56 protein-coding genes and 2 tRNA genes (1 of these 58 cut by a window edge) are annotated in these 55,294 nt (G+C 68.2%); 33 read left to right on the top strand and 25 right to left on the bottom strand.

The window, feature by feature from the left end; translation table 11 throughout:
* The 4 genes from ACRDPS_RS12240 to ilvC all read left to right on the top strand — a co-directional run.
* A protein-coding gene (locus ACRDPS_RS12240; protein WP_431501913.1) for a prolyl oligopeptidase family serine peptidase crosses the window boundary here: on the top strand, positions 1-1,769 show its 3' portion. The gene continues 421 nt to the left of window position 1, outside the view; only the last 1,769 of its 2,190 coding nucleotides appear in the window; the start codon falls outside the window, past its left edge; its stop codon occupies positions 1,767-1,769.
* Positions 1,770-2,032: 263 nt separating this feature from the next.
* On the top strand, positions 2,033-3,784 hold the full coding sequence (locus ACRDPS_RS12235; RefSeq protein ID WP_431501912.1) for an acetolactate synthase large subunit: 1,752 nt from the start codon (positions 2,033-2,035) through the stop codon (positions 3,782-3,784).
* Positions 3,784-4,347 carry an acetolactate synthase small subunit gene (gene ilvN, locus ACRDPS_RS12230; protein WP_431501911.1) on the top strand — a complete coding sequence of 188 codons (564 nt, stop codon included), beginning with the start codon at positions 3,784-3,786 and terminating at the stop codon, positions 4,345-4,347. Before ACRDPS_RS12235 ends, ilvN begins: the two co-directional genes overlap by 1 nt.
* A gap of 69 nt (positions 4,348-4,416) precedes the next feature.
* On the top strand, positions 4,417-5,442 hold the full coding sequence (ilvC, locus tag ACRDPS_RS12225) for a ketol-acid reductoisomerase (protein WP_431501910.1): 1,026 nt from the start codon (positions 4,417-4,419) through the stop codon (positions 5,440-5,442).
* A 152-nt stretch (positions 5,443-5,594) separates the two neighbouring features.
* Here the strand turns inward: ilvC and ACRDPS_RS12220 are convergent, their stop codons facing one another.
* Together ACRDPS_RS12220 and ACRDPS_RS12215 are read right to left on the bottom strand one after the other, a co-directional pair.
* Positions 5,595-6,428 carry an ABC transporter permease gene (locus tag ACRDPS_RS12220; protein ID WP_431501909.1) on the bottom strand — a complete coding sequence of 278 codons (834 nt, stop codon included), beginning with the start codon at positions 6,426-6,428 and terminating at the stop codon, positions 5,595-5,597.
* Positions 6,425-7,360: an ABC transporter ATP-binding protein gene (locus ACRDPS_RS12215; protein ID WP_431501908.1), complete on the bottom strand. Its 936-nt coding sequence runs from the start codon at positions 7,358-7,360 to the stop codon at positions 6,425-6,427. The genes ACRDPS_RS12220 and ACRDPS_RS12215 overlap by 4 nt, the downstream gene beginning before the upstream one ends.
* Before the next feature lie 194 nt (positions 7,361-7,554).
* Here ACRDPS_RS12215 and ACRDPS_RS12210 point away from each other — a divergent pair, with 194 nt between their 5' ends.
* Positions 7,555-8,256 (top strand): DsbA family oxidoreductase, encoded by a 702-nt coding sequence (locus tag ACRDPS_RS12210; protein WP_431501907.1) that lies wholly within the window; start codon positions 7,555-7,557, stop codon positions 8,254-8,256.
* 30 nt (positions 8,257-8,286) lie between these two features.
* On the opposite strand, the gene ACRDPS_RS12205 is transcribed toward ACRDPS_RS12210, so the two are convergent.
* The gene (locus tag ACRDPS_RS12205; protein WP_431501906.1) at positions 8,287-8,856 is read right to left on the bottom strand and encodes an O-methyltransferase; all 570 of its coding nucleotides are present in this window, start codon (positions 8,854-8,856) and stop codon (positions 8,287-8,289) included.
* Between the two features lie 267 nt (positions 8,857-9,123).
* On the opposite strand from ACRDPS_RS12205, the gene ACRDPS_RS12200 reads away from it, so the two are divergent.
* From ACRDPS_RS12200 to ACRDPS_RS12170, 7 genes are all read left to right on the top strand, one after another.
* A complete protein-coding gene (locus tag ACRDPS_RS12200) occupies positions 9,124-9,294 on the top strand; it encodes a hypothetical protein (protein WP_431501905.1) in 171 nt (56 codons plus the stop codon).
* Positions 9,295-9,304: 10 nt separating this feature from the next.
* Complete coding sequence (locus ACRDPS_RS12195) at positions 9,305-10,360, top strand: 3-isopropylmalate dehydrogenase (RefSeq protein WP_431501904.1); 1,056 nt, start codon at positions 9,305-9,307, stop codon at positions 10,358-10,360.
* A gap of 119 nt (positions 10,361-10,479) precedes the next feature.
* Complete coding sequence (locus tag ACRDPS_RS12190) at positions 10,480-11,559, top strand: branched-chain amino acid aminotransferase (RefSeq protein ID WP_431501903.1); 1,080 nt, start codon at positions 10,480-10,482, stop codon at positions 11,557-11,559.
* Between the two features lie 292 nt (positions 11,560-11,851).
* On the top strand, positions 11,852-13,375 hold the full coding sequence (locus ACRDPS_RS12185) for a protein kinase domain-containing protein (protein ID WP_431501902.1): 1,524 nt from the start codon (positions 11,852-11,854) through the stop codon (positions 13,373-13,375).
* 196 nt (positions 13,376-13,571) lie between these two features.
* Complete coding sequence (cimA, locus tag ACRDPS_RS12180) at positions 13,572-15,236, top strand: citramalate synthase (protein WP_431501901.1); 1,665 nt, start codon at positions 13,572-13,574, stop codon at positions 15,234-15,236.
* A gap of 64 nt (positions 15,237-15,300) precedes the next feature.
* Entirely contained in the window at positions 15,301-15,840 is a 540-nt protein-coding gene (locus tag ACRDPS_RS12175; RefSeq protein ID WP_431501900.1) for an NADPH-dependent FMN reductase, read from the top strand.
* Between the two features lie 95 nt (positions 15,841-15,935).
* Positions 15,936-17,342 carry an amidase gene (locus ACRDPS_RS12170; protein WP_431501899.1) on the top strand — a complete coding sequence of 469 codons (1,407 nt, stop codon included), beginning with the start codon at positions 15,936-15,938 and terminating at the stop codon, positions 17,340-17,342.
* 170 nt (positions 17,343-17,512) lie between these two features.
* Here the strand turns inward: ACRDPS_RS12170 and ACRDPS_RS12165 are convergent, their stop codons facing one another.
* From ACRDPS_RS12165 to ACRDPS_RS12155, 3 genes are all read right to left on the bottom strand, one after another.
* A complete protein-coding gene (locus ACRDPS_RS12165; protein WP_431501898.1) occupies positions 17,513-18,115 on the bottom strand; it encodes an energy-coupling factor transporter transmembrane component T family protein in 603 nt (200 codons plus the stop codon).
* Between the two features lie 145 nt (positions 18,116-18,260).
* Positions 18,261-18,950 (bottom strand): energy-coupling factor ABC transporter ATP-binding protein, encoded by a 690-nt coding sequence (locus ACRDPS_RS12160; protein WP_431501897.1) that lies wholly within the window; start codon positions 18,948-18,950, stop codon positions 18,261-18,263.
* Positions 18,947-19,558, bottom strand: a complete 612-nt coding sequence (locus ACRDPS_RS12155; protein WP_431501896.1) for a biotin transporter BioY — start codon at positions 19,556-19,558, stop codon at positions 18,947-18,949. Before ACRDPS_RS12155 ends, ACRDPS_RS12160 begins: the two co-directional genes overlap by 4 nt.
* Positions 19,559-19,668: 110 nt before the next feature.
* Here ACRDPS_RS12155 and ACRDPS_RS12150 point away from each other — a divergent pair, with 110 nt between their 5' ends.
* A complete protein-coding gene (locus tag ACRDPS_RS12150) occupies positions 19,669-20,229 on the top strand; it encodes a TetR family transcriptional regulator (RefSeq protein WP_431501895.1) in 561 nt (186 codons plus the stop codon).
* Positions 20,230-20,246: 17 nt separating this feature from the next.
* Here the strand turns inward: ACRDPS_RS12150 and ACRDPS_RS12145 are convergent, their stop codons facing one another.
* The 3 genes from ACRDPS_RS12145 to ACRDPS_RS12135 all read right to left on the bottom strand — a co-directional run bounded on the left by ACRDPS_RS12145 (position 20,247) and on the right by ACRDPS_RS12135 (position 22,574).
* A complete protein-coding gene (locus ACRDPS_RS12145; RefSeq protein WP_431501894.1) occupies positions 20,247-20,855 on the bottom strand; it encodes a pentapeptide repeat-containing protein in 609 nt (202 codons plus the stop codon).
* A gap of 44 nt (positions 20,856-20,899) precedes the next feature.
* Positions 20,900-21,988 carry an alpha/beta fold hydrolase gene (locus tag ACRDPS_RS12140; RefSeq protein WP_431501893.1) on the bottom strand — a complete coding sequence of 363 codons (1,089 nt, stop codon included), beginning with the start codon at positions 21,986-21,988 and terminating at the stop codon, positions 20,900-20,902.
* A gap of 73 nt (positions 21,989-22,061) precedes the next feature.
* Entirely contained in the window at positions 22,062-22,574 is a 513-nt protein-coding gene (locus ACRDPS_RS12135; protein ID WP_431501892.1) for a GNAT family N-acetyltransferase, read from the bottom strand.
* Positions 22,575-22,622: 48 nt separating this feature from the next.
* On the opposite strand from ACRDPS_RS12135, the gene ACRDPS_RS12130 reads away from it, so the two are divergent.
* On the top strand, positions 22,623-23,201 hold the full coding sequence (locus ACRDPS_RS12130) for a TetR/AcrR family transcriptional regulator (protein WP_431501891.1): 579 nt from the start codon (positions 22,623-22,625) through the stop codon (positions 23,199-23,201).
* A 141-nt stretch (positions 23,202-23,342) separates the two neighbouring features.
* On the opposite strand, the gene ACRDPS_RS12125 is transcribed toward ACRDPS_RS12130, so the two are convergent.
* A complete protein-coding gene (locus ACRDPS_RS12125) occupies positions 23,343-24,251 on the bottom strand; it encodes a 3-methyladenine DNA glycosylase (RefSeq protein ID WP_431501890.1) in 909 nt (302 codons plus the stop codon).
* Between the two features lie 104 nt (positions 24,252-24,355).
* Between ACRDPS_RS12125 and ACRDPS_RS12120 the strand changes: the two genes are divergently transcribed.
* The 6 genes from ACRDPS_RS12120 (at position 24,356) to ACRDPS_RS12095 (ending at position 28,961) form a co-directional block, all read left to right on the top strand.
* On the top strand, positions 24,356-25,168 hold the full coding sequence (locus ACRDPS_RS12120) for a fumarylacetoacetate hydrolase family protein (RefSeq protein WP_431501889.1): 813 nt from the start codon (positions 24,356-24,358) through the stop codon (positions 25,166-25,168).
* 65 nt (positions 25,169-25,233) lie between these two features.
* A complete protein-coding gene (gltX, locus tag ACRDPS_RS12115) occupies positions 25,234-26,724 on the top strand; it encodes a glutamate--tRNA ligase (RefSeq protein WP_431501888.1) in 1,491 nt (496 codons plus the stop codon).
* 19 nt (positions 26,725-26,743) lie between these two features.
* Positions 26,744-27,688, top strand: a complete 945-nt coding sequence (locus tag ACRDPS_RS12110) for a CPBP family intramembrane glutamic endopeptidase (RefSeq protein ID WP_431501887.1) — start codon at positions 26,744-26,746, stop codon at positions 27,686-27,688.
* Positions 27,689-27,816: 128 nt separating this feature from the next.
* Positions 27,817-27,888: transfer RNA gene (locus tag ACRDPS_RS12105), tRNA-Gln, on the top strand.
* A gap of 110 nt (positions 27,889-27,998) precedes the next feature.
* A tRNA-Glu gene (locus tag ACRDPS_RS12100) sits at positions 27,999-28,071 on the top strand.
* Positions 28,072-28,415: 344 nt separating this feature from the next.
* A complete protein-coding gene (locus tag ACRDPS_RS12095; protein ID WP_431501886.1) occupies positions 28,416-28,961 on the top strand; it encodes an ABC transporter permease in 546 nt (181 codons plus the stop codon).
* A 10-nt stretch (positions 28,962-28,971) separates the two neighbouring features.
* Here ACRDPS_RS12095 and ACRDPS_RS12090 read toward each other — a convergent pair whose 3' ends face one another.
* Positions 28,972-29,478 (bottom strand): VOC family protein, encoded by a 507-nt coding sequence (locus tag ACRDPS_RS12090; RefSeq protein ID WP_431501885.1) that lies wholly within the window; start codon positions 29,476-29,478, stop codon positions 28,972-28,974.
* Between the two features lie 56 nt (positions 29,479-29,534).
* On the opposite strand from ACRDPS_RS12090, the gene ACRDPS_RS12085 reads away from it, so the two are divergent.
* Complete coding sequence (locus ACRDPS_RS12085) at positions 29,535-30,164, top strand: TetR/AcrR family transcriptional regulator (RefSeq protein WP_431501884.1); 630 nt, start codon at positions 29,535-29,537, stop codon at positions 30,162-30,164.
* Between the two features lie 89 nt (positions 30,165-30,253).
* On the opposite strand, the gene ACRDPS_RS12080 is transcribed toward ACRDPS_RS12085, so the two are convergent.
* The 3 genes from ACRDPS_RS12080 to ACRDPS_RS12070 all read right to left on the bottom strand — a co-directional run bounded on the left by ACRDPS_RS12080 (position 30,254) and on the right by ACRDPS_RS12070 (position 33,636).
* Positions 30,254-30,754, bottom strand: a complete 501-nt coding sequence (locus ACRDPS_RS12080; protein ID WP_431501883.1) for an arsinothricin resistance N-acetyltransferase ArsN1 family B — start codon at positions 30,752-30,754, stop codon at positions 30,254-30,256.
* A 162-nt stretch (positions 30,755-30,916) separates the two neighbouring features.
* A complete protein-coding gene (gene hutH, locus ACRDPS_RS12075) occupies positions 30,917-32,464 on the bottom strand; it encodes a histidine ammonia-lyase (RefSeq protein ID WP_431501917.1) in 1,548 nt (515 codons plus the stop codon).
* 17 nt (positions 32,465-32,481) lie between these two features.
* Positions 32,482-33,636: an LCP family protein gene (locus ACRDPS_RS12070; RefSeq protein ID WP_431501882.1), complete on the bottom strand. Its 1,155-nt coding sequence runs from the start codon at positions 33,634-33,636 to the stop codon at positions 32,482-32,484.
* Positions 33,637-33,797: 161 nt separating this feature from the next.
* Here ACRDPS_RS12070 and ACRDPS_RS12065 point away from each other — a divergent pair, with 161 nt between their 5' ends.
* Genes ACRDPS_RS12065 through ACRDPS_RS12055 form a run of 3 tightly spaced genes read left to right on the top strand, consistent with a single transcriptional unit; the run spans position 33,798 to position 36,216 of the window.
* On the top strand, positions 33,798-35,297 hold the full coding sequence (locus tag ACRDPS_RS12065) for an Ada metal-binding domain-containing protein (RefSeq protein WP_431501881.1): 1,500 nt from the start codon (positions 33,798-33,800) through the stop codon (positions 35,295-35,297).
* A complete protein-coding gene (locus tag ACRDPS_RS12060; protein ID WP_431501880.1) occupies positions 35,297-35,776 on the top strand; it encodes a methylated-DNA--[protein]-cysteine S-methyltransferase in 480 nt (159 codons plus the stop codon). Before ACRDPS_RS12065 ends, ACRDPS_RS12060 begins: the two co-directional genes overlap by 1 nt.
* The gene (locus tag ACRDPS_RS12055; protein WP_431501879.1) at positions 35,776-36,216 is read left to right on the top strand and encodes a hypothetical protein; all 441 of its coding nucleotides are present in this window, start codon (positions 35,776-35,778) and stop codon (positions 36,214-36,216) included. The genes ACRDPS_RS12060 and ACRDPS_RS12055 overlap by 1 nt, the downstream gene beginning before the upstream one ends.
* Before the next feature lie 53 nt (positions 36,217-36,269).
* On the opposite strand, the gene ACRDPS_RS12050 is transcribed toward ACRDPS_RS12055, so the two are convergent.
* Entirely contained in the window at positions 36,270-36,992 is a 723-nt protein-coding gene (locus tag ACRDPS_RS12050; RefSeq protein WP_008358359.1) for an IclR family transcriptional regulator, read from the bottom strand.
* A gap of 128 nt (positions 36,993-37,120) precedes the next feature.
* Between ACRDPS_RS12050 and leuC the strand changes: the two genes are divergently transcribed.
* The 3 genes from leuC (at position 37,121) to ACRDPS_RS12035 (ending at position 40,515) form a co-directional block, all read left to right on the top strand.
* Positions 37,121-38,533 (top strand): 3-isopropylmalate dehydratase large subunit, encoded by a 1,413-nt coding sequence (gene leuC / locus ACRDPS_RS12045; RefSeq protein ID WP_431501878.1) that lies wholly within the window; start codon positions 37,121-37,123, stop codon positions 38,531-38,533.
* An 18-nt stretch (positions 38,534-38,551) separates the two neighbouring features.
* Entirely contained in the window at positions 38,552-39,172 is a 621-nt protein-coding gene (gene leuD / locus ACRDPS_RS12040; protein WP_431501877.1) for a 3-isopropylmalate dehydratase small subunit, read from the top strand.
* Between the two features lie 110 nt (positions 39,173-39,282).
* Complete coding sequence (locus ACRDPS_RS12035) at positions 39,283-40,515, top strand: IS30 family transposase (RefSeq protein WP_431501876.1); 1,233 nt, start codon at positions 39,283-39,285, stop codon at positions 40,513-40,515.
* A 111-nt stretch (positions 40,516-40,626) separates the two neighbouring features.
* Here the strand turns inward: ACRDPS_RS12035 and ACRDPS_RS12030 are convergent, their stop codons facing one another.
* The 3 genes from ACRDPS_RS12030 to ACRDPS_RS12020 are packed head-to-tail and all read right to left on the bottom strand — an operon-like array spanning position 40,627 to position 44,668.
* Entirely contained in the window at positions 40,627-41,214 is a 588-nt protein-coding gene (locus ACRDPS_RS12030) for an SACE_7040 family transcriptional regulator (protein WP_431501875.1), read from the bottom strand.
* A gap of 32 nt (positions 41,215-41,246) precedes the next feature.
* On the bottom strand, positions 41,247-41,960 hold the full coding sequence (locus ACRDPS_RS12025) for a hypothetical protein (RefSeq protein ID WP_431501874.1): 714 nt from the start codon (positions 41,958-41,960) through the stop codon (positions 41,247-41,249).
* The gene (locus ACRDPS_RS12020) at positions 41,957-44,668 is read right to left on the bottom strand and encodes a DEAD/DEAH box helicase (protein ID WP_431501873.1); all 2,712 of its coding nucleotides are present in this window, start codon (positions 44,666-44,668) and stop codon (positions 41,957-41,959) included. Before ACRDPS_RS12020 ends, ACRDPS_RS12025 begins: the two co-directional genes overlap by 4 nt.
* A gap of 141 nt (positions 44,669-44,809) precedes the next feature.
* Between ACRDPS_RS12020 and ACRDPS_RS12015 the strand changes: the two genes are divergently transcribed.
* The 5 genes from ACRDPS_RS12015 (at position 44,810) to ACRDPS_RS11995 (ending at position 49,176) form a co-directional block, all read left to right on the top strand.
* Positions 44,810-45,508 (top strand): molybdopterin-dependent oxidoreductase, encoded by a 699-nt coding sequence (locus tag ACRDPS_RS12015; RefSeq protein ID WP_431501872.1) that lies wholly within the window; start codon positions 44,810-44,812, stop codon positions 45,506-45,508.
* Between the two features lie 75 nt (positions 45,509-45,583).
* Positions 45,584-47,188: a DHA2 family efflux MFS transporter permease subunit gene (locus ACRDPS_RS12010; RefSeq protein WP_431501871.1), complete on the top strand. Its 1,605-nt coding sequence runs from the start codon at positions 45,584-45,586 to the stop codon at positions 47,186-47,188.
* A 119-nt stretch (positions 47,189-47,307) separates the two neighbouring features.
* On the top strand, positions 47,308-48,111 hold the full coding sequence (locus ACRDPS_RS12005) for an endo alpha-1,4 polygalactosaminidase (RefSeq protein ID WP_431501870.1): 804 nt from the start codon (positions 47,308-47,310) through the stop codon (positions 48,109-48,111).
* A 105-nt stretch (positions 48,112-48,216) separates the two neighbouring features.
* Complete coding sequence (locus ACRDPS_RS12000) at positions 48,217-48,513, top strand: DUF4333 domain-containing protein (RefSeq protein ID WP_431501869.1); 297 nt, start codon at positions 48,217-48,219, stop codon at positions 48,511-48,513.
* A 117-nt stretch (positions 48,514-48,630) separates the two neighbouring features.
* The gene (locus ACRDPS_RS11995) at positions 48,631-49,176 is read left to right on the top strand and encodes a hypothetical protein (RefSeq protein ID WP_431501868.1); all 546 of its coding nucleotides are present in this window, start codon (positions 48,631-48,633) and stop codon (positions 49,174-49,176) included.
* A gap of 35 nt (positions 49,177-49,211) precedes the next feature.
* Here ACRDPS_RS11995 and ACRDPS_RS11990 read toward each other — a convergent pair whose 3' ends face one another.
* From ACRDPS_RS11990 to ACRDPS_RS11970, 5 genes are all read right to left on the bottom strand, one after another.
* Positions 49,212-49,715: a hypothetical protein gene (locus ACRDPS_RS11990; protein ID WP_431501867.1), complete on the bottom strand. Its 504-nt coding sequence runs from the start codon at positions 49,713-49,715 to the stop codon at positions 49,212-49,214.
* The gene (locus ACRDPS_RS11985; RefSeq protein WP_431501866.1) at positions 49,712-51,160 is read right to left on the bottom strand and encodes a putative T7SS-secreted protein; all 1,449 of its coding nucleotides are present in this window, start codon (positions 51,158-51,160) and stop codon (positions 49,712-49,714) included. Before ACRDPS_RS11985 ends, ACRDPS_RS11990 begins: the two co-directional genes overlap by 4 nt.
* Positions 51,160-51,606 carry a hypothetical protein gene (locus ACRDPS_RS11980; protein ID WP_431501865.1) on the bottom strand — a complete coding sequence of 149 codons (447 nt, stop codon included), beginning with the start codon at positions 51,604-51,606 and terminating at the stop codon, positions 51,160-51,162. Before ACRDPS_RS11980 ends, ACRDPS_RS11985 begins: the two co-directional genes overlap by 1 nt.
* A gap of 165 nt (positions 51,607-51,771) precedes the next feature.
* A complete protein-coding gene (locus tag ACRDPS_RS11975) occupies positions 51,772-52,236 on the bottom strand; it encodes a hypothetical protein (RefSeq protein WP_431501864.1) in 465 nt (154 codons plus the stop codon).
* A 212-nt stretch (positions 52,237-52,448) separates the two neighbouring features.
* On the bottom strand, positions 52,449-53,780 hold the full coding sequence (locus ACRDPS_RS11970) for a hypothetical protein (protein WP_431501863.1): 1,332 nt from the start codon (positions 53,778-53,780) through the stop codon (positions 52,449-52,451).
* Positions 53,781-54,256: 476 nt separating this feature from the next.
* Between ACRDPS_RS11970 and ACRDPS_RS11965 the strand changes: the two genes are divergently transcribed.
* Positions 54,257-54,523, top strand: coding sequence for a hypothetical protein (locus tag ACRDPS_RS11965; protein WP_431501862.1), 267 nt, complete (start codon positions 54,257-54,259; stop codon positions 54,521-54,523).
* A gap of 14 nt (positions 54,524-54,537) precedes the next feature.
* Here the strand turns inward: ACRDPS_RS11965 and ACRDPS_RS11960 are convergent, their stop codons facing one another.
* On the bottom strand, positions 54,538-54,921 hold the full coding sequence (locus ACRDPS_RS11960; RefSeq protein ID WP_431501861.1) for a hypothetical protein: 384 nt from the start codon (positions 54,919-54,921) through the stop codon (positions 54,538-54,540).
* Positions 54,922-55,016: 95 nt separating this feature from the next.
* Positions 55,017-55,294: DUF4143 domain-containing protein (locus tag ACRDPS_RS11955; RefSeq protein WP_431501860.1), on the bottom strand; the 278-nt coding region annotated here is incomplete at its 5' end.

The raw sequence follows: 55,294 nt of genomic DNA, 5'->3' as shown, positions 1-55,294 counted from the left end.
GCAAGGTGCTCATCGACCTCTCCCCGGGTGGCTCCGACGCCGACGTGACCAGGGAGTTCGACCTGGTCGAGAAGGCTTTCGTACGTCCCGAGGACGGTGGCTTCACCCGTGCCGTCGAGCAGGGCGGCGCCAAGGGCGGGCTCTCCTGGTGCGGCCCCGACGCGGTCTATGTCTTCACCGACTTCGGCCCCGGGAGCCTGACCCCGTCGGGCTATCCGCGCATCGTGAAGCTGTGGCGCCGCGGCACGGCGTTCGAGGACGCGGCGGTGGTCTACGAGGGCACCGACGAGGACATGTACATCTCCGCCCGCCACCTCCACACTCCCGGCTTCGAGCGCGACCTGGTCAGCCGCTCGATCGCGTTCTACCGGTCCGAGACCTACGTCGTCACCGACCCCGGCACGCCCGACCAGAGCCTCACCAAGCTCGACATCCCCGACTCCGCCGAGGCCGGCTTCCACCGTGAGTGGCTCGTCATCGACCTCCGCGACGACTGGACCCCGAAGGAGACGACGTACGTCGCGGGCTCGCTGCTCGCGATCGGCGCCGAGGAGTTCCTGGCGGGTGAGCGCGACCTCACCGTTCTCTTCGAGCCGACCGCCGCCACCTCGCTCGCGGGTGCCACCTGGACCCGCAACCACCTGGTGCTCAACGTGTTCGACGACGTCAAGAACCGGCTGCACATATTGACGCCTCCGGCGTCGGGTGACGTCGGGACGCAGGGGGAAGGGGACTCGACAAGCTCCGCTGACCCCGGTGCGGGTTGGCGACGGTCCGAGTTCCCGGCGACTGATCCGGTGGCGGCCGTCGGGACCCGGTCGGTCGACGCCGTCGAGTCCGACGAGGTCTGGGTGGTGACCAGCGGCTACCTGACCCCGACGACGTACGCCACGACGACCTTGGGCGACCCGAGCTCGGCCGGGTCCGCTCCCGAGGTGCTCAAGTCGGCTCCGGCGTGGTTCGAGGCCGACGGGCTCGTCGCCGAGCAGCGCTTCGCCACCTCGCTCGACGGCACCCGGGTGCCTTACTTCATCGTCGGCAGGCAGGCGCACATCGACGGCTCCACGCCGCCGGCCGCGACTCTGCTCTACGGCTATGGCGGATTCGAGATCCCGATGACGCCCGGTTACTCCGCCGGTGTGGGCCGCGCCTGGCTCGATGAGGGTGGGGTCTACGTGGTGGCCAACATCCGCGGGGGAGGGGAGTATGGCCCGGCGTGGCACCAGGCTGCGCTGAAGGAGAACCGGCACCGGGCGTACGAGGACTTCGCCGCCGTCGCGCGCGACCTGGTCGCGACCGGTGTCACCGACGCCGAGCGCCTCGGGGTCCAGGGCGGCTCCAACGGCGGGCTGCTGACCGGCAACATGCTCACCCTCTATCCCGATCTCTTCGGCGCTGTCGTGATCCAGGTGCCGCTGCTGGACATGAAGCGCTACTCGCATCTGCTCGCGGGGGCGTCGTGGATGGCGGAGTACGGCGACCCGGACGTACCGGAGGAGTGGGAGTTCATCAGGACCTTCTCGCCCTACCACCTGCTCGACGAGGCGACGGCCTATCCGCCGGTCCTGCTCACCACCTCCACCAAGGACGACCGGGTGCATCCCGGCCACGCCCGCAAGATGGCGGCGCTGCTGGCCGCGACCGGCAAGGACGTCACCTACTACGAGAACATCGAGGGTGGCCACGGAGGCGCTGCCAACAACGCCCAGGCGGCGCACCTCTCCGCCTTCGCCTGGACCTTCCTGCGCCAGCGGCTCGGCCTGTCCTGAGCCCACGGGCCCGAGCAACTGACAGATACTGGGACGGTTATCTCAGATCGTGGGACGCGCGATAAGGTGAGGTGACACGGCGCGACACATGGGGTTAACGTGTGGGCATGCTGCACAGCATTCTCGTACTTATCAGGCGCGTCGCCTAGGAGCCACTGGCCCCAGACGACGCGTCTCCCTCCGTTGCCCATCCGGGCCGGGGGGGTTTTTTGTTGCACGAGCAGCACCTTCCACCAGATCCCACGAGTAGGACGATGACGGATATGAGCGAGCAGATGACAGGCGCACAGAGCCTGGTCAAGTCGCTGGAAGCAGCGGGAGCCGAGAACATCTTCGGCATTCCGGGAGGAGCGATCCTTCCGGCGTACGACCCGCTGATGGACTCGAAGATCCGCCACATCCTCGTACGCCACGAGCAGGGCGCCGGCCACGCCGCCCAGGGTTACGCCGCCGCGACCGGCAAGGTCGGCGTGTGCATGGCCACCAGCGGCCCGGGCGCGACCAACCTGGTCACCCCGCTCGCCGACGCCAACATGGACTCCGTGCCGATGGTCGCCATCACCGGCCAGGTCGCGGCCAGCCTGATCGGCACCGACGGCTTCCAGGAGGCCGACATCCGCGGCATCACGATGCCGGTCACCAAGCACAGCTTCCTCATCACCGACCCCGCGGAGATCCCGCAGCGGGTCGCTGAGGCCTTCCACCTGGCCAGCTCCGGCCGGCCGGGTCCGGTCCTCGTCGACGTCACCAAGTCGGCGATGCAGGCCACCACCACCTATCGGTGGCCGACCGAGCTCCACCTGCCGGGCTACCGCCCGGTGACCAAGCCGCACGCCAAGCAGATCCGCGAGGCGGCGCGCCTGATGCTGGAGGCCAAGAAGCCGGTGCTGTACGTCGGGGGCGGCACCATCCGCTCCGGCGCCCACCGCGAGCTGATGGAGCTGGCCGTCCTCACCGGGATCCCGGTCGTGACGACTCTGATGGCCCGCGGCGCGTTCCCCGACTCACACCCGCAGCACCTCGGTATGCCGGGCATGCACGGCACCGTGCCCGCGGTCGCCGGTCTGCAGAAGGCCGACCTGATCATCAGCCTCGGTGCCCGCTTCGACGACCGTGTCACCGGCAACCTGGACTCCTTCGCGCCCAACGCCAAGGTGATCCACGCCGACATCGACCCGGCCGAGATCGGCAAGAACCGCTACGCCGACGTCCCGATCGTGGGCGACGTGCGCGAGGTGCTCACCGACCTGATCGCGGTGCTCACCGCCGAGAAGGCGGCCGGCAAGGAGGGCGACTACGAGGGCTGGGTCGCGTTCATGGCCGGGATCAAGAAGGCGTACCCGCTCGGTTATGACCTCCCCACCGAGGGCCTCTCCCCGCAGTACGTCATCGAGCGGCTCGGTCACATCTCCGGCTCGGAGACGATCTTCACCGCCGGTGTCGGCCAGCACCAGATGTGGGCCGCGCAGTTCATCGGCTACGAGCACCCCAACACCTGGATCAACTCCGGCGGCCTGGGCACGATGGGCTACTCCGTCCCGGCGGCGATGGGAGCGAAGGTCGGGCGTCCGGACGCCACCGTGTGGTCGATCGACGGCGACGGCTGCTTCCAGATGACCAACCAGGAGCTCGCCACCTGCGCGATCGAGGGCATCCCGATCAAGGTCGCGATCATCAACAACGAGAACCTCGGCATGGTGCGCCAGTGGCAGACGCTCTTCTACGGCGAGCGCTACTCCAACACCAACCTGCAGGGGCACGACAAGCCGGCCCGCATCCCCGACTTCCCGAAGTTGGCCGAGGCCATGGGTTGCGTCGGCCTGGCCTGCGAGACCGCCGACGACGTCGACGCCACGATCGAGAAGGCCATGGAGATCAACGACATGCCCGTCGTGGTCGACTTCCGGGTCAACAAGGACGCCATGGTGTGGCCGATGGTCGCCGCCGGCTCCTCGAATGACGAGATCCAGTACGCGCGCGACCTCGCGCCCGAGTTCGACGAGGACGATCTGTGATGACGATTCAGCCCGTGAAGACCGGCGGCAAGCACACGCTGAGCGTCCTGGTCGAGAACAAGCCCGGTGTCCTGGCGCGCGTGGCCGCGCTCTTCTCGCGCCGTGGCTTCAACATCGAGTCCCTCGCGGTGGGGCCGACCGAGCACGACGAGATCTCCCGTATGACGGTCGTGGTCAACCTCGAGAACACCCCTCTCGAGCAGGTCACCAAGCAGCTCAACAAGCTGGTCGAGGTGATCAAGATCGTCGAGCTCGAGCCCGAGTCGCGCGTCCAGCGCGCGCTCATGCTCGTCAAGATCACCGCCACCACGGAGACCCGCAGCCAGGTGCTCGACACCATCCAGCTCTTCCGCGCCAAGGTCGTCGACGTGTCCACCGACACCGTCGTCGTCCAGCTCGCCGGCAACACCGGCAAGCTCAACGACTTCCTGCGGGTCATCGAGCCGTTCGGCATCCGTGAGCTCTCCCAGTCCGGCATGGTCGGCATGGGCCGCGGCTCCCGGTCGATCTCCGAGCGCAGCCTGCGATCCGTGGCTGTGCCCGCTCCGCCTTCCGCGGTCTGAACCAAACCAACATCAATCACTACTGGTGGACTCGACGAGGTCGACCACCGATGAAAAGGAGAAGCCCCCGTGGCTGAGATTTTCTACGACGACGACGCTGACCTCTCGCTGATCCAGGCGAAGAAGGTGGCGGTCATCGGCTACGGCAGCCAGGGCCATGCCCACGCGCTCAACCTGCGTGACTCCGGCGTGGACGTGCGCGTCGGCCTGCAGCCCGGCTCGAAGTCGACCGCCAAGGCGGAGGAGGAGGGCCTCAAGGTCCTCACCCCGGCCGACGCGGCCGCCGAGGCCGACGTGATCGTCATCCTCGCCCCCGACCAGCACCAGCGCGGCCTCTACAACGACGAGCTCGCCCCGCACGTGACCGCCGGCAAGACCCTCGTCTTCGGCCACGGCTTCAACGTCCGCTTCGGCTACATCAAGGCGCCCGAGGGCGTCGACGTCATCCTGGTGGCGCCGAAGGCGCCGGGCCACACGGTCCGTCGTGAGTACGTCGCCGGCCGTGGCATCCCGGACATCATCGCCGTCGAGCAGGACGCCTCCGGCTCCGCGTGGGATGTTGCCAAGGCGTACGCCAAGGGCATCGGTGGCACCCGCGCCGGTGTCATCAAGACGACCTTCACCGAGGAGACCGAGACCGACCTCTTCGGCGAGCAGACCGTGCTCTGCGGCGGCGTTTCCCACCTGGTGCAGGCCGGGTTCGAGACGCTGACCGAGGCCGGCTACCAGCCCGAGATCGCCTACTTCGAGGTGCTCCACGAGCTCAAGCTCATCGTCGACCTGATGTGGGAGGGCGGCATCGCCAAGCAGCGCTGGTCGATCTCCGACACCGCTGAGTACGGCGACTACGTCTCCGGCCCGCGCGTCATCGGCCCGCAGGTCAAGGAGACGATGAAGCAGGTCCTCACCGAGATCCAGGACGGCTCCTTCGCCGAGCGCTTCATCGCCGACCAGGACAACGGCGCGGCCGAGTTCAAGAAGCTGCGCGAGGAAGAGGCCGGTCACCCGATCGAGGCCACCGGCAAGGCCCTGCGCTCCCACTTCTCGTGGAGCCAGGCCGACGACGACTACACCGAAGGCTCAGCCGCCCGCTGACCGAGGCACTGCCGAGTCGGCGCTAATGTCCCAGGATCTGACGCCGACTCGGCCGTTTTCCTTGGGGCAGACGCGCCGGCTCGGCACTGAATCTTGGGGCAGTTGCGTCGACTCGGAGGGGTTTCTTGGGGCAGTTGCGCCGGGTCGGGGAGTTACTTGACTTCGGACTTGAGGACGAGGCGGAGGCCGATCAGGAGCGGGATCAGGAGCCAGATCAGGCTCGCGACCCCCAGTTGCGCCCACATCTTGTCGGTCATCTCGGTGTAGAGGTTCATGGTCGCCCAGTTGAGGTCGAACCAGGTGGCGTGCTCGGCCCACCAGGTGTTGGTCGAGGCGAGCGCCGAGGAGACGCCGGGTAGGACGAGGGCGTAGACGAAGTACGCCACGATCGCGCCCGGGGAGCTGCGGAAGAGCATGCCGAGCATGAAACCCATGAACATCCCGATCTCGCTGGCCAGGGTGACCTGGGCGAGCTCGGTGAACGAGAGGTTCCAGACCGGGTCGAGGTCCATGACGGTTGCCACGCCGAAGTAGCCGAGGGCTCCGACGAGGGCTGCGACCGCGATGGCGGCGACACCGACGAGAGCGGTGACGACGGCCTTCGCGGCGATGACCCGGCCGCGTCCGGGCACCAGGGTGAAGGTGGTCAGAGCACTGCGGGCGCTCCATTCACTGGTGACCGCGAGCACCGCGATCATCGGCAGGATCACCGACATCGGGATGCCCCACGCGCTGGCGAAGCCCTCGTAGTCGAGGTTGTCGGCGTCGACGAAGATGATCGTCACCACTGTGGCGGCCAGTGAGAGCACGACCAGGCTGGCCATCAGCCAGAACCCCGACCGGGTGTCGAACATCTTGCGCAGCTCGATGCCGGCGATGCGGCCGAAGGGGATGGGGGCGGGGACGGCCCGCTGCGGGCGGTGGGCCGCATCAACGTGGCGTCCGGCTGGGCCGACCGGCTCCGGGGCGATGGTCGTGGTGGTCATGCTGCCTTCCCTTTCGGAGTGTCGAGCCCTTCCGGGGTCTCGAGGTGGTCACGCTGGGTCTCGGCGGTGAGCTGGAGGAACATCTCCTCGAGCCCGGCGCCGTCGGCGGCACGGAGCTCACTCAGCACCAGCCCGGCGTCGAAGGCGATCTGGCCGACGGTGGCGAGGTCGGCGTCGGTACGGACAGCGCCGTCCGTGGTGATCTCGACGTTGTGACCGGCGCTCTGCAGCATTCGGCCGAGCGAGGTGGGGTCACTGGAGCGGGCGTACGACTCGCCGCTGGCGAGCAGCTCCTGCTTGGTGCCTTGAGCGACGATCCGTCCGTTGCCGATGACGACGATGTCGTCGGCGATCACCTCGATCTCGTGCAGCAGGTGCGAGGAGAGCAGTACGGTCCCGCCGTCGTCGGCGAAACCGCGCAGCAGGTCGCGCATCCAGCGGATCCCGGCGGGGTCGAGGCCGTTGGCCGGCTCGTCGAGGATCAACACCTCCGGGTCGCCGATCAGAGCCGTCGCGATCCCGAGGCGCTGCCGCATCCCGAGGGAGTAGTTGCGTACGCGACGCCCGGCCTCCTCCTCGGTGAGGCTGACCCGCTCCAGGGTCTCGCCCACGCTGGCCTTCGACAATCCCATCGTGCGGGCGGCGAGGGTGAGGATCTCGCGTCCGGTGCGCCCGCCGTGCTGCGCGGAGGCGTCGAGGAGGACACCGACCTCGCGGCCCGGGTTCGGTAGCTGGGAGAAGTGGCGGCCGAGGAGGTGTGCGCTGCCGGAGGACGGATCGGTGAGTCCGACCAGGATGCGCATGGTCGTCGACTTGCCGGCGCCGTTGGGGCCGAGGAAGCCGGTTACCCGGCCTGGCTCGGCGGTGAGAGTCACGTTGTTGACGGCCGTGAATCTGCCGTACCTCTTGGTGAGGCCATCGATCTGGATCATGCTCAGAGCCTCTTCCAGCGCGGCCCCCGTGCGCGTCCGGCAGATCCCCGGCAGATTCCTGGACCTACCCCTGACCGCCCCTGAGGCGGCTCAGGGTTCAACCCTCGGGATTCGGCTCTCCCGGGACGGCCTCAGACGCGGTCAGAGCCAGATTGTTCCGCTTCGGAATGTTTCGTTCCGAACGAGACGTTCCCATGACATGCGTATTGATGTGTGGTCCGACGTCGGTCTGCCCGTGGTGCTACATCGGCAAGCGGCATCTCGAGGCGGCCCTGGCCGACTTCGAGCACCGCGACGAGGTCGAGATCGTCTACCACTCCTTCGAGCTCGATCCGAGCGCGCCGCAGGTGCCGGTGGAGACCACGGTCGAGGCGCTGGCGAAGAAGTTCGGCGCCTCCGTGGACCAGGCCCGTGAGCTGATGAAGCAGGCCAACGTCCCCGCGGCGGCGGCCGGTCTCGAGTTCCGCCACGACGACACCCCGCACGCGCGCACGATCGACGCCCACCGGCTGCTCCATCTCGCCAAGGCCGAGGGCAAGCAGGCCGCGCTCAAGGAGGAGCTGCTCGCTGCGTACTTCTCTCGCGGCGAGTCCATGGGCGACCACACAGTGCTGAGGCAGGCTGCGGTGAGCGTGGGGATCGGCGTGGGCCGAGCGGACGAGGTGCTCGCGAGCGACGAGTTCGCCGGTGACGTACAGGCCGACATCGACCAGGCCCGCGCCTACGGCGCCACCGGAGTTCCGTTCTACGTCGTCGAGGGACAGTACGGCGTCTCCGGCGCCCAGCCGACCGAGCTCTTCGCGCAGCTGCTCGAGAAGGTGTACGCCGAGACCAAGCCGGCTCTCACGATCATCGGGGACGGCGATGCCTGCGGGCCCGAGGGCTGCGCCATCTGATCCTTCGAAGCGACGTCCTGTCGGGCGACGTCAGCGCTTGGTGGCGATCAGGACGCTGGTGTCGGGGGCGACCATGACCTCGACGGTGGTGAAGCGCTCGTCGGTGAGCCACGACTCGCGCAGGGTGTCGACGCGGCCGTAGACGATCGGCGGCCACAGGTCGGTCGGGATGAGGTCGTCGATGACGACGATGCCGCCCACCTCGACGAGGTCGGAGAGCTGGTCGGGGGAGACCCCGCCTGGGGTCTCGGCGTCCAGGAAGAGCAGTGCGAACGGGCCGCGGTCGCGCAGGGTGCCCCAGTCGGCGGCGACGACCTCGACCTGCTCGTCATCGGCGAAGATCTCGGAGGCCTCCTTGGCGAGGTGCTCGTCGAGCTCGGCGGAGACGATGTGGGCGGACTCGCCGCGTACGCCGCTTCGCAGCCACGCGGTGCCGACACCGCATCCGGTGCCGAACTCCGCCATCGTGCCGCTCCGGGTGGCCGCCAGGGTCGCCAGCAGCCGTCCGGTCTCGTTGCGGCAGAACGACACATAGCCCGCGCGACGGGAGACGTCGAAGGCGCGGGTCACGATGTCTGGTAGCTCTGTGGGTGCGCTCACAGGGTCAGTCTTCCCGATGTGGGCCCCGAGCGGGCGTACGGGCGTCTCGGATGGCGGACCTTTCGTCCATATTCGATGACGACAGGGCTTTCGCGGGTTACCGTCGAATCACCATGCGGAGCATTTTTCTCGTACTCGAGTGCCGCGACGGGGCCCAGCGGTAACGACCGCAGGAGAAGCCACCTCGTCGCGGTGGCTTCCGTCTTCCAAAGACCCTCGGCTTCTCTCCCACACCACCTGTTTCCCTGACGTGTGAAGGAAGAAGCCATGTACGCGATGTACCCCGAGAACCCCGCCGAACACAATAAGTGGGGCCGCGAGTGGGGCCCGGCGAGCCACAGCCCGGACAACCCCCACAGCGTCGAGAACACGACCGCCGCGGTCCAGCAGGCGCTCGACCTGCGGGACAACGGCGGCCAGCTGCCGGACGACAACTAGTCTGCGGATCATGTCGACCACCAAGCTTGCAGTCATCCCCGGCGACGGCATCGGACCGGAGGTGACCGCCGAGGCCCTCAAGGTGCTCGAGGCCGTCTCGCCCGTAAAGTTCGAGCAGACCCGCTACGACCTCGGCGCCGAGCGCTATCTCGCCACCGGCGAGGTGCTCCCCGAGTCGGTTCTCGCCGAGATCAAGGAGCAGGACGCGATCCTGCTCGGCGCCGTCGGCGGCAAGCCCAACGACCCGAACCTGCCCCCGGGCATCCTGGAGCGCGGCCTGCTGCTCAAGCTCCGCTTCGAGCTCGACCACTACGTCAACCTGCGCCCGTCGCGACTCTTCCCGGGGGCGACCTCCCCGCTGTCGCCGGCCGTGCTCGACAAGGGCGAGATCGACTTCGTCGTCGTCCGCGAGGGCACCGAGGGTCTCTACACCGGCAACGGTGGCGCGATGCGGGTCGGAACCCCGCAGGAGGTCGCCACCGAGACCTCGGTCAACACCGCCTTCGGCGTGGAGCGCGTCGTACGCGACGCCTTCGCCCGCGCCCAGGCGCGTCCGCGCAAGAAGCTGACCCTGGTCCACAAGACCAATGTGCTCGTCAACGCCGGCTCGCTGTGGTGGCGGGTCACCCAGGAGGTCGCCGAGGAGTTCCCCGACGTCACCGTGGACTACCTCCACATCGACGCGGTGATGATCTTCCTCGCCACCGACCCCGCCCGTTTCGACGTGGTCGTCACCGACAACATCTTCGGCGACATCATCACCGACCTCGCCGCTGCCATCACCGGCGGCATCGGCCTGGCCGCCTCCGGCAACATCAACTCCTCGGGTGAAAGCCCCTCGATGTTCGAGCCGGTCCACGGCTCGGCCCCCGACATCGCCGGCCAGCAGAAGGCAGACCCCACCGCGGCCATCCTGTCCGGGGCCCTTCTGCTCGAGCACCTCGGTCACCCCGAGGCTGCCGCCGCCATCGACGCCGCCGTGCTCGCCGACCTGTCCGAGCGCGGTTCCGGGCCACGTACGACCTCTGAGGTCGGCGACGCGATCGCCGAGCGAGTAACCAGCTAGACGCTCAACCTACAAAGGGCCGGGCGCAGATTCTCCTGCGTCCGGCCCTTTCTCTGTCCTCATCACTTACCCCGCCCGCAATGGCACAGCATCCGCAGAACAGGACTAATCTCATGGTCATGGAGATCAGCACCACATTGTCGACCCAACCGGCCACCGACAAGCAGCTCGCGGAGGTCCTGGCGAACCCAGGCTTCGGCAACCATTTCACCGATCACATGCTCACCGTCGAGTGGACGCCCCAACAGGGCTGGCACAACGGTCGCATCGAGGCGTACGCACCGCTCAGCCTGGATCCGTCGGCAGCCGTGCTGCACTACGCCCAGGAGATCTTCGAAGGCATGAAGGCCTACCGGCACGCCGACGGCTCGATCTGGTCCTTCCGCCCCGAGGCGAACGCTGCCCGGATGGCCCGTTCCAGCGAGCGGCTCGCGCTTCCAGTGCTCGAGATCGAGGACTTCGTCCAGTCGGTCTTCGAGCTCGTCGAGGCCGACCAGCGCTGGGTGCCCGAGGCCTCGGAGAGCGATGAGAAGAGCCTCTACCTGCGGCCCTTCATGTTCGCCTCGGAGTCGTTCCTCGGCGTGCGTCCGGCCCAGCACGTGACCTACATGGTCATCGCCTCGCCCGCCGGCTCCTACTTCAAGGGCGGTGTGAAGCCGGTCCGGATCTGGCTCACCGAGGACTACACCCGCGCCGGCCGCGGAGGCATGGGCGCGGCCAAGACGGGCGGCAACTACGCCTCCTCCCTGGTCGCCCAGGCCCAGGCCTCGGCGAACGGGTGTGACCAAGTGGTGTTCCTGGACGCGCAGGAGGGAAAGTACGTCGAGGAGCTCGGCGGCATGAACCTCTACTTCGTCCACGCCGACGGACGGATCGTCACCCCCGAGACCGGCACGATCCTGGAGGGCATCACCCGCGCCTCCATCATCGAGCTCGCGGGCAAGCTCGGCTACACCGTCGAGGAGCGCCGGTTCGGGATCGACGAGTGGAAATCGGGCGTCGAGTCCGGCGAGATCACCGAGGTCTTCGCCTGCGGCACCGCCGCCGTCGTCACCCCCGTCGGTGAGCTCGTCCACGAGGGCGGATCCATCGCCTCCGCCGGTGACGGCGAGGTCTGGAAGACCCTCCGCAAGCAGCTCGTCGACATCCAGTTCGGTCGCGCCGAGGACACCTTCGGCTGGATGCGCCAGATCGTCTGACGCCGAGAGGTCACTCCCGCAGGCCGAGAGGTCAGTTCTGCAGGTCGAGGGTCGCTCCCGCAGGCCGAGAGGTCAGCTCTTCAGGCAAGATGGCATCCGATGCCATCTCGGCCTGCAGAGCTGACGCTTCGGCCTGCAGAGGTGACGCTTCGGCCTGCACGGGTGACGCTTCGGCCTGCAGAGGTGACGCTTCGGCCTGCACGGGTGACGCTTCGGCCTGCAGAGCTGACGGTTCGGCCTGCACGGGTGACGCTTCGGCTGAGGGGTGAGGGTGACGGATAGGGTTCGTGGTGTGACGACAGCCCCGCGCCGTCCCCAGGCGATGACCGATCGCGACTCGATCGGTGGCTACGACCTGCTCTCCGAGCTCGGGCAGGGAGGGATGGGGCGGGTCCACCTCGCCAGCCACCGCGAGAGCGGTGAGCGCGTCGCGCTGAAGGTGCTGCGTACTCAGTTCGTGGGGGACGAGGAGGGTCGCCGGAGGCTCGCGCGGGAGGTCTCCTCGCTGCAGCGGGTGCGGAGCCGGTGGGTGGCCGGCGTGGTCGGGGCCGACCCGTGGGGCGAGGTGCCGTGGCTGGCGACCCGCTACGTGCCGGGGCCCACGCTGCACGACAAGATCGTGAACGAGGGCCCGCTCTCGAGGGGCGACGTCGAGCAGCTGGCCAGCGACCTGGCCGAGGGCATCGCCGACTGTCATGCCGTCGGCGTCCTCCACCGCGACATCAAGCCGGCCAACATCATCGTCGAGGGGCGTACGCCGATCCTGATCGACTTCGGGCTGGCCCGCGTCGCCGACGACCCGAAGATCACCGTCACCGGGCTGCTGATCGGCACGCCGGGCTACCTACCTCCCGAGATCGCGGTGGGGGACCCGGCGACCCCGGCCTCGGACGTGCACTCGTGGGCGTCGGTGGTGACGTACGCAGCGACCGGCCGTCCGCCCTTCGGCGAGGGCAACGCGATGAAGCTGATGGACCGAGCCCGCCGTGGTGACCACGACCTGCAAGGGATCCCGCAGCCAATGCGCGAGGTGCTCGGCCGGGCGCTGGCGCCCGATCCAGCCGACCGTCCGACGCTGGAGGAGCTGCGCGAGTGGCTGCGTACGCCGCGCCGCCCGTTCGTACACAAGTCGATCGAGCAGCTCTCGCTGAGCGACAGGGCCGATCGCGAGAAAGCCACCACCCCGCCGCTGCCACGCCCGGATCGCCCGGATCGCTCGGTGGCTCTGGTCGGACCGCGCACCGCGAGTGCTCTCGAGAAGCTGCGCCGAGGCGCAATCTGGATCGGTCTGCTCGTCTTCGCGACCGGTCTCATCGCCGCGTTCCCGAGCGTCGGCTTCCTGTTCGTGCTCGGGGTCGCCCTGCTGGTCCGCGCCGGCACCCTGGCCGCCGGTGACCTACGGAGGTGGCGCTGGTATCGCGGCCGCAAGTGGCACGATGCGCCCCGGCTCCTGATCGGCGCGCCCTGGCGGCTGGTCCGGTCGCTCCCGAAGATGGTCCTGCTGGGTCTGTGGGGTTTCGGGTTCGTGGTGGCGGCGGTGCTGATCGGCTATGCCGTGCAGCTCTCCCTCGAGGCGACGTTGGGGTTGGCCGGGCTGTCGTTCGTGCTGGCGCTGTGGACCGGTTCGGGACGCGACCGGCTGCGTGATCCCGTGGTGCGGGTGGTCCATCGGGTCTCGGCGCGCTGGGTGCCGTGGGTCCTCGGGTTCGCGGTGGTCGTGGTCCTCGCGGTCTTTCCGATGCAGACGCTCGGTGATGAGGGATCGCAGTTCTCCGGTGGCGACGAACCGTGGTGGGTCGAGCTCCTCGGCTGGTGAGACACCCGTCCCACCGGCAGAGATTTCGTGGCAGTATCGGTGCCATGACGACGTACGTCATCATCATTCGCTAGCGCGTCGAGCACTGCTCGACGCGCCACCCTCTCGTTCCCCGAGAGGGTTTTTTGTTGCCCAGCCCCAGAATCAGCCCAGAATCAGCCCGCAGAATCAGCCCCAGAACAGCCGAGGAAACATCATGGAGTTCCACGTCTACGACACCACCCTGCGCGACGGTGCGCAGCAGGAGGGCCTCAACCTCAGCGTCGCCGACAAGCTCGCGATCGCGCGGCACCTCGACGGGCTGGGCGTCGGGTTCATCGAGGGAGGCTGGCCGGGGGCGAACCCGAAGGACACCGACTTCTTCAAGCGAGCCGTCTCCGAGCTCGACCTCAAGCACGCGCGGCTGGCGGCGTTCGGGTCGACGCGGCGGGCGGGTGTCAGGGCCGCAGACGACCCCCAGGTGGCCGCGCTGCGCGACTCCGGCGCGTCAGTCGTCACGCTGGTGGCCAAGTCACACGACCGCCACGTCGAGCTCGCGCTGAGGACCACGCTCGAGGAGAACCTCGCGATGATCCGCGACACCGTCTCCCACCTGCGCGAGGAGGGCCAGCAGGTCTTCCTCGACGCCGAGCACTTCTTCGACGGCTACCGAGCCAACCGGGACTACGCCATGGAGGTCCTCAAGACCGCCTACGAGTCGGGCGCCGAGGTGGTCGCGCTGTGTGACACCAACGGTGGGATGCTTCCGCCCTGGGTGGCCGACGTCGTCCACGACGTCCGCCAGACCACGCAGGGCGCGGTCGGGATCCATTGTCACAACGACACCGGGTGCGCCGTCGCGAACACGCTGGCAGCGGTGGACGCCGGCGCGATGCACGTACAGGGCTGCATCAACGGCTACGGGGAGCGTACGGGCAATGCCGACCTGGTCTCCGTGGTCGCCAACCTGCAGCTGAAGACGGGCCGCGACGTGCTCCCGACGGGGCTGCTGGGCGAGGCGACCCGCATCGCCCACGCGGTGGCCGAGGTGACCAACGTGCCGCCCGCGGGACGCCAGCCCTATGTGGGCGCATCGGCCTTCACGCACAAGGCGGGGCTGCACGCCTCCGCGATCAAGGTCGACCCCGACCTCTACCAGCACATGGACCCGGCCGGTGTCGGCAACGATATGCGTCTGCTGGTCTCGGACATGGCCGGGCGAGCCTCGATCGAACTCAAGGGGCGTGAGCTCGGCTACGACCTCTCGGCCGACCGCGACCTGGTCACCCGGGTGACCGAACGGGTCAAGGCCGCCGAGCAGCGCGGCTACACCTTCGAGGCTGCGGACGCCTCGTTCGAACTGCTCCTGATCGAGGAGGTCGAGGGCTCCCGTCCCTCCTACTTCGACGTCGAGTCCTGGCGGGTCATCTCCGAGGCCCGAGGCGGCGGCCATGATCGCTCGACCGCCTCGGCGACGGAGGCGATCGTGAAGATCCATGCCGACGGCGTACGCCACGTCTCGACGGGCGAGGGAAACGGCCCGGTCAACGCGCTCGACCAGGCGCTGCGCGCGGCGATCACCCGTGCCTTCCCGGTGGTCGCCGACTTCGACCTGATCGACTTCAAGGTCCGGATCTTCGAGACGACCGGAGTGAGGCCGAGCGAGGGAGTGACAACGCGAAGCGTTGACCAGGGGCACGGCACGGACGCGAGGACGCGGGTGCTGATCGAGACCTCGGACGGGTCGACGTCATGGACCACGGTCGGCGTCGGGTCGAACGTCATCGAGGCCTCGTGGGAGGCGCTGGTCGACGGGCTCACCTTCGGACTGCGCCGGCATGTGGGCGAGACCACACGTACGGAGGCCTCGGCGGCGGAATGAATCGATCTCGCGTGCGCGTTCTTCAGTTCAACATTGAAGCATTCGCGTCTCTCGAGGAGAACCCGTGTCAGACACCCGCATCGCAGTCCTCGTCGGCAGCCTCCGCGCCGACTCCATCAACCGCAAGCTCGCCGAGAAGCTCGTCGCCGACGCGCCTGATGGTGTCGCCCTGGAGATCGTCGACGGACTGGCGGAGCTGCCGTTCTTCAACGAGGACCTCGAGGCCGATCCGGGCGAGGGCGTGACCCAGCTCCGCAAGGTGATCGACGAGGCCGACCGGGTGCTCATCGTGACCCCGGAGTACAACGGAACCATGCCGGCGGTGATCAACAACGCCATCGACTGGCTCTCTCGCCCCTACGCCGCGGGCGTGCTCAAGGGCAAGATCCTCTCGGTCGTCGGCGTCGCCCCGACGCCCTACGGTGCGAAGTGGTCGCACGCCGACGCCGCACGCTCGGCAGGCATCGGCGGCGCGGTCGTCGTCGAGGACGCCATCGTCTCCCAGCCGGTCCACGAGATCGACGTCTTCACCGACGCCGAGGCCCTGGGCCGGTTCACGACGGCCGTCGAGAAGCTCGCGGGCTTTGCGCCCGTGGCCGCCTGATCCAGGCGGCAGCTGGCGGGCAGGTCAGTGGGGGAGACCTGCCCGCCTTTCATCTCGCGCGAGGCTCTGGTACGAGTGGCGGCTAGCCTGAGGGTGTGGCCGAGCTTCATGATCTGACCGCCCTGGAACAGGGAGAGCTGCTGCATCGATGCGAGGTCTCCCCGGGAGAGCTGGCCGAGCACTATCTCGACCGGATCTCCCGGCTGGACGATGTCGGCGCATTCGTCACGATCGCGGAGGAACGGATCTCGACCTGCGCGCGGGAGCTGTCGATCAAGCCGGTCGGGGCCTCTCCGCTGTGGGGAGTGCCGACGGCGATCAAGGACCTCAACCTGACCCGCGGGGTGCGGACGACCTTCGGGTCGGCGGCGTTCTCCTCGTTCGTACCCGACGTCTCCGACAACGTGACGCTCTCGATCGAGGCGGGCGGGATGATCTCGCTCGGGAAGACCAACACCCCCGAGTTCGGCTCGCCCTGTTACACGGAGCCTGATGTGGCTCCTCCTGCCGTCACGCCCTGGGACCGTACGCGGATCGCCGGCGGCTCCTCGGGAGGTGCTGCCGCTGCGGTGGCCGCCGGGCTCGTGCCGGTCGCGCAGGGCTCCGACGGCGGCGGCTCGATCCGGATCCCGGCCTCGTGCTGCGGCCTGGTGGGGCTCAAGCCGACCCGTGGGCGGATCTCGCCGTCGCCGATGTACGGCGACGCGGCCGGGCTCGCCACGGCCGGTTCGCTGGCTCGGTCGGTGCGGGATGCGGCAGCTCTTCTCGACGTGCTCGCCGGGCGGCGTACCGGAGATCCTTTCTGGGCCCCCGCGGAGCCGTCGCCGTTCCTGGAGGCGTGCGAGCGGCCGCCGGGCCGGTTGCGGATCGCCAGGTTCATCGAGCCGCTGATCGCCGAGACCGCGGTCGACGCCGAGTGCGTCGCAGCGTGGGAGGACGCCTCTCGTCTGTTGGAGTCGTTGGGGCACGAGATCGTCGACATCCCGCGGCCGCTGCCGGTCGAGGCGGTCGCGGCCTTCGAGACGGTCTGGGCCGTGGGGACCGCGATGTCGGTGGTCAACCTCGACCCTGACCAGCGATCTCAGATTCGGCCGCTGACCCGCTGGCTCACCGAGCTCGGCGAGGCGGTCGGCGGCCCCCAGTTCGGGCTCGCGATCGCTGAGCTGCGCCGGTTCGCCGCGGGGGCGCTGGCGGCGTTGGCGCCCTACGACGCCGTACTCACCCCGACCCTGGCGACCCCTCCGCCGCTCGTCGGCGCCATCCGCGACGACGCCGATCCCGCGGGCGACTTCCAGGCCCAGAAGGAGTTCACTCCCTGGACCTCCGCCTGGAATGTCACCGGCATGCCAGCGATCTCTCTGCCGCTGCACTGGACCTCCTCCGGCCTCCCCGTAGGCGTCATGCTCGCCGCCCGCCCCGCCGAGGAGCCCCTGCTCCTCTCCCTCTCAGCCCAGATCGAAGCCGCCGCCCCCTGGAGCGACAAGCTCCCGCCCCGCTGGTAATCCCCCTCCGCGCTGGTAACCCCTCCCGGCGAGGCGTCACGTCTACAGGTCGAGGCGTCACTTTTGCAGGCCGAGAAGTCACTCGGGTGCCCTCTCGGCCTGCAGAAGTGACCTCTCGGCCTGCGGGGGTGACTTCTCGGCCTGCGGGGGTGACTTCTCGGCGGGATCGGTCAGTCGCCGAGGCCGCGGGACTTGAGGGCGTCACCGGTCTCGTGGGCGCGGGCGACGACACGGATGACGAAGGGGGAGAGGTACGCCCTGGGGTGGCTGATGCCGCGGGCGCGAGCCGCGTCGCGGGTCTCGAGGAGCAGGGCGATGCTGGCGGGGATGCTGGTGATGGCCAGGCCGATGACGAGAGCGACACCGTCGGGGTTGACGCCGATCGGTTTCAGCGGCGTGATGATCCGGGTGAACAGGTCGAGCATCGCATTGACCTGGGTGGTGGCGGTGAGGATGAGGCCGCTGAGCGCGAGCGAGAGCAGGTCGACGCCGGCCTCGACAGCCCGGGGCCATCCGTGGGCGTAGCCCTGGAGCGCGGAGAGGACGAGCGCGATGAGAAGTACGCCGCGAGCAGCCCGCCCTACCTGCCGCATCGGCAGCCGGGCGACGAGCGTGACCGCCACCGCGATCGCGAAGAGCACACCGGTGGCGAGGAGCCCGTGGAGCACCACGAGCAGGGTGCTGAACACCAGCAGCCCGAGCAGCTTCGCACCGGCGGGAGCGCGATGCAGGAGGCTGTTGCCGGGCAGGTAGGCGCCGAGAAGGTAGCTCATCGCCGCCCCTGTTCTGCGGCACTTTCCCGCCATGGCGGGGAAATGCCGCGGCTGCGATCGTCAAGTGTCCCCAGAATCCCGCCATGGCGGGAATTTGCCGCCGGTCGAGCCGCTGCCCCGGGAAATTGCGCGGCGCCCGCGCGCATCACAGGCCTACCGACCGTGTGTAGCGCGCGACCGCCTCGGGAGCCGGTCCGTCGAAGGTCACCGCCCCGTCCGCAACGACCAGTGCGCGGTCGCACCGCGCGGCGAGGTCGAGGTCGTGGGTGACCAGGACGAGCTGCTGCGAGAGCCCGAAGAGAGCGTCGGCGACCAGCCGGGTGTTGGCCAGGTCGAGCAGCGTGGTCGGCTCGTCGGCGACGACGATCGAGGGCTCCGCGGCCAGCACCCCCGCCAGCGCCAGCAGCTGCCGCTGCCCACCCGACAACGTGTGCACCGACTGCGTGGCCAGCTCCTCCAGGCCGAACCGCGCCAGAACCTCGAGAGCCCGAGTCCGCCGCAACGACGAGGATCGCACCAGCCGCCGCAGCGACAGCTCGACGTCCTCGACGCAGGTCGGCATGACCAGCTGCGCGGCCGGGTCGGTGAAGCAGAAGCCGACCCTGCGGCGTACGTCCTTGCCCTTGCGGGCCACGTCGAGACCCTCGACCACGACCCTCCCGGACGTCACCGAGACCAGTCCGTTCAGCAGCCGAGCGAGCGTCGACTTGCCGGAGCCGTTGCCGCCGATGATCGCGATCCGCCGCTCGGTGAGCGCCAAAGACGTGGCCGAGAGCAGCACCCGGCCGCCCTCGTCCTCGGGGAGAGCGACCGTGGCGGCGTCGAGCTCGATCATCGGCGCAGGAGGTTCGGGAAGGCGCGATGCACCTCGGCTGCGACGATCGCCACGAGCCCGGTCTTGACCAGGTCGCCGAACCAGAACGGCAGGTCCCACTTCCACACGGTGCTCAGCGGCTCACCGGAGTAGATCATCATTCCGGCGATGCCGAAGGGGTGAACAACCAGGATCGAGCCGGCGATCGAGCACAGGAACACGACGACGGCCCGGGTGCGGGCGGGCCCGGCGACGTACTTCACCAGGAACCCGACCAGCGCCGCCATCACCGGGAACGAGACCAGGTAGCCGCCCGAGATCCCGGCGAACTTCGCGAATCCGGAGGTGTGGTCGGCGTAGACCGGCAGCCCGATCCCGCCGAGCAGCAGGTACAGCGCGACGGCCAGGAACCCGCGCACGGGACCGAGCAAGGCCCCCGAGAGCGCGACCGCGAAGGTCTGCAGGGTGATCGGCACGGCGGTGCCGGTCGGGATGTCGCCGACCAGGGTGGAGGCGCAGATCAGCCCGGTGAACGCGGCGATCAGGGCGATGTCGGTGGTCGTGAAACGGGCCGGCTTCGACTCGTCGGCCTCCGGGGTCGACGTCGCGCTGGTGGGGGACTCGGTCATACTCGCTCCTGCGTACTCAGACCTGAACCTTGGTCAGGTGAACGGTGTTCAGGTTAAGGTCGGCGTACGTCTTCGTCCACTTCGTCTCACCAAGCCGCCCGGGGAGCAACATGCGATACCGCCGCGAGGACGTCGTCGCTCGCGCGCTGCGAGTCCTCGACGACTACGGCCTCGCCGACCTGACGATGCGCCGGCTCGGCACCGAGCTCGGTGTGCGCCCCAGCGCGCTCTACCACCACTTCGCCAACAAGCAGTCCCTGCTGGCCGCGGTCGCCGACGAGATCCTCGACCGTGCGCCGTGGCCGGTCCATGAGGAGTGGGAGCAGCAGGTCGCCCTGGTCTGCTCGGTGCTCCGTGACTCCCTGCTGGCCTACCGCGACGGCGCGGAGGTCGTGGCCAGCGTCTGGTCCTTCGGGCTCGGCGCGAGCAGGCCGTACGACGAGCTGCTCCGTGCGCTCGGCAAGGGCGGGCTGGGCGATCTGGCCCCCGTCGCCGCCCGTACGCTGCTGCACTTCGTCTACGGCCACGCGGTCGACGAGCAGACCCATCTCCAAGCCGCAGCCGTCGGCGCGATCCCCGATGACGTACGCGAGGAATCCGACTTCGAGACCGGTCTGGGCCTGGTGACCGCGGGCATCTTCCTCGCCAGAGCGGTCCGCTCCGCCGAATAGGTCGCTGAAGCGAGCGGTCAGGTGGCGTCGACCTCCGCGCCGTGCAGCTCGGCGAGCATCACCGCCCCACCCAGGTCGAGCTTCGTACCCCGCAGCGACGCGGCGCTCAGGTCGACCCGGTCGAGGCCGGCGCCTCGCAGATCGGTGTCGTGCAGGATCGTCTCCTGAAGGGTGGCTCCGTCGAGCCGAGCATCTCGCAGGACCGATCCGGTCAGGTCGGCCAACGACAGGTCCGAGTCGCGCAGGTCCAGCCCGGACAGGTCGAGCCGGGTCAGGTTCGCTCCGCGCAGCGAGACACCTCGCCAGATGCCGCCCGACACCTTCAACGGTCGCAGCGTGCATCCGGAGAACTCGGTCCCGCTGAGCTTGCAGCCTTCGAACGTAGAGTCGAAGAAGTTCGTACGCCGGAAGTCGCACCCGACGAACGCCGTGCCGAGATGGGTCGAGGCGTTGAAGCGGCCGCCGTGGAAGGTGCAGTTCTCGAAGAGCGCCGCCGACGTCGTCGCCTCGGTCAGGTCGACATCGGTGAAGACACAGTCGACGAACCGAGCCCCGGTGAGGTCGGCTGCGTACCAGTCCTCGTTGCGGAAGTGCACGTCGGTCGCCTCGGCGGGTGGGTTCGGCATGGCGCACACCCTGCCACCCGCCACCGACACAGCGACGGTCCGGCTCAGTCGTGCTGGGCGAACCACTCGTCGAGGAGGGGCCAGGTGTTGTCCCGGGCGGCGCGGCCGGTGAGCAGGCCGAGATGGCCGCCGGGGACGATCTCGAAGCGGAGCTCCTCGGCGCCGGTGAGCAGGTCGACCAGCGGCCGGACCGAGGCGACGGGACCGATGCCGTCGTTGGCACCGGCGACGACGAGCGTGGGCTGCTTGACGTCGCGCAGGTAGACGGAGTGGTCGTCACTGAGGTCGATCTGCCCGCTGAACAGCGCGTTGGTGCGGAAGAAGTGGTGGTAGAGCTGCCCGAACGTACGCCCCGGGTAGGCGATGATGTTGTCGGTGAACCGGTCGACCGCCTCGAGCTGGGCGAGGAACTCGCGGTCGGCGAGGTTGGTCAGCTTCGCTGCCGGCTTGGTGAACATCTTGTCGACCGAGGAGATCTGGAAAGCCCACCTGACCAGCGGCTTCGGGGCGCCGCCGAAGGCCTGGTAGGCCGCGGTGACCAGGCGCCCCGGGGGCAGGTTGACCAGGGGCCGCAGCGGTGCGACCAGCGGCACCTGTCGTACGTCGCAGGGCGAGCCCAGCACCGAGATCGATGCGATCGGCAGGTCGGGGGAGTCGGCGGCGGCGAGCATCGTGAAGATCCCGCCCAGCGACCAGCCGACCACGTGCACGGGGCGACCCCCGGCGTGCTCGGAGGCCGACCGGATCGCCTCGGGCACGACATGCTCGATCCAGTGCTCGATGCCGAGGCTGCGGTCGGAGAAGTTCACCTCGCCGTACTCGACCAGATAGGTCGGCCGGCCCGTCTCCACCAGGTGCTCGACGACCGAGCACCCGCGGCGCAGGTCGTAGCAGATCGCCGGCGCCGCCAGTGGCGTGACCAGCAGCACCGGGTCGCCCTCGGGGGTCGTCCCCGCCGCCGGTCGGTAGTGGTAGAGCTCGCGTCTGGTGCCGTCGTCGATCAACGTACGAGGCATCGGCCGCAGGTCGGCAAGGCCGCCGTAGAGCAGCGAGTGCGCGACGTTCCCCGCCGCGGCGCCGACCGTGGTGGCGATCGAGGCGGCAGCGGTTCGGGGGCGGGGGAGAAGGGCCATTGTGGGATTAACGTAACCCGTGCGTCGAGGTCACGTCAGGATCTGCTTGTTGGTTGTGACGTCGGCGACACCCTCAGGTGCAGAGTTCGAGGGTCCAGGTCTGGCCGACGAGGTCGTGGCCGAAGCTGTGGTGCTTCTCCTCGCCGGTGAGGACGAAGCCGTACGCCTCGTAGATCCGTCGTGCGGAGGTCAGGATGTCGTTGGTCCACAGCGTGACCTGTCGGTATCCGGCCTCTTGGGCGAAGGCGAGGCACTCCTCCACCAGGTGGGATCCCACCCCGAGGCCGCGGCCGTCGGGGGAGACCAGCAGGATTCGCAGCCTGGCGACCTGGGGTCGGTCGCCGGTGGCCAGGAGGATGCATCCGACCCGTTGTCCGTCGACCTCGGCGATCCAGGCTGCCTCGGTCGCGGGGTCATGGCTGGTCGCGTAGTCGGCCACGATCTTGGCGACCAGTGCCTCGAAATCGGTGTTCCAGCCGAACTGCCGGGCATAGATCTCGCCGTGGGCCATCACCATCCAGCCCAGGTCGCCCGGACTGTCGGCGCGCCGAACCACCACGCGCCTGTCCAGATCTCGGTGGGTCATCCGGCCTCCTACTGACACGACTGTTTCAGTCCTGGTTATGCTAGATCCGTGACGGCGCAGGAGACAAGTCCCTCGGCCCGCAAGACCGAGCTTCTCGAGGCGGCGTACGCCTATGCCCTCGAGCACGGCCTCGCCGACCTGTCGCTGCGGCCGGTCGCCGCCGCCATCGGCTCCAGCCCCCGCGTGCTGATGTTCCTGTTCGGAAACAAGGACGGTCTGGTGAAGGCGCTGCTGGCCCGCGCGCGGGTCGACGAGCTGGTCGTGGTCGATCGGCTGGGCTCGTCCGTCGGCGAGGTGACCCTGGGGGAGGCGGTCACCCGTCTTTGGGCCTGGCTCGCCGCCGAGGAGCATCGCCCGCTCCTGCGCCTGTGGGCGGAGGCGTACGCCCGCTCGCTCATCGAGCCCGAGGGCGCGTGGGCCGGTTTCGCCGAGTCGACAGTGAACGACTGGCTGAGCGTTCTCGCGGCCTGCCAGCCGGAGTCGGAGCGGACCACCGCCGACGGCCTCGCCCGACGGACGCTCGCGCTCGCCACCCTCCGCGGCGCCCTGCTCGACCTGCTCGCCACCGGCGACCTCGAGCGGGTCACCGCCGCCGTCGAGCTGTCGAGACGCCGTCGCGCCCGATGATCGACGACGAGCTCGCCACGATCGGGCGGGCCGCTGACGAGGGGCGGCCACAACGACTCCTGACATTGATCCGACACGCCGAAGTGACGGCGTGTTGCGGGCAATCTCAGCGACCTTGTGGCCTCCTCGGCGGAGGCGTTCTCACTGACCTGCTGCAGAGGTGCATCCTGCGTGAGCAGCTCCGCTGAGCAGTCGCTCGCACTCGCCGACAAGACGAGCCCGCAGCGGGGCGGCGCGGTCGGCGAAGGTGCGCTGGGCGGCGGCGTACTCCTGCTTTCCGGCGGCCGTCTCGATGCGGATGGGGTCGAGGCCGAGGTCGGAGAGGTCGTACGGAGCGGCCTTCATGTCCATGGTGCGGATGTCCCAGGCGAGCTCGAAGCAGTCGGCGACCAGGTCGGAGCAGACCAGCGGCGAGAGCCGGAAGGCGTGCTTGTAGAGGTCCATGTTGCCGTGCAGGCAGCCCGGTTGCTCGTACGCCGCCCGGTCCTCCGATCGCGGCGAGAGGGTGTTGAGCGGCAGGGCGGGCGGGGTGAAGAAGCGGTACGCGTCGAAGTGGCTGCAGGCGATGCGGTGGGACTCGACCACGCGGTCGGTGCCAGCGGCACCGAGGCGCAGCGGCCAGTCGGCGTGGCGTACCTGCTCCGGGGTCAGGTTGTAGACCATCGCCCACTCGTGGAGGCCGAAGCAGCCGAAGTTTCCCTCGCGGGAGGCGGTGGCCTTCAGGAGCTTCAGGAGCGTCTCGATGAGCAGGCGCTTGTCGGCGAGGAAGTCAGGGGAGACTGTCACCTCTCGGGTGGTCCCGACAGGCTCGACCACCGAGTAGCCGCGCAATGACTCGTACTCCTCGGCCTCCGACAGCCTCACCCCGAACCCCGGGTGCCAGCGCAGCAGCTGGGCGGGGCGGTGGGAGTAGTAGGTGAAGAGGAAGTCGTTGACGGGGTGCTTGACCCGGGCGCCGCGCCGGGCGAGGTGGGGCTCGACGTAGGCAGCGAGCCGCGAGCGATGGGCTGCCGCGCGGGCAGTCCAGTCCGATCGCGCGAGCACCTCCACGGAGTGGATCGTACGCGTGGGTGGTGTCGACAGGCTCGACCACCGGGGGCCGGCGCGACAGGCTCGACCACGGCCACTCGGAGTTCTACGGATAGGCTCAGCGTGTGCGTATCGCCAGATTCACTATCAAGGGTGGCGAGCCCCAGTTCGGCGTCGTCGTGGGGGACCTCGACGGCTACGGTCAGCTCAGCGAGGATGCGACCGTCGTCGCCCTCCAGGGCGACCCGCTGTTCTCCGGGGTCAACCTCACCGACCAGGTCCACAAGCTCGACGACGTCAAGCTGCTCGCGCCGGTGATCCCGCGCAGCAAGGTGGTCGCGGCCGCCCGCAACTACGCCAAGCACGCCGCGGAGATGGGCAACGAGGTCCCACCCGAGCCACTCTTCTTCCTCAAGCCAAACACCTCGGTGTGCGGCCCGAACGACACGATCCAGAGGCCCAGCGACGTCGAGGACCTCCACTTCGAGGGCGAGCTCGCGATCGTGATCGGGCGGATCTGCCGCGACGTACCGGCCGAGAAGGTCAAGGACGTCATCTACGGGATGACGGTCGCCAACGACGTCACCGCGCGCGACGTCCAGCGGCGGCTCAAGCACTTCTCCCAGGCCAAGGGCTACGACACCTTCTGCCCGCTCGGTCCCTGGATCGAGACCGACGTCGAGCCGGAACAGCTGGCCGCCGGCGTACGCATCCAGACATTCCTCAACGGTGACGTCGTCCAGGACGGGTCCACGAAGGACCTCGTCCACGACATCCCGAACCTGATCGCCCACATCAGCAGCGTCATGACGTTGCTGCCGGGCGATGTGATCCTCACCGGCACCCCCGAGGGTGTCGGTCCCATGGAGCCCGGCGACGAGATCGAGATCTACGTCGAGGGGCTCGGAGCTCTGACGAACAAGGTGGCACAGCGGTGACTGACAGCGGGTTGACTGACAATGGGTCGATTGGCACTCTCGAGCCGAAGGACTATCGCGTCCGGATGGCGCCCTCGCCGACCGGCTCGCCGCACGTCGGGCTGGTCAGGACGGCGCTGTTCAACTGGGCCTTCGCGCGTCACCACGGCGGCACCTTCGTCTTCCGTATCGAGGACACCGACAAGGCGCGCAACACCGAGGAGTCCTACGCCGGGCTGCTCGACCTGATGCGCTGGCTCGGGCTCGGCTGGGACGAGGGTGTCGAGGTCGGCGGTCCCTACGGTCCCTACCGCCAGTCGGAGCGTTCGGAGATCTACGCCGACGCGCTCGCGCGACTGCGTGCCTCGAAGTTCGTCTACGAGTGCTACTGCACCGGCGAGGAGACCACCGCCCGCTACGAGGAGCGGCTGGCCGCCTACAAGGCCGCGAAGGCCGAGGGGATCAAGGGCGAGGCGCCCGCCCAGGGCTACGACAACCACTGCCGCGACCTGGGCGAGGAGCAGATCAAGGCGTACGAGGCCGAGGGCCGCACCTCCGTGCCCCGCTTCCGGATGCCCGACGGATCGATCACCTTCGACGACCTCGTGCGCGGCGAGGTGACCTTCGAGACCAAGCACGTCCCCGACTACGCGCTCGCGCGCGCCAACGGCGACCCGCTCTACACGCTCACGGCGCCGGTCGACGACGCCACCATGAACATCACCCACGTCTTCCGCGGCGAGGACCTGCTCTCCTCGACGCCGCGCCAGGTCGCGCTCTTCGACGCGTTCGTCGAGATCGGCCTGGCCGACCGCGCGCCGGAGTTCGGCCACCTTCCGTACGTCATGGGCCAGGGCAACAAGAAGCTGTCCAAGCGCGACCCGGAGGCGCACGCGCTGAAGTACCGCGAGGAGGGGTTCCTGCCCGAGGGGCTGCTCAACTACGTGGCGCTGCTCGGCTGGGCGATCGCCGCCGACCGCGACATCTTCACCATGGAGGAGATGGTCGAGGCCTTCGAGATCCACGACGTGGTCAAGAACCCGGCCCGTTTCGACCTCAAGAAGGCCGAGGCGATCAACGCCTCCCACATGCGGCTGCTGTCGATCGAGGACATCACCCACCGGGTGATTCCCCACCTCAAGGCCGACGGTGTGGTCTCGGACCCGGTCTCCGATGCCGACGCGCAGATGCTGGAGCAGGCGATGCCGCTCGTCGCCGAGCGGATCAACAAGCTCGGCGAGGCCTCCGGCATGCTGCGGTTCCTCTTCGTCCCCGAGGCCGACTTCGCGCTCGACGAGGAGGACGCCGCCAAGCTGCTCGACGAGGCCGGAGTGGGCGTCGTCCGGGCGTCGTACGACGCTCTCTCGGGCCTCTCCACCTGGTCGACGGCCGAGATCCAGGAAGCGCTGACCGCGGCCCTGATCGACGGGCTCGAGCTCAAGCCACGCAAGGCGTACGGCCCGGTGCGGGTCGCGGTGACCGGCAAGCGGATCAGCCCGCCTCTGTTCGAGTCCATGGAGCTGCTCGGCCGGGAGCGTACGCTGGGCCGCCTGAAGGCGGCTCTCGGGAAGGGCTAGGCATGTCGGGACGCAGGGGATGAGCACGGTTGTGGAGCCGCCTTCGGGCCTGGCGTACTACCAGGTGCAGCGCGGCGGGCGCAGCGGCTGGGGTCGGCCCCTGGCCGGGCTGATCCTGATCGGGCTGTGCGTCTTCTTCGTCTCGCCGGCGGTCGTGCTGGTCGGGTTCGAGGTCTTCTTCGTGCTCACCGGCCAAGACGTCGCCACCGTGATGGCTCGCGTCTCCGACGTGGAGAACGTCACGCCGGAGTCGCTGGCGTTCGTGCTGCTGTCGCTGGCCGGGGCGATCCCGGCGGCGATGCTGCTGTGCTGGGCCCTGCACGGCCTGCGGCCGGGATGGCTGGCATCGGTCGAGCAGCGGGTGCGGTGGCCGTGGCTGATGCAGTGCCTCGGGATCGCGGCGGTCACCATGGTGGTCACCATCATCATCGCCTCGCGGCTGCCGATCCCGGGTGAGGACATGGGTCCCAGCACGCTCAACCCCTACACGTCTACGATGCGCGACTTCGTGCTCGTGATCGTGCTGCTCACGCCGCTGCAGGCCGCGGGGGAGGAATACCTCTTCCGCGGCTACATCTTCCAGACCTTCGGGTCGCTCTTCGGGGGGATGCTGGGCGCTCGTACGGTCTCGGTGACGATCACCGCGCTGCTGTTCGCCTTCGCACACGGGTCCCAGGACCTGCCGCTCTTCCTGGACCGGTTCGCCTTCGGGATCGTCGCCGGTATCTGCGTCATCGCCACCGGTGGCATCGAGGCGGGCATCGCGATGCATGTCCTGAACAACTTCTTCAGCCTCGGCATGGCCGTGGCGTTCGGTGACATCTCGACGGTGCTCAACACCACCGAAGGGAGCTGGTGGCGGATTCCGGTCACGCTGGTCCAGTCGGGCGTCTTCCTCGCGCTGACCGTGTGGGCCGCGCGGTCGGCAGGGCTGTCGACCACGACGAGGACCACCAGGACATGACTTCAGGGCGTGCCGATTTCGTACGTCGTGGCCTCGCCGGTAGTGTTCTCTCTCGGTTGAGGGAGTCATTCCGAAGACCAGATCGCTCTTCAGCGACCGCCTCTGAGAGGCTAAGTCAAGTAAGACGATGGGCTATGGTGTAATTGGCAACACGACTGGTTCTGGTCCAGTTATTCTAGGTTCGAGTCCTAGTAGCCCAGCGGATCCGAAGCGGATGGAAACAGCCGCCGAGGATTTGGGAGAGACGGAAGCGATCCGCTAAAGTTTCTACCGCTGAAAGGGACTGAAAAGCCCCGGAAAGCACGTGCAAGCCCCCGTCGTCTAGCGGCCTAGGACGTCGCCCTCTCACGGCGGTAACGCCGGTTCAAATCCGGTCGGGGGTACAACGCACAGAAGGGCCCTTCTCAGCTGAGAAGGGCCCTTCCGCATTTCCCGGGTACGTTCCCTGGAAAATGCCGGGGGATAGCCGCGTCGTCTGACAGGCTCCCTCTGTGCACGCACAGACCGCCGTCGCTCCCGCGCCGGACGTCCGGCTGGCGCTCGTGCTGGTGGTGCTGGTGGCCGTCGCCGTAGCCGCCTCCTATCTCGGCCGGCTGGGAGCGGGGCGGCAGCAGGTGAGCGCCGCCCTTCGTGCGGTGGTGCAGCTCGCCGTCGTGTCGCTGGTCATCGCCGCCGCGCTGAGCTCGTTGTGGTCCTCTCGCTCACGTTCGCGGCGCTCATGCTTGTGGTGGCCAGCGTCACGTCGGCACGACGTATCGGGGTCCCCGGGCGTCACCTGCTGTGGGTCGCGCTGGCGATCGTGGCAGGTGCTCTTCCCGTCCTCGGTCTGTGTCTGGCCTCCAGGGTGATCCCGTTCAACGGCGCCGGCATCATTCCGGTCGCGGGCATCCTGATCGGTGGCGCGATGACGGCCTCGACGCTCACCGGCCGCAGGGCCTCGGACGAGATCAAGGCCCAGCACGGCTCGTACGAGGCCGCGCTGGCGCTCGGCATCCCGGCCGCGGAGGCGGCCTTCGTGGTGCTGCGGCCGACGGCGAAGGAGGCGCTCGTGCCCGGTCTCGACCAGACCCGGACCGTCGGCCTCGTCACCTTGCCGGGCGCCTTCATCGGAGTCCTGCTGGGCGGTGGAACACCCCTGGAAGCAGGCGCCGCCCAGGTGCTCGTGCTGCTCGGGCTGCTGGCCGTGCAGGCGATCACCTCGGCGGTGCTGCTCCGGCTGATCGCCCAGGGCAAGGTGGTGCGCAGCGACCTCGCCGCCGTCTATCCACGGTGACGATCGGTCATTACGACTCCTGGGAGGCCTGCGACCGGTGGGCTCGCTCGCGCTCGGTCTCGGTGCCGATCGGGTCGTCCACGACCAGGGGCAGGTCGCCGACCGGGGGCTGGGTGTGGTGGTCGTTGGTGTAGAAGCGGACCTCGTGGCCGTCGGGGTCATGCGTGCCGGGCAGGATCCAGCCGATGGTGGCGAAGTGGACGCCTGCGTTGTCCTCGCCGAGCTGCGCGAGCCGTCCTGCCAGGTCCTCTAGATCGGCCTTGTTCCGCACTCCGATCGAGAAGTAGTCGAAGCCGCTCGCTCGGCCGGCGAGGTCCGGGTCGAGGACGAACCCGATCATCGGTCCGCCGTTCGGGTGACGCATTGTGATGCCGGTCATCCGGCCGCCTTTGGTGAACTCGATCAGCGGAACGTAGCCGAGCCGCGACGCGTACCACGAGCGCGTGCGCTCGAGGTCGCTGACCGGCAGCTTCACGTGGTGCACCCCGTCCAGGACGGGAGCGTCAGCGGCGATCATGGAGCACCTCCGATCCGATGCAGTCAAACTGCAATCATGCAGTTATACTGCATCTGGTGAACACCCCTGTCAAGGGACTTCGTGCCGCGAAGGTGGCCGAGACCCAGGAGCGCATCCTCGAGGCGGCACGAGCGCTGTTCGTCCGCGACGGCTACCACGCGACCGCCCTCACGGCAGTGGCCGACCGGGCCCGGGTCGGACACCGGACCGTCTACGTCCGGTTCGGCTCCAAGGCGGCGCTGCTGCGCCGCGTCGTCGATGTCGCCGTGGCAGGCGATGCGGGGCAACGAGATGTCCGCGAGCGCGAGTGGTTCCAGGCAGCGCTCACCGGGAGGGCTCTTGCGGACCGGGTCGACGCGCTCGTCGTGGGAACCGCCGACCTGATGGAGCGAGCCGGTGACCTCTTCGAGGTCGTCCTTCAGGCGCAGGCCTCCGAGCCCGAGCTGGCGGAGGCCTTCCAGGCGAGCCGCACAGCCACCCGCGAGCTCATGCAGCGGTTCGTCCGGACTGCTCGGGCCGACGGCCTGCTCGCGGAGGTGGCAGACGCGGTGTGGCAGGAGGAGACGGCCGCTCTGGCGGGTCAGGCGGAGACCTACCTGCTGTTGCGGCGTACGACGGGGTGGGCGAACGAGCAGTATCGCGACTGGCTGCGTCGCACCTTGGAGGAGGTGCTCGCTCCTGCCTGACCACGCGTTCGGCGTCAGACGAAGCTCGCTGGGTTCGCCTGTCCTGTCGGGTGCTTGCTCGGAGGTAGATCTCGACCCGCTTCGCGGGCTCAGAGGTCGAGCTGCATCCAGGCGACGTCATGCCAGGCGTCGAACTTCCAGCCGATCCTGCGGTAGACGCCGACGTCGGTGAACCCGAAGGAGCGGTGGATGCCGATGCTGGCCTCGTTGGGGATCGCGATCCCGGCCAGGGCCCGGCGGTAGCCGCGCTCGGCGAGGACCGAGAAGAGGGCCGTGTAGAGCGCCTTGCCCGCGCCCCGGCCGCGACGGTCCTGGTCGAGGTAGATCGACACGTCACAGGCCCAGCTGTAGGCCGCGCGCGTGCGGTGCTGGGTGGCGTACGCGTATCCGGTGATCTCGCCGTCGGACTCCAGGACGAGCCAGGCGTGCGTCTCGAGGGCCGACCCGATGCGGTGTGCCATCTCCTCCGGCGTGGGTGGCTCGGTCTCGAAGGAGACGACGGTGGCGAGGACGTACGGCTCGTAGATCTTGGCGCACGCCTCCGCGTCGGCCGGGGTTGCGGAGCGGATCGACCAGGTCGGTGGGGTCATCGTAGGAGTCCGTCCTTCCAGAGCCCGCGAGGTGCTCCGCGATCAATGCGACGTCGGAGGGCGCATCTTCCCGCCATGGCGGGAAAATGGCGCGGGGAAACGGGTGCGTGCGGTGCCACTTTCCCACCATGGCGGGAAAGTGGCACCGCTCAGGCACGTCGATCAGCGGATGTCCGCGAGATCGCGAGCCTTGTCCAGGAGCGTGCCGGTCGCGACGAGGCCGACGACCGCCTTGATGTCGGGCGACAGGTAGCGGTCGGGGCCGGGGGAGGGGACGAGCTTGCGGATCTCCTCGACCAGCGCGGCGCCGACCGGGCCGGGGCGCTCGGGCGCGCGCATGTCGATCGCTCGGGCGGCGGTGAGGATCTCGATGGCGACGACCTGCCTCGCCCCGGAGATGGCGCGGCGGAGCTTGCGGGCGGCGTTCCAGCCCATCGAGACGTGGTCCTCCTGCATCGCGCTCGTCGGGATCGAGTCGACCGATGCCGGGACCGCGAGGCGCTTGAGATCGGAGACGATCCCGGCCTGGGTGTACTGCGCGATCATGTGCCCGGAGTCGACCCCGGGGTCATGGGCGAGGAACGGCGGCAGCCCGTGGTTGCGTGACTTGTCGAGGAAGCGGTCGGTGCGGCGCTCGGAGATCGAGGCGAGGTCGGCGGTGGCGATGGCCAGGAAGTCGAGTACGTAGCCGATCGGTGCTCCGTGGAAGTTGCCGTTGGACTCCACGCGGCCGTCGACGGTGACCACGGGGTTGTCGACGGCGCTGGCGAGCTCGGTCTCGGCGACCCGGGCGGCGTGGGACATGGTGTCGCGCACCGCGCCGTGGACCTGGGGCGCGCAGCGCAGCGAGTAGGCGTCCTGCACCCGGGTGAATCCGGTGCCACGGTGGTCGGCGACGATGCCGCTGCCCGCGAGGACGTTGCGGATGTTGGCCGCCGACGTCGCCTGCCCGGCGTGCGGACGCAGCGCCTGGAGGTCCTCGGCGAAGACGCTGTCGGTGCCTTGGAGGCCCTCGATGCTGAGCGCTCCGGCGATGTCGGCGGTGGCGACCAGGGCGTCCAGGTCGGCGAGCGCCAGGATGAGCATGGCCAGCATCCCGTCGGTGCCGTTGATCAGCGCCAGCCCCTCCTTCTCGCGGAGCGCGACCGGAGTGATCCCGGCGGCGGCCAGCGCGTCGGCGCCGTTCATGTGCTCACCGTCGGCGTTGCGTACGTCGCCCTCGCCCATCGCCGCCAGGGCGCAGTGCGCCAGCGGGGCAAGGTCACCTGAGCAGCCGAGGGAGCCGTACTCGCCGATCACGGGCGTGACCTGCGCGTTCAGCAGCGCGGCGTAGGTCTGGGCGACCTCGGGGCGCACTCCGGTCCGCCCCGTCGCCAGGGTCGAGAGGCGGAGCAGCATGAGGCCGCGTACGACCTCCTTCTCGATCTCGGCGCCCGAGGACGCCGCGTGCGAACGGACCAGCGAGGCCTGCAGCTGGGCGCGGTGCTCGGGCGGGATCGAGGTGTTGGCGAGGGCACCGAACCCGGTCGAGATCCCGTAGTGGGGCCGGGTGTCGTGGGCGAGCTCCTCGATGAGCGCCCGGCTGGTGGCCATCGCGTCCAGGGACTCGTCGGTGAGGGTGATCGTTGCGTTGTGACGGGCGACGGCGACTACCTGGTCGAAGGTGAGGGCGCCGACCCCGACGGGAACCGTGGTGTTGGTCATGACCAGAGTGGATCACATCACGTTCAGGCAGGTGCGCACAGGCCGTTGTCGGCGGCGTCCTTCTCCTTGTCCGCGGGGGTCGTCGTGTCGGTGGGGAGACCCGAGGGCGAGGTGTCCGCACCTGGGCTGCTCGGGGTCTCGGAGGGCCTCGGAGTGCCGCTGGGCGAGGCGGGCGAGTCGTGGAGCGGTCGGTCGGCCAGCATCCGCTCCCACAGCTCGTCCGACTCCGGGAGGATCCGCAGCCGGCCCCAGTTGGGATCGTCGGTGGGGAAGCCGGCGTTGGGCACGGTCACGAACTCGATGCCCGTCGGCTTGATGTTGCGCATCTCGGCGGCCAGGTCGGCCAGGCCGGCGACGGAGTCGATGTCGGTGGTGATCGACTTCGACAGCTCGGTGCTGAACGCGGCCAGCCGGCCTGGGCGGGTCAGGGTGCCGGCGGAGAGGACCTTGGTGGCGAGGGCCGAGAGGAAGTGCTGCTGGCGGCGCATCCGTCCCAGGTCGGCGTTCGGGGTGGAGGAGCGGTTGCGTACGTAGTCGAGCGCCTGCTTGCCGCGCAGGTTCTGGGTGCCTGCGGGCAGGAAGATGTTGTGCTCCTCGTCGTCGATGGCCTCCGGGATGCAGACCGTGACGCCGCCGACGGCGTCGACCATCCCGCGGAACCCGGCGAAGTCGAGGGCGAGGTAGTGGTCGATGGGCACCCCGGTCAGCAGCTCGGTCTGTCGGACGGTGCAGATCGGGCCGCCGAGGGCGTACGCCTCGTTCCACATCACGTCGGTGGCCTCGCCGATCTTGTCGCCGTCGTCGGCGGTGCACTCGGGACGGTCGACGATCGCGTCGCGGGGGATCGAGACCCCGTAGGCCGACTTCCGGTCGGCGGCGACGTGCAGCAGGATCGTGCTGTCGGAGCCGCCCACTCCGCTCTCGCCGTCGATCGAGCAGCCCTCGCAGTCGCGGCCGTCGGTGCCGAGGATCAAGATGTTGAGCGGCTGCTTGGGTCCGTCGTCGGCCTCCTTCGGTTCGTCGAGGAGATGGTGGATGTCACCGCCGGTGCCGAGGTTGCGGTTGAGGTGGCCGTAGAACGCCCACGTGGCGACCCCCGTGCCGGCCGCGAGGAACAGCATCGTGACCACCACGGTCAGCACGACCGTACGCGTGCCGGACCAAGCTTTGGTCCCCATCGCCCTCCCTCCTCATCGGACTGCTCGAGCAGCCCTCACTGGTTCTACGCTCCAGCGAGCCGAGAGGTTGCTGCTTCAGGTAACGACATTGTGAAACCATGAGGAAGGCCCTGTCCGAAATCCGCGCGTAAAACCGTTCCAAAGACGGCAGTATTGATGACATGGACGGAACAACCAGCGTGAACGGAAGCGTGAGCGGACTCGATCTCGAGTCGTGCTACCGCGCCGTTCGTTCGCGCGATCGGCGCTTCGACGGGATCTTCTACACGGCAGTGGCCTCGACCGGAATCTACTGCCGACCCTCGTGCCCGGCACGTACGCCGGCGATCGCGAATGTCTCCTTCCACCGGACCGCGGCGGCCGCCCAGGCGGCCGGCTACCGAGCCTGCAAGCGCTGCCGTCCCGATGCCACGCCGGGCAGCCCCGAGTGGGACGTGGTGGCGACGCTCGCCGGGCGGGCGATGCGGCTGATCGCCGACGGCGTCGTCGACCGGGAGGGCGTCGAGGGGCTGGCCCGCCGGGTCGGCTACTCGCCACGCCATCTGACCCGGCTGCTGACCACCGAGCTCGGTGCCGGGCCGCTCGCCCTGGCGCGTGCCCGCCGGGCGCAGACCGCTCGGACACTGGTCGAGACCACCGAGCTCGGCTTCGCCGACATCGCCTTCGCGGCGGGCTTCTCGAGCGTACGCCAGTTCAACGACACCGTTCGAGAGGTCTACGCGGCCTCGCCGACCGAGCTTCGCGGGCGACGCGGCTCGCGGCGCGGGGCCGACGGCACGATCGCGCTGCGGCTGGCGGTGCGTACGCCGTTCGCGGGCCGGGCGCTGCATGCCTTCCTGCGCGACCACCTGGTGCCGGGTGTCGAGGTCGCGGGAATCGACGACGGGCGCCTCTGGTTCGCCCGCACGCTCGATCTCCCGAACGGGCCGGGCACGCTGCGGATCGAGCTCACCGACATCCCTGAGGGGGAGACCGGGTTCGTGCACGCGACCTTCAAGCTCGCCGACCTGCGCGACACCACGGCGGCGGTCGAGCGGGCCCGACGCTTGCTCGACGCAGACTGCGACCCGCGTGCGGTGGCCGACGTCTTCGCCGCCGACCCGGTGATCGGGCCGCTGGCCGCGGCGCTGCCGGGACTGCGTGTGCCGGGCACCGTCGACGGGGGCGAGCTGGCGCTGCGTACGATCGTGGGACAGCAGGTCTCGGTCGCCGGGGCGCGCACCGTGCTGGCGGGGATCGTCGCCGACCACGGCCGCCCGATCACGACCGACATCGAGGGGCTCACCCACCTGTTCCCGGCCGCGGACGTGCTCGCCGCCGCCGACCCGGCGAGCCTGCCGATGCCGCGCTCGCGTGGGCGAGCGGTCACCGGCCTGGCCGCCGCTCTCGCCGCCGGCGAGCTCCAGCTGGACCGTGGCACCGACCGCGACGTCGTGCACGAGCAGCTGATGGGGCTGCCCGGCGTCGGTCCGTGGACCGCCGACTACGTCGCTCTGCGGGCTCTGGGCCACCCCGACCTCTTCCTGCCGACAGATGTCGGCATCAGGCGAGCGCTGGCCGTTCTCGACGCCCTCGAAACGGACACGGTCGCGTGGCGGCCGTGGCGCTCCTACGCCCTGCTCTACCTGTGGACATCACTCACTGCCTTGGAGGAACTCTGATGTGGACTCTCATCGACTCACCCGTCGGTCAGCTTCGGCTGGTCGCGAACGACGGCGCGATCACCGCGATCGACTTCATGCCGGCGACGTACGCCGAGGATCGCCCGCGCGGGGAGCGGACCGACGATGACCCGTTGCTGGTCGAGTGCGCCCGGCAGCTCGCCGAATACTTCGCGGGCGACCGGATCACCTTCGACCTCCCGCTGGCTCCGTCCGGGACCGAATTCCAGGGGCGCGTCTGGAGTCAGCTGCAGGAGATCGAGTACGGCACCACCTGCTCCTACGGCCAGATCGCCGGCCGTCTCTCACTCACCGGCCACGGCGCCCGCGCCGTCGGTCTCGCCAACGGCAGGAACCCCATCCCCATCGTCATCCCGTGCCACCGCGTCGTCGGTGCCGACGGATCGCTGACCGGCTACGCCGGTGGCCTGGACCGTAAGACGACGCTGCTGGGTCTGGAGAGCGGCGTGCTGTTCTGATGTCGGGCCTGCAGGCGTGGCGTACGTCTCTGGTGGTCGCCTTGCTCGTGGGCGCGCTCGCCGGGTGCGGTAGCGACGAGGAGCCCGCCGGAGGTGGAGGCGCCAGCGCGGTGGGCGCGAGCGAGGTGGGTGGCGCCGATCCGGCCGATGGCGAGCTGTTGGTCGACCAAGGCGTGACCTGCACCCAGGATGTCTCGAGCGAGGAGGCGAAGAGCACGATCGAACGGGTCGGCGGGCTCCAGCAGCCCACCTGGTCGGTCCGGTTCGCCGAGAGCACGGCGGCGGGTGTCGTGGTGCTGGTCGCCGGCGACCTCGAGGAGGCCGAGCCCGAGCTCTTCGACGTGTACGAGGTCGCCGCGATCGTCGGATCGTCTGACGATCAGACGAGGGCGGATGACTTCCGGGCCGTACACGAGGCTGTTCGTCGGATCTGCGGGTGAGGTCCCAGGGATACCCGGTCGACCGGGTATCCATGGGGCTGGAGTGACAGCTGTTACTCCGCCGCGGCCCGCCGGAGCGACTCCGAGAGTCGGTCGGCGGCGGCCAGGACCGCGGGGGCGTGCATCTTGCCCGGCTGGCGGGTGAGGCGCTCGAGGGGTCCGGAGACGGACACGGCGGCGATGACCTTGCCGCCGGGGGAGCGGACGGGAGCGGAGACAGACGCGACGCCGGCCTCGCGCTCACCGATCGACTGAGCCCAGCCACGGCGGCGGATGCCGGAGAGAGCGGCTGCGGAGAAGGCGGCGTTCTGCAGACCGCGGTGGAGGCGCTCGGGGTCCTCCCACGCGATCAGTATCTGAGCGGCCGACCCGGCGCGCATGGTCAGCTGCGAGCCGACCGGGATCGTGTCGCGCAGGCCGGAAGGGCGCTCGGCTGCGGCGACACAGACACGGAAGTCGCCCTGGCGCCGCCACAGCTGCGCGGACTCGCCGGTGATGTCGCGCAGTCGCGCCAGAACCGGGCCGGCGGTCGCCAGCAGCCGGTCCTCGCCGGCGGCGGCGGAGAGCTCGGCCAGTCGCGGACCCAGGACGAAGCGTCCCTGCATGTCGCGGGCGACCAGTCGGTGGTGCTCGAGTGCGACCGCCAGCCGGTGTGCGGTGGGGCGGGCGAGGCCCGTCCCGGCCACCAGACCTGCCAGGGTCGCCGGGCCGGATTCGAGAGCTGTGAGCACAAGGGCGGCCTTGTCGAGCACGCCCACACCGCTGGAACTGTCCATATCGCAAGACTAACTTCTCAGAACCTGAGATGCAACGTTAGGCTCGGTAGAGCAACCTGGAAGTGGCGGATCTGACATTCGCAGCCGCCCTTCCGTCACAGACCAAGATGCCAGATGGAGACCGTGTCATGGGCAGGACCTTGTCGGAGAAGGTGTGGGACGAGCATGTCGTCCGGTCGACCGCGGGAGAGCCTGATCTCCTTTACATCGACCTCCACCTCATCCATGAGGTGACCAGCCCCCAGGCCTTCGAGGGCCTGCGCCTGGCCAACCGTAAGGTGCGCCGCCCCGATCTCACCATCGCCACCGAGGACCACAACGTCCCGACCCTCGACTGGGACAAGCCGATCGCCGACCCGGTCAGCCGCACGCAGGTCGAGACGCTTCGCAAGAACACCGAGGAGTTCGGCGTACGTCTCCATCCCCTCGGTGACGCGGAGCAGGGGATCGTGCACGTGGTCGGGCCGCAGCTCGGGCTCACCCAGCCGGGCATGACCATCGTCTGCGGTGACTCGCACACCTCCACGCACGGTGCGTTCGGCGCGATCGCGTTCGGGATCGGAACCTCCGAGGTCGAGCACGTGCTGGCGACCCAGACGCTGATGCAGGACAAGCCGAAGACGATGGCGGTCACGGTCAACGGTGCGCTGCCCGAGGGTGTGAGCGCCAAGGACCTGATCCTCACCCTGATCTCCAAGACGGGCACCGGTGGCGGCCAGGGCTACATCGTGGAGTATCGCGGCGAGGCCATCCGCGAGCTCTCCATGGAGGCCCGGATGACGATCTGCAACATGTCGATCGAGTGGGGTGCGAAGGCTGGTCTGATCGCCCCCGACGAGACGACCTTCGCCTACATCAAGGACAAGCCCGAGGCCCCTAAGGGCGCCGACTGGGACCAGGCCGTCGCGCACTGGAAGTCCCTGGTCACAGACGAGGACGCGGTCTTCGACGAGGAGATCGTCTTCGACGCGGCCGAGGTCACCCCGTTCGTCACCTGGGGCACCAACCCGGGCCAGGGCGTCCCGCTGGGTGCCGCCGTCCCGAGCCCCGACGACTTCGAGGACGCCGACGCGAAGGTCGCGGCCGAGAAGGCCCTGACCTACATGGGCCTCGAGGCCGGTACGCCGATGCGCGAGGTCCACATCGACACCGTCTTCCTCGGCTCCTGCACCAACGGACGCATGGAGGACCTGCGTACCGCTGCTGACATCATCCAGGGCCACAAGGTCGCCGACGGCACCCGTTTCCTGGTGGTGCCGGGCTCGGCCAAGGTACGCCTCCAGGCCGAGGAGGAGGGTCTGAACAAGATCTTCCTCGACGCCGGCGCCGAGTGGCGTGGTGCGGGCTGCTCGATGTGCCTGGGCATGAACCCCGACATCCTCGCTCCCGGCGAGCGCAGCGCCTCGACCTCCAACCGCAACTTCGAGGGACGTCAGGGCAAGGGTGGTCGCACCCACCTGGTCTCGCCGGAGGTGGCCGCCGCCACCGCCGTACGCGGCACCCTCTCGTCCCCGGCCGACATCGCTCTCGCCCGAGCCTGACCACGGAGCGCCTCAATCATGGACAAGTTCACCACCCACACCGGCGTCGGGGTTCCGCTGCGCCGCAGCAACGTCGACACCGACCAGATCATCCCCGCGGTCTACCTCAAGCGGGTGACCCGCACCGGGTTCGAGGACGGTCTCTTCGCGGCCTGGCGCAACGACCCGTCGTTCGTGCTCAACAACGAGGCGTACGCCGGGGCCTCCGTCCTCGTCGCCGGCCCCGACTTCGGCACCGGCTCCTCGCGTGAGCACGCCGTCTGGGCCCTGATGGACTACGGCTTCCGCGTCGTCATCTCGAGCCGCTTCGGCGACATCTTCCGTGGCAACTCCGGCAAGGCCGGCCTGGTCGCCGCCAAGGTCGACGAGAAGGTCGTCCAGAGGCTGTGGGACTACCTCGACGACAACCCCGGCGCGCAGATCACCGTCGACCTCGAGTCGCGCACCGTACGTGCGGCCCTGGAAAATGGGGACAGTGGGCCTGACGCCATCGAGGACTCCTTCGACATCGACGACTACACCCGCTGGCGCCTCCTCGAGGGCCTCGACGACGTCGGGATCACCCTCTCCCACGAGGACGACATCGCCACGTACGAGGCCACCCGGCCCTCCTTCAAGCCGGTCACCCAGCACGCCTGACGAACCCTCGCCGAGAGGTCACTTCTGCAGGCCGAGAAGTCACTTTCGCAGGTCGAGTAGTCGGCGGAATCCAGCGGTCTAAGCAACATCCCTGATGAAGGAGTGTTGCGGTGGCTTATCCGGCAGAGGTGTGGTCGCGGTTCTTCGATCTGGCGTGTTCGGGTACGTCGCTGCTGCAGGCCGCGTCTGCTGTGGGTGTGTCGCGGCAGGGTGCCCGGAAGCGTTGGCGTCAGTCTTGCCCGGTGATGATCCCGGTGCGCATGGGGGCTGTCGGTGGGCTGGGTGCTCGGCCGGCCGATGACCCGAACGATCCAGGCAAGATCCACGTGGCGGGCGTGGCACAGCGGCGGGCGTTGACCGCTGATGACCGTGCGGTGATCGCGACCGGGTTGAAGGAGGACTGGAGCCAGGTGAAGATCGCTGGGCATCTGGGTCGGAACCGGTCGGTGATCAGCCGGGAGATCGCCCGTAACAGTGGCCCTGATGGCACCTATCATCCGGGGCTGGCGCATCGGGCCGCGCACGAGCAGCGGCGCCGTGCCAAGACCCCGAAACTGGTCCAGGATCCCGGGTTGAGGGCTCGGATCGAGTCCTGGCTCGTCGATGGGTGGTCACCGGGTCTGATAGCTCGGGTGCTGCGTGCTGACCACCCTGGCCACGATGCTGGTGCGAGGATGGCCCGAGTGAGTCACGAGACGATCTACCAAGCGCTCTACGTGCAGACCCGGGGCACGTTGCGGGCCGATCTGCACCGACACCTCTCGCTGAAACGGAAGGCACGTGTCTCCCGGACCCAGACCCGTCGGGGCCCGGGGTTGTACACCGAGGCGTTCACGATCAGCCAACGGCCGGCCGAGGCCGCCGATCGTGCCGTGCCCGGTCACTGGGAAGGCGACTTGATCATCGGTGCTGGTGGTGGCTCCGCGATCGGGACCCTGGTCGAACGCTCCACCAGATTCACGATCTTGCTGCACCTGCCCGAGCGCCACGATGCAGCCACCGTGGCCGCCGCGATGATCGAGCAGATGAGCCAGCTCCCCGAGCATCTGCGACGCTCGATCACCTGGGACCGTGGTGTCGAGATGGCCCGCTACCAAGACATCCAGGTCCAGCTCGCCACCCAGGTCTACTTCTGCGACCCACACTCGCCCTGGCAGCGCGGGACCAATGAGAACACCAACAGGCTTCTGCGGCACTGGTTCGAGAAAGGCACCGACCTCTCGGTCCACACCGCCGCAGACCTCGCCCGCATCGCAGCCACCCTCAACCAGCGACCCCGACCCACCCTCGACCTAGAGACCCCAGCACAACGCATGGCCCACTTGCTAGCCTCAGCAGCCTGAGTCCACGTTGCTTAGACCGATTGACCTTCCCGTCACAAATGCAGGCCGAGTTGGCACTCGAGTGACTTCTCGGCCGGCAGGAGTGACTTCTCGGCCGGCCGGCAGGGTTGACTACTCAGTGAGGGCGGCTCGGGCCATCTTGGTCAGTACGGATCGCGTTGGCTCGGCGGGAAGGACCCGGTTGTGGGGCGTGGAGTTGATCAGGCCGAAGACGCCGTGGGCCATGGCGCGAGCGGTGTCGAGGGACAGCGAGGGGTCTCGGTCGCGGAGCTGGTCGGCCCAGACGTCGACGTACTTCCGCTGCAGTGTGCGCACCTGCTCGCGCGCCTCGTGCGGGAGAGACTGCCAGTCGCGTTCCTGGACGACGATCAGCGCCCGGTCGCGAAGGGCGAAGTCGACGTGCCAGTCGATCAGCGCCTCGATGGCCGCGGAGGTGCCCGAGGCGGCCTTCACCCGGGCTCGCCCCTCGCGGAGGAGCTCCTGGGAGATGGAGACGAGCATCTCGGCGAGCATCGCGTCCTTGCTCGGGAAGTGCTTGTAGAGCGCGGGGCCGGAGATGCCGCACGCGGCGCCGAGCTCGGAGACGGAGACACCGTGGAAGCCACGCGCCGCGAAGAGCTCCGCCGCGGACTCCAGGATCTGCTCGCGCCTGGTCTTCGTCGGGGCCGAAGCGATGTCCTGATCCTGTCGAAGGGTCATTCCTCGAGGTTAGCGCTGATTCACTACCGAGTTCACTCCTCGAGCATGTGACGCGCGCGAAGCACCGCATCGAGCGCGATCTCGACATCGTCGACCTGATCCCGTGTCGGCTCGCCGGGTCCGCCGGCCATGCCGGCCCGGACAGCATCGGGCGCAGCCGACCGGCGGCGGTGCTGACGCAGCCGCCCCAGCAGCTCATCGCGGGCGACCCCGCGCAGCTGAAGCAGGACGGAGGCGTCACGGTCGACCACCCAGCAGAGCTGGTGCAGCACGGCGAGCGAGTGCCCGCACACCGAGTGCCAGTGCCCGCACGTGCAGGTCACCGACAGCTCGTCCCCATAGGGGACCAGCTCGACCCCGGCCTCCTCGGCGTGCTCGGCAACGTCCAGCGGCAGCTCCCCGGCCAGGAGCGCCTCGATCCGCGACGTCGAGGCACCGACCACCTCCGACAGTGCGGCCGCGGAGTCCGCGTCCAGTACCGGCACCGCGCCGGTCACCGTCCACAGCCCACGCTCGTCCTCGACCGCTGCCGCGAACCGACCGGCCTCGACGACCAGCCCGCCGATCCGCCCCGAGCGGGCGAGCGCACGAGCCCCGGTGAGCTGGTTGTCGTCGTACGCCCTCTCCTCGATCGCGCGCAGCAACGCTCGCCCCCACCAAGAGTCCACCCGCATCGCGCCGCGCCGGTGCGGCTCCCGCGCAAAGGTGAGTACGCCACTCGCCGTCGTTCGCTGGCGCTCGCTCATGACGCGATCCGGCGGCGCCTCTGGCGCTTCTGCGGACCGAGCTTGACCAGCTCGCGCAGGTCGGCGTTGGAGAGCTCGGTGAACGCCGCCTCGCCGCGCCCGAGGACCGCGTCGGCCAGAACCCGCTTGCGCTCGAGGAGCTCCGCGACGCGCTCCTCGATCGTGCCCTGGGTGATCAGCCGGTGCACCTGCACCGTGCGGGTCTGCCCGATGCGGTGGGCCCGGTCGGTGGCCTGGTCCTCGACCGCCGGGTTCCACCACCGGTCGACATGGATCACGTGGTCGGCGCGGGTCAGGTTGAGCCCGACCCCGCCGGCCTTCAGCGAGAGCAGGAAGACCGGCACCTCACCGTCCTGGAAGCGCGTGACCATCCGCGAGCGCTCGGCCACCGGCGTACCTCCGTGGAGGAACTGGTGCGAGACACCGGCCGCCGACCAGTGCGCCGAGAGCAGCCGGGCCATCGCGACGTACTGCGTGAAGATCAGCACCGCCCCCGACTCGGCGATCACGGTCGACAACAGCTCGTCGACGAGGTCGATCTTCTGCGACCGGCCCGCGATCCGCCCACCCTCCTGCTTCAAGAAGTGAGCCGGATGGTTGCAGATCTGCTTGAGCCCGGTGAGCAGGCTCAGCACCAGCCCACGGCGCTGCGGGTCATCGGCGTCGAGCCGCTCGATCCGGGCCATCGCGTCGCGTACGTAGGCCTCGTAGAGCACCGTCTGCTCCCGCGTCAGCGACAGCAGGTGGTCGGTCTCGGTCTTGGGCGGCAGCTCGGGCGCCACCCCGGGGTCCGACTTGCGCCGCCGCAACAGGAACGGGCCGACCAGCGACGCGAACTCCCGCGCCTTCCCGACGTCCGCACCGGCCTCGATCTGGCTCGCCCAGGCCCGCCGGAAGGCCAGCCTGCTGCCCAGCAGCCCGGGCACGCACCAGTCGAGCAGCGCCCACAGCTCGGTGAGGTTGTTCTCCACCGGCGTCCCGGTCAGCGCCACCCGGGCATGGGTGGGGATCTCGCGGAGCGCCTTCGCGGTCGCGGAGGCGGCGTTCTTGACGTGCTGCGCCTCGTCGGCCACGACGAGACCCCACGGCACCACCGACAGCAGCCCGACGTCGCGCCGCATCGTCCCGTACGTCGTCAGCACCACGCCGGTCGCGCCCTCGAGATCGCGGGCCGCGCCATGGTGACGCCGCACCTCCACCTCGGGTGCGAATCTGGCCAGCTCGGCCTCCCAGTTGCCCAACAGGCTCGCCGGACAGACCACCAGCGTGGGACCGGCGTGCTCGTTCTGTCGATGCAGGTGCAGCGCGATCGCCATCAGGGTCTTCCCGAGCCCCATGTCATCGGCCAGGCATCCACCGAGCCCCAGCGACGTGATCCCGGCCAGCCAGGTCAGGCCCTCGACCTGGTAGCCCCGCATCGTCGCCCGCAGCCCTGCCGGCACCTCGACCGCGGGCCCGGAGGTCGCCTCGAGCACCTGGTCCCGCAGCCGTCCGATCGAGGCCCCGATGATCACCTTCTCGCCCGGGGCAGCCTCCGCGACCTCGTCCGGCACCTGCCCGGTCAGGGCGACGGCGAGGGCCTCCCCGCCGGTGATCCGCTTGAGCAGCCGCTTGCGCGCACGACGAAGAACGGAGGGATGTACGACCGCCCAGGACCCCCGCAGCCGGAGCACCGGCCCCGCGGCGGCCGCCAGCGCGTCCATCTCGGCGGCATCGAGCGGCTCGCCGCCGAGCGCCATCTGCCATTGGAAGGCGAAGAGACCCTTCTCGCCCAGGGGCGACTCCCGCATCAGGTCCTCGCGCGCGGCCGTCGATGCGCCCGTCGACGAGGAGGGCGCCCGGTCAACCGCGACCGACGTCGTCAGGTCCCGCGACAGCGACCGCGGCCAGAGGACGTCGATGCCACGCTCCTTGAGCCATTCGACCCCGTCCTCGAGGAGGCCCACGACCTCATCGGTCGACAGGGTCACCGCGGAAGGCACCGGCAGGTCGAGCAGCCGATCGAGCACGGGCCAGGCCTCGGCGGCGCCGCGAAGGGCAACCTGCGCATGCGTACGCGCCCGCGGGCCGAACCCGTGATCGTCGCTCTCGTCCCACAACCGCGAGGCATCGGCCACGTGCAGCGGATCGGCCTCGTCGTGCACCTGCGGCACCAACGTCAGCGACCCCGCGAGCAGGTCCTCCTCCGGCGACTCGACCCGGAACGAGAGCCGCACCAACGACGGCAGCGCGGCCGTCACCGGCCCCTCGTCGGTCCGATAGCGCGACAACCGGGACTGCAACGACTCCCGGAACACCCCCGACCCGGCAGCCTTCGGCGCAGAGGTCGGCACCGCGTCCGCGACCGCCGCCACGATCTCCCGCACCAGCAGCTCCGCGGACTCACCATCGAGGTCGTCATAGGCCCGAGACTCGGCCAGCAGCTTCACCCGCTCGTCGTCCTCGGGCGCATACCGCACCGCCCACGAGCCACCGTCCGGCTCCAGCTGTCCCGCGGCCACGAACCGGAGTCCGAGATGCGCTGCCGAAGCGACCAGAGCGACCGAAGGATGCAGGTCAGAGGCTGCGTACGCCTTCTTCAACACCGGCAGCGCGGCCCGCATCGGCAACGACACCGACCTGCGTGAATCCACGAACTCGACCGCCGAGTCCCGCGGCGGCTGCGCGGGCCGGAAGACCGCGCGACCGGTGACTGGGACGAAGGACATGCCTCGACCGTAGCCGCCCCCACCGACCAGCAGACCCGGGGCACGATGCCCGAGCCCGCCGAAACTCCTCATCCTCGAGGATGAGACCTTCGCCCCCAAAGGTTGAGGCGCACGATGCTGGGCTCTGCGACGGTGAAAAACATGACCACCGACACCACCCACCCCCGCGGCACCCTCCCTCCCGGCCAGCGCCGAATCGACTACTTCCCACGCTTCGGGCGACGTCTCGACCAGCCCCCACCCACGGTGAGCGAACATCCGACAGTGGTCTTCGGCGGAGTGCTTCCGGCGCCGATCGAGGTCTCCCTGGACGAGCTCGTCGGCGCCGATCGCCGCGAGCTCGATGCCGACTTCCACTGCGTCGCCGGCTGGTCGGCGACCGGCCTGCACTGGGAGGGCGTCGCATTCGCCGACGTCTATCAGCGGTACGTCGCACCGGCCGTCGCACCGGGCACGACCGTGACCCACGTCCTGGTGCGCGGCCTCGACGACGAACATTTCGTGGCCGAGCTGGAGGATCTCCTGGCCGGCAACGTCCTGCTCGCCGATCGGCTCGGTGGCCGGCCGCTCGACGGCGATCACGGCGCTCCGCTGCGGCTGGTCAACCCGGAGCAGTACGGGTACGCCAACATCAAGCACGTGTGCCGCATCGACATGCTCGCCGGCGCACCGCCGGCGGGCTCGCCGCCGCTGATCGACCGGATGCTGCAGTCACATCCGCGGGCACGGGTCTGGGAGGAGGAGCGCCACGGCACGCTGCCCGGTTGGCTGATCCGCCCGGTCTACCGGGTGATCAAGGCATTCATGCTTGCCGGGGCCGCGCGTCGCGGCACCTCATGAGCGTGATCCGGCTCACGAATCAATTGCAAAATATGGGTTAGGACCACAACAAATACCCCCGTAGGCTGTGAACTCGTGACAGACCTCTCTGCCCAGCCTCAGGCGTCCGACGACCACCTCGACAAGAGCGTGCTCATCATTGCGGGCGTCGTTGTGCTCGGATCGATCATGTCGATCCTCGATATCACCGTCGTCTCCGTCGCACTGGAGACCTTCCAGCGCGATTTCAACGCAACCTCCGCCGAGGTCGCGTGGACGATGACGGGCTACACCCTCGCTCTGGCGACGGTGATCCCGCTGACCGGTTGGGCTGCCGACCGGTTCGGCACCAAACGTCTCTACATCACCGCGATCGTTCTCTTCGCGCTCGGCTCGGCGCTGTGCGCGCTGGCCACCACGCTGCCGATGCTCGTCGGCTTCCGGGTCCTCCAGGGCCTCGGTGGCGGCATGCTGATGCCGCTGGGCATGACCATCCTGACCCGCGCAGCCGGACCCGAACGGGTCGGCCGCGTGATGGCGATCCTGGGCGTACCCATGCTTCTCGGCCCGATCCTCGGCCCCATCATCGGTGGCGCGCTGATCGACTCCGCCTCGTGGCACTGGATCTTCCTGATCAACATCCCGATCGGTGTCGTCGCCCTGGTCTACGCCTGGCGGGCGCTGCCCAAGGACCACGTGGAGCCGTCGCAGTCCTTCGACTTCCTCGGCATGATCCTGCTGTCTCCGGGTCTGGCGCTGTTCCTCTACGGCGTCTCCTCGATCCCCGAGGCCGGCACGGTGCTCGACACCAAGGTCCTCTCGTTCATGGTCGCGGGCCTGGTGCTGATCGCGGCGTTCATCCCGTGGGCGCTGTCGGCACGCAACGACCACCCGCTGATCGACGTACGCCTCTTCGGCAACAAGGAGCTCACCGTCGCGGTGATCACTCTGGCGATCTTCGCGATGGCGTTCTTCGGTGCCTCGCTGCTGTTCCCGCTCTACTACCAGCAGGTACGCGGCCAGGACGCCCTCCACGCCGGACTGCTGATGGCCCCGCAGGGTCTGGGTGCGATGGTCACGATGCCACTGGCAGGCATGCTCGCGGACCGCATCGGCCCAGGCAAGATCGTCCTCAGCGGCCTGACCACCATCTCCGTCGGGATGTTCATGTTCTCGCGGCTCGACGAGGCGACTCCCTACTGGTATCTCCTGGTCTCCCTCTTCATCATGGGCCTCGGCATGGGCGCCACGATGATGCCGACCTTCGCGGCTGCCCAGGCGACGCTGCGCGAGCACACCATCGCTCGAGGTACGACTCTGGTGAACATCGTTCAGCAGGTCGCTGCCTCCGCGGGCACCGCGCTCTTCTCGGTGCTGCTCACCAACGCGCTCTCCGGCAAGGAGTCGGTCTCCGCGGCCGGTGACCTCGCCGGCAAGCTCGGGGTGTCCTCGGACGGCCTGGAGAAGTTCATGTCCGACCCGGCCAACCAGGAGAAGGTCGGCGAGGCCGCCGCGTCGCTGGGTCTCGACCCGGCCAAGCTGCCCGAGATCTTCAAGGCGATCCCGGTCGAGATGGCCGAGGCCTTCTCCTCGACCTTCGTGATCGCCGCGATCCTGGTGCTCGCCACGCTCATCCCCGCCTGGTTCCTGCCCAAGAACAAGGCCGAGCACGGCGCCGCCGCTCCGACGGTCCTCCACTGACCGTCGATCCGGTGGTCGAGCCCGTCGAGACCAGACCACGTACGCAACGGCACCGGTGGTCGAGCTCGTCGAGACCACGCTTGCAGGGCCGGGTTGCCAATGGCAGCCCGGCCCTTGCCGTGCTCATCGCCCTTCTCGCCGTCGCAGCTTGCGGATCGACTGCGACTCCGGCAGCCGATCCGTCACCAACCCTCCCACCGACCGAAGGTGTCTTCGACTACCAGCTCGGCGTTGCCTCCGACCACCTGTCCGACGGCACCCCGATCGACCTCGTCGTACGCGACGCCGCCGCCGACCCGCTCGAGGGCGCCTACAGCGTCTGCTACGTCAACGGCTTCCAGACCCAGCCCGGCTCGGACTGGTCATCCCGCCCCGAGGCCATGCTGCGTGACACCTCCGGCGAGCCCGTACGCGACCCCGACTGGCCCGACGAGATCGTCCTCGACCCCACCACCGACACCGCCCGTACGTCGATCCTCGAGGTCATCACCCCGATCATCGAAGGGTGTGCCGATGACGGCTTCGACGCCGTCGAGATCGACAACCTCGACACCTGGACCCGCTTCGACGCGATCTCTCGTGACGGCGCCTTCGCCCTCGCCGAGGCCTACCTGTCCGCTGCTCACGACCACGGCCTAGCGATCGCCCAGAAGAACGCCGCCGAAGCCGCCCGCACCGCCCACGACGACCTCGGCTTCGACTTCGCCGTCGTCGAGGAGTGCGGCGCCTACTCCGAGTGCGCCGCCTACACCGACATCTACGGCCCCCACGTGCTGCAGATCGAATACCCCGACTCGTTGGTCGATGCCGGCCTATCCTTCGAAGCCGTCTGCGCCGACCCCACCCGCGCCCCGCTCACCATCCTCCGCGACCGCGACCTACTCGGCCAGGACGACGCCGCGTACGTCTACGACGCCTGCTGATGGGCCTGGCGGCGCGTACGAGCCTCGATCCGTGTCTAACGCAGACAAATCAGTTCGTGGCCGCATACAGTGGCGCACGTCAACAACTCGGGACAGGGGACTCAGATGCTTCGTCGTATCGCCACCGCAGCCGTCGCTTCAGCTGCACTCTTCACGCTCGCCTCCTGCGGCACACCCACAGTTTCGAAAGAGGACCTCGAGCAGACAGTCTCCGATCAACTCGAAGCTCAGGTGGGTCAGAAGCCCGACAAGATCGACTGCCCCGAAGACCTGACGGGCAAGGTTGGAGAGACCATGAAGTGCACGCTCACTGCGGGCAGCGACGAACTCCCTGTACAGGTCAAGGTGACCGGCGTGGACGGAACTGACGTTAAGTTCTCGGCTGAGGTTCTCGCGAAGTAGCCAATTCAGGGCCGTGCACACCGCCGCTTAGTCTTCCCAGCGATCGGCCAAACTCCCTAGGGTGTCAAGCATGACGAATATTTGGATCAACACGGCCAACTGCAAAGGCGGGAGAGAGTGACCACGCCTCCGCTGCAACCCCCGTCAGTCGCGCAACCCCTCTACGCCCACCTTGAGCAGCTCACAAAGGATTCCCCGTACCTCGTGATACCAACCGAGACGGGCTTCGACCTAAAGATCGACATTGTCGACGCCAAGTGGTGGGGAATTCTCAACCGTGCCGGACTCAAGAAGACCTACGTGCACCACGTTCGAGTGGTCGACGCCACAACCTATTCGATCACCGACGACAACGTAGAGATCAGTTGGTCGGCGGGAGTGCCTTCCGCGCACTACACCTACGAGCGAACAGTGGGCAGGTCATATAATATCTCGTTTGGAACCGCGTACGCGATCAACGATGACTTCAAGTTGGACAAGGTCTACAGCTTTAAGTTCAACTCCGAAGAGAGTCGGCAGATGATCAAAGCTGCCGCGAAGTCGCTCGGCTTGAAAGAAAAGATGCCTACGTCGATGCTGATTGGCGTTGTCGTCGGATTCGGCACGCTTGCGGCCCTCGCGATCGCCGGTATCGGGGTAGGCCTCTACTACTTGCTGACCTAGCCCCGATCATGCAACGTACGGGTCGAAGACGCCCCTCACTCGACTCCGGGAAGAATCACGACAGAGTCCATGAAGTCCTCGAACTCCGACGCCAGACGCTCTGTCTGGGCATATGTTCCTGTCATCGTGAAGATGAGCACAATCCGCTTACTCTTGTCGTTGACGTCGATGATCGCTTCGACGACCTGAGCCTGCTGAAGGTCGAAGCGTTGACCGTCGATCTTTGCGTCCGCCTCAAGAAGCTGCAGGACCGCCGGAACGTTCTCACTACCAGCTTCTCGTCGCTTCACCAACGCCGCGTTTCCGACGTCGGACCGCAGCACGTCAATCGACTCGTCAGCGATCTCGTCCAACGTCACCGTATCCCTGCGGAACCCCCCACTGATCGTGATAACCGGCGTGTAGGCTTCGCTCCGATCTGGTCTGACCGCCATGAACGCAGCGTTAGGAATGTCGTAATCTCGCGGATTCACCCTCTGCCACGCTGAGTTTGGCAACTCGAACTGGATAGGGATCGGAAGCACTGCAATATCTGTCATGAGAACAATCCCCCAACGCCCTTGGCGATCGACTTACCGGCATCAGCAACCTCACTCGGCGACACCGTCACCTGATCAACGACCTTACCTGCATCTTCCGCGATGTCCTGTCCTGTCTCGGCCATCTTCGGGAAGTCCAAGGTAACGTTCGGCCCAATCTTTGCCCCGATGCCCAGACCTGCGCCAAGTTCGCCACCGAGGGTGAACTTGCCATCCTTCATCCCGACATCGAGGTCTGCCGCGACCCCAACTCCCGCCCACGCCTCTGCCTCTACCCCAGCGCCGACTCCGCCGACGTCCCCTCCGACCTCGCCGGTGATCTTCGCGCCAGCAAACGCTTCACCGCCAGCGTGAATGCCATTCTTGCCAATGCCGACTGACGCTTTTGCCTCCGCGCCGACGTACGCTTCCCCTTTCGCGTGAGCGCCGATAGGTCCGTAGTCGACAGAAGCTTCGCCTTTGGCATGCACCAAGTGCGCGTTGACTTGGCCGCTAGCTGCGACGCCATCGGTTCCAACCTTGACCTCACCTCCTGCGCCTACCGTTAAGACGTCAACTGAGCCTCCAGCTTTGCCTTCCAAGTCGCCGATCTTTCCTTCGGACTTGCCCTCCGCACTGAGGACGGAGGCTTTAGCATCTCCACTGACGACAGACACCTCTGCGTTTACCGACGGCTTCTTCGAGTTGCCTTCCTCCTCTCCGTCTTCTCCGGCCGCGTCACCCCAACTCCGGGAGTCTCCGTCCGGGTAGTCAGCGAGGTCCCTAGGGTTCAATCCCGTTGAATCTTCGGCGCCCGGGAACTTGAACTTGCCGCCCTTAAACCAGGTTGGCCCAGAACCCTCTCCGGAACCTGAGGAAGAAGATTGCGCAGGGGGATTCGTCGCAGTACTCCCCGCGCTGTCCAACTGCTCGCGCGCGTCTGCAAGAATCTCCTTCGCTTCTTGGCGCAGCGCTTCACCTGGATCGACGAACGCCCCGGGGTGCGCGAGACCTATTGGGGGGACCGTCTGACCACTCTTAATGGCAGAATTGTGGGCAGCGACCAGTCCGTTGTATCCGTCTACGGCGGCGTTGTGCTCGGAGAGCGCCTTCTTGGTAGCCGCCTCGCCTTCGTTCCACTTGTCGATCGCATCCTGTGCACGATTCTGTGCGGTGCCAAGAGCGTCGGCGTAAGTGTTCAAACTCGTGCCCATGCTCTTCAGCGTGTCGCGGTAGGCCCCGAATTTGGACGCCTCCTGATCCATCTCGTAGACATAGCCAGCCTTGCCGAAGCCGCCTTCCCAAGTGGGCACGGCGAGACTCTCAATGGTCTCAAGCAGGCTTCCGATTCGCCTTTGTTCATCAAGGATCGCGGTGGCTCGCTCCGCGACGGCAGCCTTGTCTCCCACAACCAGTGCTTTCGGATCATTCGTCGCGCCGAGCTCAGCGCCCGCAGCGAGTGCCATCAGTCGGCCTCACGTGCAGTCGACGGCGGAGGGGTCAGCGGCGAAAACTGGGCGCCACCTTCACCTAGGATGTTGGGGAGTGGCTGGGAGCTGCCTGTCCCCTGGCCGGGGGAGTACAACAGCGGCGTCAACTTGCTGTGTCCGCCACTCTCAGCCCATGGCCCAGGCTTCATCAGATCTGCGCTGTCCAGGTCTGCTTGCTCGTAGTGGCGTGCCTTGGTTCGGAGGTACTCGGACAGCGAACCCAGGCCCTCACCCAACTGCCGATGAACGTCCCTCGCCGCCTGCATCGTCTCCTTCATCCAGGAGGCAACCTCGACGTGGCCGAGCCGGTCTGGTCCAAGCGCCGAATCCGGCATCTTGGATGATCCGAGGTCCTCGCGCAGGGCGTCGTACTTGCCCGCCGTGCGTCGTAGGTCCTCGATCGTGACTTCGTACCCGCCCATCGCAATCCCCCGTGCTGTTGTGGTTGGTTACTCCTCTTCTTCCCCAGAAGTCGGCAGTTCAAACCATTCAGCACAGAAAATTCTGGCTACCCGAGGAAACAAGAGCGTTCTAGCCCAAAGCAAAGTTGGCATGGAGACAACGATGCGGTCAATGGCAATCGCACGTCACTGTGGAGAACCCGCCGCGACCGGGCGGGTATCTCCCTCGCCGACGACGACGCGCCACGCCCGCTGGAGCCTGCTAGCTCTGTAGAACGCTGTCGACGGCGGGCGCCACAGCAGGACCAAGATCGCTATGGCTAGGGCCTCATTGACGACGTTGTAGGCGATGGATGTGGCGAAGAGTGCATCCGACAGCGTCGAGAGGACGAGGACGAAGATGGCGTACAGGAAGCCCGCTACGCCGAGGACAGTGGCGGCGACCCTCGCCCAGGGGAAGCCGAACTGGTTCGTCAACGCCATGGTGGCCCACAGTGCGAACTCGGCCACGGCAAGGACGGCGGCGATCCCTACCGAGATCATCATTCCCATCTCAGCAAACCCGCCCAGGCCGGCGGAGTCGCTCCCGAACGTCTTCTCGTTGATCGCGACCTGCTCGAGGTAGAAGACGTAGACGCCGAGCACGGTCATCGCGGCGCCGAGCCACATCCCGATGACCGCCCACTTGATGCTGGGCGGTCGCACAACCGAGCCTGTAGGCGGGCTCACTTGATTGACGACCTGCTGGTCTGACATGCCATCCCCCGAGTGTTTTGGCGTCATCATCAGGGTACTTGAATGCCGACGGAGTTGGCGCGACAACTAACAGTCGCGCCGACTCCGTCGGTCGACATCGCGCTGTACTACTCGCCGTCGTCCTGTTTGGGCTGACGGCGTTTCCACTCGTCGCCAATGACTGTTGGGGTCGCGTTGTAGTTGGGGTCGGTCCAGTCATCGGTGTAGTCGGCCTGCCAGTCCTGGTCCTGGCTGTTCTGCTGGTCGTCCTTCTTCCGGCCGCCGCGGCCGCCTGCACCTGCGGCTCCGCCGCGACCTGCACGGCTGCCGGCACCTGCAGGGCCACCCCTGCCACCGCGTCCAGCAGCACCCGCCCCTCGGGCACCGGCTCCACGCGCGCCTGCTCCTGCGCCGCGGGCGCCAGCACCGCGACCCGCAGCACCGGCGCCGGCCCGAGCGCCAGCAGCGCCGGCCTTCGCGGCACCAGCTGACCTCGAGGTAGCTCCAGCGGTTGCTGCCTTGGCGGCACCAGCGCCGAACTTGCTCGCGATCGCCTTAGCCACGCCGGCGCCGAGGAGGGCGCCACCTCCGCCGATCGCGAGGGCGGACATGCCGCCCGTGCCGCCGCTCAGCGGGGCAAGGCCGTCAGCGGTCTCGACCATGGCGTACGAGGTTGCCGGGGCAGCTGAGCCGTCGGCGTTGATCCACTCGTTGCCGTTCCACTCGGGCTTGTTCTCGGCCTCGTATGCCGAGATGTTGGCCTTCTCTTCGGCAATCAGCTCGTGGCCCATGCCGCCGGGGTAGAGGGTGCCGGAGTTGTACTTCGCCATGCGCTCGCGTGCAGCTGCTACCTGGCTTGCCGACCCCGGCGATCCGGAGGTGCCAGGCGGGACGGGTTCGGAATTGCTGCCATCGTCATAGAGCGCTCTGACCTTCGGTTCGGCCTCGTCGACCGAGGTGTCCACGTCTTGTACGTGCTGGGCAGCGATGCGCTCCGCCTCGGCGATTGCAGCCTCCCGGGCAGCGTGGGCTGCACGATCGGCCTGGAGATCCTTTTGGTTCTGCGCCGCCTTCACGCTGTCAATGCCGGTTCCAGCCTGAGAGTACTTCGGGTTGGAGGCGTCTGGTGCGGCGCCATGGGACGCCGGCAACGTTGCCTCGAGTCGAGCATGCTCACGCATCGCAGCGGTGACCTTGCCCCGCACATCTTGGAGGGCTGCTACAGCGGCCTTGACCACATCGCTCTTGTCAGTCGTCTTGGTCCCCGACGCCTCCATGTTGCGGCGGGCTGCCTGCCCCGACATCGACGAGGACGAGAACCCATCCTCAGCTCGGCTCCCACTCTGTTTGAGCGTTTCTCCGGCCTCGCGGAACAACTCACGGGACGTATCCCATGAGTTAATCAACATGTCGAGCGCGGCTGGGTCCGCGCCAGCGACGTACCTGCCCAGACGTTCCATCCACGGACCCTTTACCGGCATTACTTCCCCCGAACGGACTAGATGGGGTCCGGTCGACCCCGCAGCCTATTAGATAACACGTCCACCCGCGTCGTCATCCTTGTTCATCCATTGCTCTAGAGTTCGGTCGCATGAGGATGTCTCGGGCGATCATCATCGCCGGTCTAGTCTTGGCGGTTGCAGGCTTCTCTGGTGGGTGTGGCTCGGAGGGTACGCGGACAGAACCGACGCACGGTGCATCCGCCAGTGCGTCCTCCAGCGGAGCACAGGAGTCAGGTGCGCCATCGGTTCCTTCGGACTGGCAGGTCGCGTCTGTTGATCTCGCTCAACTCCAGGTGCCCCCGGACTGGACCGTGTCCTCCAGTGCAGACCAAGCGCAGACCATGCGTGCGCCCAAGGACTCGATAGGCATATCCCCAGGGGCCGGCACCATGTTGGCGGGTCCCCATGCTGGCGAAGGAGAAGACGAGGACGCGGTGGATGCACTCGCTGATCTGCGTGAGGAAGCGCTCGCGAAGGACCTCAAGAACCTGAAGCGGCTGCCGAACGAGACCATCAACGGATCGATCTTCTATCACTTCCAAGGTGAGAACGAGCACACCTGGCAGGACCACTACGGCACGGTGCTACCGGGCGGCGATGATCGAGTCACCATGTCCTGGGACTTCAACAAAGCCGACATCGACCGCAAGGGCGCTGAGGCTCTGATCGCGCAGATCATGCCGACGTACAAGGTCCTCTGACCGCCCGGACGACCTCACATCGGCATTGGGCGCTTACCGCCGTACTCCTTGTCAAAGATCACGAGCGGGTTGCTCATCACGGCGAGGGCGTCGGCCATCTTCTTCGCGACGATCGCTGCGCCTTCGTCGGTCTCGGTGATGTCGTTGATGGCGTCGGTGACCGCGCTTGCGTACGTCTCCAGGCCCTGAACGGTCTCCTTCTTGGCCTGGTTGATGTTCTGGTGGCCCTTGATCACGGCGTTGGCGAGCCACTCGCCCTTCGCGGAACCGCCGAAGGCACCCGCGGCCGGCGCACTCCCGAGGTCGAGGCTCTCGACCAGGCCCTTCTGCTCCTCCAGGTTCTGGTGAACCTTGGTCAGCTTGTCGTAGTCGACGCTGAGCTCGTCGCCGTTACCCATGTCTCGCCCTCCCGAGGCTTCCGTACGCACCCCCAGCGGGTGCCTCAGTAGGAGTAGTACACCTCAGAACGGGCGGTTGCGCGACCCTGCTTCGCTCAACCTTCGCCTGCCTGCCAGAGCGCGCTGATCGGCAGCGCGCGGAGTTTGGGGCCGAACGGCAATGTACGTTGCCCGGCGTGCAGGACGTACCCGGCACGGAAGTCGTCACCCAGGCGGTCGGCGAGGTGCCGCAGGCCTCGGAAGTCCTCAGACTTGGGCGTCGACGAGGCCTTGACCTCGATCCCGATGACCTGTCGGTCAGGTGTCTGGAGGACGATGTCGACTTCGACCTGGTCCTTGGTCCGGTAGTGGAAGAGCTCGGCACCAACGTCCG

Origin of the sequence: Nocardioides sp., assembly GCF_050699375.1 — a bacterium.
Taxonomy (GTDB): domain Bacteria; phylum Actinomycetota; class Actinomycetes; order Propionibacteriales; family Nocardioidaceae; genus Nocardioides.
This window is presented reverse-complemented; position numbering and strand designations above follow the sequence as displayed.

What these genes read in the sequence shown, in the direction of transcription:
- ACRDPS_RS12235 (WP_431501912.1), top strand. Translation starts at nt 2,033, where the DNA reads ATGAGCGAGCAGATGACAGGCGCACAGAGCCTGGTCAAGTCGCTGGAA.
- ilvN (WP_431501911.1), top strand. Translation starts at nt 3,784, where the DNA reads ATGACGATTCAGCCCGTGAAGACCGGCGGCAAGCACACGCTGAGCGTC.
- ACRDPS_RS12220 (WP_431501909.1), bottom strand. Translation starts at nt 6,428, where the DNA reads ATGACCACCACGACCATCGCCCCGGAGCCGGTCGGCCCAGCCGGACGC.
- ACRDPS_RS12215 (WP_431501908.1), bottom strand. Translation starts at nt 7,360, where the DNA reads ATGATCCAGATCGATGGCCTCACCAAGAGGTACGGCAGATTCACGGCC.
- ACRDPS_RS12210 (WP_431501907.1), top strand. Translation starts at nt 7,555, where the DNA reads ATGACATGCGTATTGATGTGTGGTCCGACGTCGGTCTGCCCGTGGTGC.
- ACRDPS_RS12200 (WP_431501905.1), top strand. Translation starts at nt 9,124, where the DNA reads ATGTACGCGATGTACCCCGAGAACCCCGCCGAACACAATAAGTGGGGC.
- ACRDPS_RS12195 (WP_431501904.1), top strand. Translation starts at nt 9,305, where the DNA reads ATGTCGACCACCAAGCTTGCAGTCATCCCCGGCGACGGCATCGGACCG.
- ACRDPS_RS12190 (WP_431501903.1), top strand. Translation starts at nt 10,480, where the DNA reads ATGGAGATCAGCACCACATTGTCGACCCAACCGGCCACCGACAAGCAG.
- cimA (WP_431501901.1), top strand. Translation starts at nt 13,572, where the DNA reads ATGGAGTTCCACGTCTACGACACCACCCTGCGCGACGGTGCGCAGCAG.
- ACRDPS_RS12165 (WP_431501898.1), bottom strand. Translation starts at nt 18,115, where the DNA reads ATGAGCTACCTTCTCGGCGCCTACCTGCCCGGCAACAGCCTCCTGCAT.
- ACRDPS_RS12160 (WP_431501897.1), bottom strand. Translation starts at nt 18,950, where the DNA reads ATGATCGAGCTCGACGCCGCCACGGTCGCTCTCCCCGAGGACGAGGGC.
- ACRDPS_RS12155 (WP_431501896.1), bottom strand. Translation starts at nt 19,558, where the DNA reads ATGACCGAGTCCCCCACCAGCGCGACGTCGACCCCGGAGGCCGACGAG.
- ACRDPS_RS12150 (WP_431501895.1), top strand. Translation starts at nt 19,669, where the DNA reads ATGCGATACCGCCGCGAGGACGTCGTCGCTCGCGCGCTGCGAGTCCTC.
- ACRDPS_RS12145 (WP_431501894.1), bottom strand. Translation starts at nt 20,855, where the DNA reads ATGCCGAACCCACCCGCCGAGGCGACCGACGTGCACTTCCGCAACGAG.
- ACRDPS_RS12140 (WP_431501893.1), bottom strand. Translation starts at nt 21,988, where the DNA reads ATGGCCCTTCTCCCCCGCCCCCGAACCGCTGCCGCCTCGATCGCCACC.
- ACRDPS_RS12135 (WP_431501892.1), bottom strand. Translation starts at nt 22,574, where the DNA reads ATGACCCACCGAGATCTGGACAGGCGCGTGGTGGTTCGGCGCGCCGAC.
- gltX (WP_431501888.1), top strand. Translation starts at nt 25,234, where the DNA reads ATGGCGCCCTCGCCGACCGGCTCGCCGCACGTCGGGCTGGTCAGGACG.
- ACRDPS_RS12110 (WP_431501887.1), top strand. Translation starts at nt 26,744, where the DNA reads ATGAGCACGGTTGTGGAGCCGCCTTCGGGCCTGGCGTACTACCAGGTG.
- ACRDPS_RS12090 (WP_431501885.1), bottom strand. Translation starts at nt 29,478, where the DNA reads ATGATCGCCGCTGACGCTCCCGTCCTGGACGGGGTGCACCACGTGAAG.
- ACRDPS_RS12080 (WP_431501883.1), bottom strand. Translation starts at nt 30,754, where the DNA reads ATGACCCCACCGACCTGGTCGATCCGCTCCGCAACCCCGGCCGACGCG.
- ACRDPS_RS12070 (WP_431501882.1), bottom strand. Translation starts at nt 33,636, where the DNA reads ATGGGGACCAAAGCTTGGTCCGGCACGCGTACGGTCGTGCTGACCGTG.
- ACRDPS_RS12065 (WP_431501881.1), top strand. Translation starts at nt 33,798, where the DNA reads ATGGACGGAACAACCAGCGTGAACGGAAGCGTGAGCGGACTCGATCTC.
- ACRDPS_RS12060 (WP_431501880.1), top strand. Translation starts at nt 35,297, where the DNA reads ATGTGGACTCTCATCGACTCACCCGTCGGTCAGCTTCGGCTGGTCGCG.
- ACRDPS_RS12055 (WP_431501879.1), top strand. Translation starts at nt 35,776, where the DNA reads ATGTCGGGCCTGCAGGCGTGGCGTACGTCTCTGGTGGTCGCCTTGCTC.
- ACRDPS_RS12050 (WP_008358359.1), bottom strand. Translation starts at nt 36,992, where the DNA reads ATGGACAGTTCCAGCGGTGTGGGCGTGCTCGACAAGGCCGCCCTTGTG.
- leuC (WP_431501878.1), top strand. Translation starts at nt 37,121, where the DNA reads ATGGGCAGGACCTTGTCGGAGAAGGTGTGGGACGAGCATGTCGTCCGG.
- leuD (WP_431501877.1), top strand. Translation starts at nt 38,552, where the DNA reads ATGGACAAGTTCACCACCCACACCGGCGTCGGGGTTCCGCTGCGCCGC.
- ACRDPS_RS12030 (WP_431501875.1), bottom strand. Translation starts at nt 41,214, where the DNA reads ATGACCCTTCGACAGGATCAGGACATCGCTTCGGCCCCGACGAAGACC.
- ACRDPS_RS12025 (WP_431501874.1), bottom strand. Translation starts at nt 41,960, where the DNA reads ATGAGCGAGCGCCAGCGAACGACGGCGAGTGGCGTACTCACCTTTGCG.
- ACRDPS_RS12020 (WP_431501873.1), bottom strand. Translation starts at nt 44,668, where the DNA reads ATGTCCTTCGTCCCAGTCACCGGTCGCGCGGTCTTCCGGCCCGCGCAG.
- ACRDPS_RS12015 (WP_431501872.1), top strand. Translation starts at nt 44,810, where the DNA reads ATGACCACCGACACCACCCACCCCCGCGGCACCCTCCCTCCCGGCCAG.
- ACRDPS_RS12000 (WP_431501869.1), top strand. Translation starts at nt 48,217, where the DNA reads ATGCTTCGTCGTATCGCCACCGCAGCCGTCGCTTCAGCTGCACTCTTC.
- ACRDPS_RS11990 (WP_431501867.1), bottom strand. Translation starts at nt 49,715, where the DNA reads ATGACAGATATTGCAGTGCTTCCGATCCCTATCCAGTTCGAGTTGCCA.
- ACRDPS_RS11985 (WP_431501866.1), bottom strand. Translation starts at nt 51,160, where the DNA reads ATGGCACTCGCTGCGGGCGCTGAGCTCGGCGCGACGAATGATCCGAAA.
- ACRDPS_RS11980 (WP_431501865.1), bottom strand. Translation starts at nt 51,606, where the DNA reads ATGGGCGGGTACGAAGTCACGATCGAGGACCTACGACGCACGGCGGGC.
- ACRDPS_RS11975 (WP_431501864.1), bottom strand. Translation starts at nt 52,236, where the DNA reads ATGACCGTGCTCGGCGTCTACGTCTTCTACCTCGAGCAGGTCGCGATC.
- ACRDPS_RS11970 (WP_431501863.1), bottom strand. Translation starts at nt 53,780, where the DNA reads ATGGAACGTCTGGGCAGGTACGTCGCTGGCGCGGACCCAGCCGCGCTC.
- ACRDPS_RS11960 (WP_431501861.1), bottom strand. Translation starts at nt 54,921, where the DNA reads ATGGGTAACGGCGACGAGCTCAGCGTCGACTACGACAAGCTGACCAAG.